Here is a 57,390-nt window from a genome sequence, read left to right on the forward strand (position 1 = left end):
ACCCGGCGACATGCCGGTCCGGCTGTCGGTCTCCGGCATCTCCGTGGACCAGGCCTGGTGGGCTCTGTTCCACGCGGCCCTGGACGGAGGCGCCCCGAAACGGGACGCCCTCAGCCGTTCGCTCGCGCGGCTACGCCAGCAGCTTCAGCAGCCGCGGACCGATCTCGGTCACGTCGCCGGCCCCGACCGTCACCACCAGGTCCCCGGGCCGCGCCAGCTCGGCCAGGCGCTGCGGCACCCGGTCGAAGTCCGGCTCGAACACGCTGGCCTCGGCCGGGAGCCCGGTCTCGGCCGCGATCACGTCGCCGCCGACGCCGGGGATCGGCTTCTCGCCGTGCGCGTACACGTCGAGCACCACGACCACGTCGGCGCCGCCGAGCGCCGGGCCGAACTCGTGCAGGAACGTGTTGGTGCGGAAGTACCGGTGCGGCTGGAAGGCGGCGATGACGCGCCCCTCCCCCGCCAGCTCGCGCGCCGCCGACAGGACCGAGGCGATCTCGGTCGGGTGGTGGCCGTAGTCGTCGTAGACCTTCACGCCCGAAGCCTCGCCGAGCAGCTGCATCCGGCGGCGCGCGCCGCTGAACCCCGCGACGCCGTCCAGATACGGCTTGAGGTCCACGCCGAGCGCCAGCGCCACGCCGAACGCGGCGGCTGCGTTGAGGGCGTTGTGCCGCGCCGGGACGGACAGGGTGATCGGACCGGGCGTCTCGGCGGCGGTCACCAGCTTGAAGGTGGGAAAGCCGCCGACGGTGCCGACGTCGGTGACGCGGATGTCGACGTCCTCGCCGACCCCGTAGGTCAGCACCCGGACACCGCGCGCGGCGGTCCGGTCGGCGATGGCGCGGGCGGCCGGGTCGTCGGCGTAGCAGACCAGCGTGCCGCCGGGCCGCAGCCGGTCGGCGAAGTCCTGGAACTCGGCCCGGACCTGCACCACGTCGGCGAAGTGGTCCGGGTGGTCGAGCTCGATGTTGGTGATGACCGAGACGTCCGGCCGGTAATGCGTGAAGGTGCCGTCGGACTCGTCGGCCTCGGCGATGAGCACGTCGCCGGAACCGGCGTGCCCGGACTCCCCGGTGGTGCCGATCTCGCCGCCGATGACGAAGCTCGGGTCCAGGCCGGCGTGCCGCAGCGCGACGGCCACCATCGAGCTGGTGGTGGTCTTGCCATGGGTGCCGGCGACGGCCACGGAGCGGTAGCCGGGCATCAGCGCCGCCAGCGCGGAGGCACGGTGCAGAACGCGCAGCCCGCGGGCCTTCGCCTCGACGATCTCGACGTTGCCCACCGGGATGTCGGCGGAGACCACGACGGTGTCGACGCCGTCCAGGTTCTCCGGCGCATGCCCGATGGCGATGGTCGCACCGAGGGCCCGCAGCTCCCCGACGGTCGCGGAGTCCTTGATGTCGCTGCCGCTCAGCGGAAGGCCGCGGCCGAGCATCGCGCGCGCCAGCGGAGCCATCCCGACGCCGCCGATGCCGACGAGGTGGATGCGGCCCAGCTCGGCGGCCGGGACGACCTCGGCGGGGGCGGGGAAGCGAGGGGCGCGGCGTTCAGCCACGAGGCTCGGGTCCTGGGCGGTCATCAACGCTCACCTGTCTGGGAGGCGGTTTCGGCCTCGGGCTCGGCGGTCGGCTCGGTCTCAGTGCTCGGCTCGGCAGCAGCAACCGGCGCAGGCGCGGTTTCAACGCTCGGCGCAGCCCCAGCAACAGCCGCCGCCGGCCGCTTCACCCCGGCCGCCGCGAACACCAGATCAACGATCTTCACGTCCGCGTCCCGGATCCCGAACCGCCGCGCCGCGGCACTCATCGTCTCCAGCCGCGCACCGTCGAGCAGCAGCGGCACCACGTTCGCCGCGAACCACTCCGGCGTCAGCGCGGAGTCGTCGATCAGCAGTCCGCCGCCGGCCTCGACCACCGGCGCCGCGTTCAGTCGCTGCTCGCCGTTGCCCACCGGGAGCGGCACGTACACCGACGGCAGTCCGACCGCCGCCAGTTCGCTGCAGGTCATCATGCCGCTGCGGGTCATCGCCAGGTCGGCGGCGGCGTAGGCGAGGTCCATCCGGTCCACGTACGGCCGCGCCACGTAAGGCGGCCCCGCAGGATCCTGCTGTATCGACACGGAGTTCTTGTCGCCGTAGGAGTGCAGGACCTGGATCCCGGCGTCGCGCAGTATCTTCACCGATGCGACCATCGTGTCGTTCAGCCGCCGCGCGCCCTGCGAGCCGCCGGTGACCAGCAGCGTCGGGCGGTCGGGGTCCAGGCCGAAGGACTCGCGGGCCTCGGCGCGCACGGCCGCGCGGTCCAGGCTGGTGATGGCCGGGCGCAGCGGCATGCCGACGCAGACGCCGCCGGGCATCGGGACCGCCGGGTTGCCGGTGAGCACGTGGTCGGTGAACTTGGCGCCGACGCGGTTGGCCAGGCCGGGGCGGATGTTGGCCTCGTGCACCACGATGGGCCGCTTGGCGCGGCGCGCGGCCAGGTACGCCGGGAGCGCGACGTAGCCGCCGAAGCCGATGACCACGTCCGCGTCGACGTCCATGATCACGTCCTGCGCGGCCTTGACGGTGCCGAGCAGCCGCGAGGGCAGAGTCAGCAGAGCCGCGGACGGTTTGCGCGGCAGCGGGACCGCCGGGATCAGCCGCAACTCGTACCCGCGGGCCGGGATGAGCTTGGTGTCCAAGCCCTTCTCGGTGCCGAGCATCGTGATGCCGATCGAGGGGTCGGCGCGCCGCAGGGCGTCCGCGGTGTTCAGGGCGGGTTCGATATGCCCGGCGCTGCCGCCGCCGGCGATGACCACATGCACCCGGCCACCCTATCGGTCGGCGGGGGCCGAATCCGGACGCGGTACGGTGACGGCCTGATCGCGCACGGTGCCCGGAGCGCCCTCGACCGTCGCCGCGTCCAACGGCTCCGGACGCCTCCTGGCAAAGGACATGAGCATCCCCACCGCCGTCAACGAAGGCAACAGCGACGACCCGCCATAGGAGACGAAGGGCAACGGCACGCCCGCGATCGGCAGCACCCCGGTCACCGCCCCCAGGTTGATCATCATCTGCGCGGCCAGCCACACCGTGACCGAGGCCGACACCAGCCGCACGAACGGATCCGTGGTCCGCAGCGCCAGCCGGATACCGGCGTAGGCGAGGGTCAGGAACAGCGCGAGCACGGTCAGCGCCCCGATCAGTCCCAGTTCCTCACCGACGATCGCGAAGATCATGTCGGTCTGCACCTCCGGCAGCTGCCCCCAGCGCTGCTTGCTGGCGCCCAGCCCCTCCCCGAACCAGCCGCCGCTGGCCAGCGCCTGGAACGCGTGGATGGCCTGGTAGCCGGTGCCGCCGGGGTCGTTCTCGGGGCTGAGGAAGTTGGTGAAGCGCCGCACGCGCGAGGGCCGCATCAGGATGGCCAGCGCCGTCAGCCCGACGGCCGAGCACAGCAGGATGGAGAACAGCCGCCCCGGTGCCCCGGCTGTGAACAGCAGGCAGAAGACGATGGCGACGATGATTATCGAGGTCCCCATGTCCCCGCCCATCATCACCAGAGCGATGATCAGCACGGCCCCCGGGACCAGCGGCACCAACAGGTGGTCCCAGGTGGTGAGCAGTTTCTCCTTGCGCACCAGCAGGTCGGCGCCCCACAGCACGAGCGCGAGCTTGGCGAACTCACTGGGCTGGACTGTCAGCGGACCGATGATCAGCCAGTTCTTGTTGCCGTTGTGCGAGGAGCCGACGGCGAGCACCAGCAGCAGCAACAACACGGTCCCGACGAGCGCCGGATATGCGAGCGCCCGGTAGGCCCGCGGCGGCAGCCGCGACGCCCCCCACATCAGCGCCAGCCCCAGCACCGCCGAGACCGCCTGGTTGCTGATGGAGGAGAGCATCGGCCGGCCGTTGACCAGGTTGTTGACACTGGAGGCCGAGAACACCTCCAGCAACCCGATGCCGAGCAGCAGCAGGACGGCCCCGAGCAGCAGGTAGTAGGACGTGAGTTCGAGGTCGAACAGGGATTTCAGGACCGCGCGACGGGCCCGCAGCGCGCGCACGGCGTTCTTCAACGGCGACGCCGGCGCGCCCGCGGCCTGTTCACTCATGGTCCTTAGGGTAGCCAGCGGGCGCCGGACGGGGTGTCAGCTTGAGGCGGGGCGGGGTGTCAGCTTGAGGTCGGGGGTCGGGCCCCCGGGTCGGCCGCCGTCGCCGAAGGCTGATCCGCGCGCGCCCGGCGAGCGCCGCACCGACCAGCAGGACGACGGCCCCGGCGGCCTGCAACGCCGTGAACGACTCGTCGAGGAAGAGCGTGGCACAGGTCGTGTTCACCGCCGGGACGAGGAACATCATCAGCGAGGCGCTGGCCGGGCCGACGGCGGCGACGCCGCGGTAGTACAGGACGTTGGCGACCGCCGTCGCGCCGATCGCCAGGTAGGCGACGTTGAGCCAGACCTCTGACGGCAGCGCGCCCCACGGCACCCGGCCCAGGTCCGGGGCGGCGACCAGAGCCAGCAGGACGGCGCCGGTGCAGGTCGCGTACGTCATCGCGGTCAGCGGTTCGATGCCGGCCAGCACCTTCGGCGCGGCGAGGGTGAACGCGGCCCAGGACACGGCACTCAATATGTACAACAAGTCGCCCACCAGGCGGTGCGACCCGCCGCCTGCTCCGCCCGCGCTGTTGGCGCCGATCAGGTAGACCGCCGCTCCGGCCAGTCCCAACGTGAGACCGACCAGGCGCCGGTGCGAAGCCTTCTCACGTCCGGTGACCAGCAGGAACACGGTGGTCAGCACCGGGCTCATGACCGGGATGAGGATCCCGCCGTCCAACGACGGCGCGAGCGACAGGCCCCAGAAGAAGAAGCCGTTGTAGGCGAAAACGCCCAGGACGCCCGCCAGGCAGGCGCGGCCGGCGGCACGCATCCCGACGCGCAGACTCCGGCCGGTCAGGGCCATCGCGATGAGCAGCGCGATCGCCCCGCCGCCGAAGCGCAGCGTGGCCGCGACCGTGTGCGGCACGTGGTCGACGACCGTTTCCGAACTGGAGAAAGCCCCGCCCCACAACATCATGGTCATCGTGAGGAGCAGGTACGGGTTCCGCTGCTGAGCTGACATGTGCCGAGCCTGGCGCGTGTCCCACTATTCGGTCTTGAACGCTCGTGCGGCCCGCTTCGGCGCAGCCCCGGGCCACAATGGAGAGCATGGGAGGCACGGCAGACACGGCTGCGGCCCTGGGGTGGGCCGAGTACTGGCGCGACGACACGCGCGGCCTGGAAGCCATGCACGCCCGGTTCCGCGACCACGTCTACGCGCCGCACTCGCACGACGCCTACTCCTTCGGCGTCACCGACGCCGGCGCCCAGCAGTTCCACTGCCGCGGGGCCCTGCACACCAGCGCCGCCGGCATGGTCATGGCGCTGAACCCGGACGACCCGCACGACGGCCGCGCCGCCGCCGACCTCGGCTACCACTACCGGATCGTGCACGTGTCGCCGCAGATCGTGCGCGCGGTGTTGGCGGACGCCGCCGGTGTCGCCGACGCCACGGACTTCGCCGGTCGGGCGGATCTCGACCTGACGGCTGACAGTGGCGCTCGGGCCGATCTGAGCCTTCCGGCCGGCGGTGTCGGTCGGGCCGATCTCGACTTGGCGGCCGGCGGTGCCGCTTGGGGCGATCTCAGCCTCCCGGCCAGCGGTGGCGCTCGGGCCGATCTCGACTTGGCAGCCGGCGGTGCCGCTTGGACTGGTCGGTCCGGTGAGTCCGGCCAGTCCGGCCAGCCCGGCCCGTCCAACCACGCCGACCCGTTCGCCGCCGCCGCTCCCCTGCCCCTGTTCACCACCCCGGTCCTCGGCGACCGCCGCCTGGCCGACGCCATCGCCGGACTCCACGCCGCCCTGGCCGCCGACGCCAGCCCGCTCGCGCGCGACGAGCGCCTGCGTGCCGTGATCCTCGGCGCGCACCTGCGCGGCGCGACCCGGCCGCCGCGGATCAGGACCCTGGCCGACGGCGCACAGCGTATGGCGGCGTGTCGGGCGCGGGATCTGATGCGCGAGGCGTACCCCGAGACGTTGTCGGTGGAACTGCTCGCCGAGGCCGCGGGTTGCAGCAGGTTCGCGCTCTACCGGGCCTTCGCCGCCGAGTTCGGGATGTCGCCGAGCGACTACGAGCGGCAGCTGCGACTGCGTCACGCCCGCGCGCTCCTGGCCTCCGGCAGCACCCCGGCCGACGTCGCGGCCGCGACCGGCTTCGCCGACCAGGCGCACCTGGCGCGCTGGTTCAAGCGGGCATACGGGATCACCCCGGGGGTCTTCGTGCGGGGCGGACACGCGTGAGGTGCTGTCAGAGGGCTGTCACCTAAGCGGATACTGAATCAGAGGGCTATCGTCGAACTTTCGAGCGGAATACTTTGCTCCCCATGAGCTACGAGATCCCGCCCGAGGCCCACCGCCTGCACGCCGAAGGCCGCTCCGCGGGTTCCCGCGGCGACTACGACCTGGCCCTGACGCTGCTCGGCCGGGCGGCGGCGCTCGCGCCGGACTGGCCGTACCCGCCGTACGACGCGGGGTTCACGCACCTGATGCGCGGCGACACGCGCGCGGCGCAGAACCTCTACGAGCGGGTTGCGTCGCTGTCCCCGGCCGGCTTCTTCACCTGCCGCACCACCCTGGACATGCTGCGGCGGGAGCACGGCGGGCAGCTGAACCCGGGGTTCTCCAGGGCGTTCGTGCAGCTGGAGTGGCTGGAGAACCGCGAGGAGAAGAAGCGGATCCTGCGCGGGATCACCCAGCGCTTCCCCGGCTTCCCGCCGGCGTGGAAGGAACTCTCGCTGCTGCTGGAGGATCCGCAGGACCGGCTGATCGCGATCGACAACGGGATGGCCGGGGATCCGGACCCGGAGACCAGGACCACGCTGCTGCTGAACAAGGCGGGGCTGTTCGCCTCGCTCGGGGACGTCATCGCCGCCGAAGCGCTGTACGCGGTGATCGCCGACGATCCGGACGTGACGCCGACCGGGGCGGCGTTCGCCAGGGCCTTCCGGGACCGGAGGATGCCGGGCCTGTAGCGGCCGAGACCGTACAGCTTCACGTCGCCTATCTCAGGCGCCGTCTTCTCCCGCACCCGCGACCTTCGCCTTCTCCGCGCGCACCGCCTCCGCGAACACGTCCCCGCGCTGCCCGTACGACGTGAACATGTCCATCGAAGCGCACGCCGGCGCCAACAGCACCGTGTCCCCGGACACCGCCATCGCGCGCGCCGCCGTCACCGCCTGAGCCATCACCTCGGCCGCGCCGTCCGGCCCCGGCCCGCCGAGGTCCACCACCGGCACGTCCGGGGCCCGCCGGCGCAGCGCCTCGGCGACCAGGTGGCGTTCGGCGCCGAACAGGATCGCGCCGCGCAGGCGCTTGGCGTGCCGCTCGACGAGGTCGTCGAAGTCCGCGCCCTTGGCCAGGCCGCCGGCCAGCCAGACCACGTGGTCGTAGGCGCCGATCGAGGCGGAGGCGGCATGCGGGTTGGTGGCCTTGGAGTCGTCGACGAAGTCCACGCCGTCGATCCTCGCCACCCAGGCGATGCGGTGCGGCTCGGGACGGAACTCGCGCAGACCGTCGCGGACCGCCGTCGGCTCCACGCCGTACGCGCGCACCAGCGCGGCGGCGGCCAGCGCGTTCGCGATGTTGTGCGGGGCCTGCGGCTCGACGTCGTAGATCGTGCCGAGCTCCGCGGCGCTGTTCCGGCGGTCGGCGACGAAGGCCCGGTCGGCCAGGATCCCGTCCACCACGCCGAGCATCGACAGGCCCGGCGCGCCGAGCGTGAACCCGATCGCGCGGCAGCCCTCGACGACCTCGGCCTCCTCCACCAGCCGCACCGTCTCCAGGTCGGCGGCGTTGTAGATGGCCGCGACCTGGCAGTTCTCGTAGGCGCGGCCCTTGGCGGCGACGTAGTCGGCGTAGGAGCCGTGCCAGTCGAGGTGGTCCGGCGCGATGTTGAGCACCACCGAGGCCAGCGGGCTGAGCGTGGAGCTCCAGTACAGCTGGTAGCTCGACAGCTCGATGACCAGCACCTCGAACGGCTCCCCGGCCTCCCCGCCGGCCTGCCCCCGCAGCACCGCATCGAGCACCGGGTACCCGATGTTCCCGCACGCCACGACGTCCTTGCCGGCCTGCTTGAGCATCGACTCGGCCATGCGCACCGTGGTGCTCTTGCCGTTGGTCCCGGTCACGACCAGCCACGGCGCGTAGCTCCCGTCCGGCAACGGGGCCCGCAGCCGCCACGCCAACTCCGCGTCGCCCCAGATCGGCACCCCGGCCTCGCGCGCGGCCGCCACGATCGGCGCCGACGGCGGCATCCCGGGGCTCACGACCAGCAGCTCGGTCCCGGCCGGCAGCGCCTCGTCGTCGCCCAACCGCAGCACCGCACCCTGCTCGGCGGCCTGCGCCGCCCGAGCCGTCGTGGCCTCGTCGTCGTACCGATCGACCAACGTCACCCGCGCCCCGCGCGCCAGCAGAGCCGCCGAAGCCGACAACCCGACGACCCTCGCCCCCACAACCGTGACGGCGGCGCCGTCGAACTGCACAGGACCGGAGGCGGCGAACTGGTTCATGCGGTCAAGCCTATTGGGTCGCGGCGCCCACCAGGCGCTCGGCCATGACGACCAGCTCCGGATACCGCAGGACCCGGTCTCCCCACCCGGGGACGGGAACGTGCAGTGGTTCGGTCCAGCGCACCGGGATCGCGTCGAGGCCGTGCACGGCGCCGGCCAGGCCACCGGTCACGGCCGCCACAGTGTCCGTATCGCCGCCGAGATCGACGGCCGCGCGAACGGCAGCCTCGTAGTCCGACGTGGTTCGCACCGCCCATACCGCCGAAGCCAGGCACGGCCAAACCGCACCGTTGAACTCCGTGGCCATGCTCGGATGCCAGTCCGGCGCCAGGATCGCGGCGTACCGCTCGCGATGATCCGGATGGATCAGCTCGACGACCTCAGGCAGCGCGGCGACCGGATCCTCTCCCGCGAGCGCGAGGCGCACCAACTCGTGGAACACCGCAGTTCCTTCCCACGCGGCGCGGTCCCCGTGCGTCAGGGCCGCGATGCGCCGCGCCGCGTCCATCGTCGCCTCCCGACCGGCTGCCGCGAAGTACACCGCGGACGTCGAGGCCCGCATCAGCGAGCCGTTGCCCGCCGCGTGCCCGGTGATCCAGAAGTGCAGCCCGGCCGCGCTGTCCCAGGGATCGCCGCTGGTCAGGACCGACTCGGTCTGCGTCCCGATGTCCTTCGGATCGGCGGCGGCCCAGCGCCGGAACCGGTCGAACATGTCGGCCGGGTCCAAGCCGCCGCGCTCCACCAGCGAGTCCGCGACCAGCACCGCCATCTGGGTGTCGTCGGTCGCCTCGCCCGGATCCCAGCCGCCACCGCCGCCCATCTCAGAGGTCGACGATCCCGGCATCGGATACTTCGCCGAGAACGCCCCAGCTGGACCGAACTCGAACGGCGCCCCCAGCGCGTCCCCGACCGCCGCCCCGACGACGGCTCCGATCGCGCGCGCCACCCGCGCCGTCCGTATCGCTTGTGCCGCTTGTGCCCCCTGCCGCGCCTCATCCGTCACTCTGCGCATCCTAAGCGCCGTTCAGACCGCCTTCGCCAATCCCGGTGGACCAGCGGGCCGACACCAGCGGATCATCGACACATGACCGAAATCAGGGACCTGAACGCGCGAGCGGTGCGCGACAGCATGGACATCGTCAGGCAGGTGCAGGTCACGGACCTGGGGCGGGAGACTCCGTGTGCGGGGTGGACGCTCGCGGATCTCTTGGGGCACATGACGGTGCAGCATCATGGCTTCGCGGCGGCGGCGCGGGGTGACGGCGCCGATATGAAGCACTGGGAGTTCGTGCCGGCCGGGGCCGATGCCGTGCAGCAGTACCTCGCCGCGTCGGAGGAGGTGCTGGCCGCTTTCGCCGAGCTCGGCGAGGAGCTGGACACCGTGTTCGACCTGCCCGAGTTCTCGATCGTGCCGCCGCGGTTCCCGGCGCGGGTGGCGATCGGGTTCCACCTCATCGACTACGTCGTGCACGCCTGGGACGTGGCGGTCAGCCTCGGCCTGCCCTTCGAGCTGCGGCCGGAGATGGACGAGGCGGCGCTGCGGATCACGCTCGCGGTGCCGAACGGCGACAACCGGACCGCCGACGGCGCGGCATTCGTCCCGGCGCTGGAGATCCCCGAAGACGCTACTGTCTTGGACAAGGTCTTGCTGCATCTCGGCCGCACGCCCGGCTGGCGCGCCGCGTCCTGAAAGAGACATGCAACCCCGGCTCCGCGGCCGGCGTCGTGGTGGGTTGACGAGCCAGTCACGGCCATGGTGAGGGGAACCGGTGGGAGCGGAGCGGGATTTCGACGAGTTCTATCTCGGCACGGTGCGCCGGGTCACGGCGCAGATCGTCGCGCTGCTCGGGGACGCCTCCTCGGAGGCCGAGGACGCCGTCCAGGAAGCCTATGCCCGGGCCTGGCAGCGCTGGGACACCGTGTCGAAGACGGACGACCCGGCCGCCTGGGTCCGGGTCGTCGCCTATCGCATCAAGGTGTCGGCGTGGCGCTCGGCCGTGCGGCGGGTCGCCGCGCACCGGCGGCACGGACCGCCCGGCGACGTCCCCGAACACAGCCCCGACTCCGTGGCGCTGGTCGCCGCGCTCCGGCAGATCCCGGAGAAGCAGCGGCGGGCGATCGTGCTGTACCACATCGTCGGGCTGACCGTCGAACAGGTCGCCGCCGAGGTCGGCGCCCCGACCGGGACGGTCAAGGCACGGCTTTCGCGAGGACGCGCCGCCCTGGCGACGCTGCTGGACGACCCGGTTGCCGACGGCCGGGCGTCCCTTCCGCTGACCGCAGTGCTCGACCAGCGACTCGACAAGGCACTCGACAAGGAAAGCCAGAGGTCCAGCCATGCCTGAGAACTTCGATGTGCCCGGCACCTTCGACGAGCGCCTGACCGCCGGCGCCGCCCGCCTGGAGCAGGAGGCCGCAGTCCGGTCCCCGGCCGGCGTGCGGGCCCGGGGCGACCAGCGGCGCCGCCGGCACACCACGACGCTGGCGGTGGCACCGGTGCTGGTCCTCGCGATCGCCGGCGCCGCGGGACTGACGTTGCGGCCGTCCGGCGGAGCGCGGCACAACGTGTCGGGTCCGCCGCCTGCGTCCAGCACCGTCTGGACATCGACAGGGGGCACGACACCGAGCACGTCGGCCGTGGCGGCGCCGACTGCCACCCTGGATCTGGGCCGGCACACGATGACCGTCCGCGACGCGCAGGGCACGGTGGTCAAGACCCTGCCGATCACGGCCGGCATTCCGACGCATCCGACCAAGACGGGGACCTTCACCGTTGTCGGCAAGAAGCTGTCAGAGCGGCTTACCTCGGTGGACGGGAACAGCTACAACGCGTCTGTCTCCTACTACATCGACTTCGGTCCGCAGGCGCCAGCCATCTACGCCGCGCCTTGGCAGCAACCCAACGTCGGCAAGACAAATGCCACCCACGGTGACATCGAGCTCTTCATCGGCGATGCGGTCTGGCTCTACGACCACCTGACCGTCGGTGACACGATCCAGATCGAGAGCGGCACGGGGTCCTAGGACGCCATCGCGGCCAAACCGCCGCCATCGTCGCTACCACCACCGCCGCTACCGCCCCACCGCGTACCCCTGCATCCCCCGAGGATTGGCCGCCCCGCGCACCAACCCGCGCTCCGGATCCCGCCCGACCACGCACATCCGCCCGAGCGCCCACTCCCCCGCCACCACCACCTCGTGCCCCCGGCGCCGCAGCCCGTCCAGGACCGCGGCGCCGAGCCGCGCCTCGGCCACGACCCGCCCCGGGTAGGCCGGCCGCGGGTAGAACGACTCCGGGAAATGCGACGTGTGGAACGTCGGCGCGTCGATCGCCGCCTGCAGATCCATCCCGCCGAGCACGTGGTTCAGCACGAACAGCAGCTGCCACTGATCCTGCTGGTCCCCGCCGGGCGAGCCGAACGCCAGCACCGGCTCCTCCCCGCGCAGCGCCAGCGTCGGCGACAGCGTGGTCCGGGGTCGCAGCCCGGGTGTCAGGGTACTGGCGAGCCCGTCCTGCAGCCACGTCATCTGCATCCGTGTCCCCAGGCAGAACCCGAGCGCGGGGATCACCGGAGACGAGTGCAGCCACCCGCCGCTCGGCATCGCCGCGACCATGTTCCCCCACCGGTCCACGACGTCCACGTGCACCGTGTCCCCCCGCGCCGCGCCACGCCCCGCACCTGACGCGACCGGCTCCCCGGTGGAAGCGTCGACAGGGATCGGCAGCTCAGGACGGCTCGGCAACACCGGCACCCGACCCTCCGGCGACCCCGGACGCAGCTCCAGCGACGCGACCTCGCCGATCAGCGCACGACGCTCCGCGTTGTACTCCGGCGAGAGCAAGGCGTCCATCGGCGTGTCGAACCCGTCGCCGTACCAGGCCTCGCGATCAGCGAAGGCGAGCTTGGCGCCCTCCACGACCCGATGAATGAAGTCCACGGACCCCGGCTCGCCGAGCTCCTGGCCCTGAAGCAACGCCAACTGCTGCAACAGAACCGGCCCCTGGCCCCAGGAACCGGTCTTGCAGAACGTATAGCCGCCGAAGTCATAACGAACCGGCTCTTCATAAGAGGGCTGCCATGCCGCCATATCAGCACCCGTAATAACACCGGCGTGATCCGACCCCGAAGAGTCGCGCCAAGCAGTACGCGCGAACGCATCAATCGCCTCAGCGACAAACCCCTGGTTCCACGCCTCCAACGCGGCATCGATCCGCGCCTCGCGCGTCGAACCGGACGCGTCGGCCAAACGCTGATACGTGGCAGCCAGCGTCAGATTGCGAAACACCGAACCCGCGGCCGGAACCCCGCCGCCAGAAAGGTAGACGTCGGCGGACGTCGTCCAGTGCTCCCGGAACATCGGCTCGATCTCCGCAATACACTGCGATATCGCCGGTGTGACCGGATACCCGTCGCGCGCATAGCCGATGGCGTACCCGAGCACGTCGGCGAGCTCCATCGTCCCGTGGTCCCGCAGCAGCGTCAGCCACGCCGGCACCGCCCCCGGAACCGCCGCCGCCAGCAACCCCGAGCCCGGCACCAGCGCCAACCCGAGGTCGCTGAAGTGCTTCACAGTCGCCCCGGCCGGCGCCACGCCCTGCCCGCACAACACGGTCGGCCGCTTGTCGTCCCCGCGCGCGAACACCACCGGAAGGTCGCCCCCGGCGCCGTTCTGATGCGGCTCCACGACGTGCAGCACGAACCCCGCGGCCACCGCGGCGTCGAACGCGTTCCCGCCGCGCTCCAACACCGCCATGCCCGCCGACGAGGCGAGCCAGTGCGTGCTGGACACCATGCCGAACGTGCCGCTGAGCTCCGGACGTGTGGTGAATACCTGGTCAGTCGTCACTATCGCACCCTCCTGCCAGCCATTACCCTAGGCGCCGGACCGGCGGCGGCCAAGGCTCACCGGGCCATCGGCTCAGCTGTCGGGACGCGGCCGCAGCCCGTCGGCCACCAACCCCGCCACCCGCGGCACGTCCGCCGACGACGCGGCCCGGGCGGCGGCGATCGCGCCGATCACCAGCGCGTGCAGATCCTCGACGCTCACGTCGCGACGCACCGCGCCGGCGTCCTGAGCCCGCCGCAGCAGATCGGCCAGCGCCCCCTTCAACGCCCCGGCGATGTCCCCGGTCGCGGCGCGGATGTCTATGCCGTGGCTCATCAACGCCTCGGCGAGGTCCATCTTGTCCTGGGCGTCGATGGTCATGGTGACGAAGAAGCCGTAGAACGCCAGCCCCGGATCCGGCGCGGCCAGCGCGCTGCGCACCTCGGCCAGCATCGTCTCCATCCGTGCGATGAGCACGGCCGCCAGCAGCTCCTCCTTCGTCGGGAAGTGGCGGTAGACCGTGCCCGCGCCGACGCCGGCGCGGCGCGCGATCTCGTCCAGCGGCACCGCCGGGCCCTCGGCGGCGAACGCCTCGGCCGCGGCCGCCAGGACCCGCGCACGGTTGCGGCGCGCGTCGGCGCGCAGCGGGCGTTCGGCGGTCGACTGCGCGGCGCCGCCGGTCACATCGGCATCAACGGACCCGTTCACAGCGCCAGCGTAACCCCCCTCGACAAGCGGGGCGCACGCCCCGTATCGTTCCGGACAGCGAAACGGGGCGCTCGCCCCACTTGGCTTCCGTGGAGGGGATCCGCATGTCCGAGCACGTCCGCACCACCCGCGAAACGATCGAACTGATGCTGCGCACCGTCACCGAGGGCAGCCGTGACGACCTCGCCGACCTCTACGCCGAGGACGTCGTGGTCACGAACCCGTTCGCCCCGCAGGAGTTCCAGGAGTCCCGCGGCAACGCCGCGCTGCGCGCGCGAATGAACGGCTTCGCGCAATACCTGCACTACAGCGAGATCAAAAACGTCACCATCCATGAGACCACCGACCCGCAGGTCGCGGTCGTGGAGTTCACCGTCGTCGGCACGCTGGCGCCCACCGGGGAGGGCTTCGAGCTGCCCTCGATCAATGTGATCCGGGTCGTCGACGGCCTGATCGCCGAGTCCCGCGACCACAGCGACGGCCTGCGCGCGGCCAAGCTGCTGGAGTCGCTCAAGGCCGCGGGCGCGCTGAGCTGACGCGATGAGCTGACGGCGGTTCAGCCCCGCGCCAACTCCCACAACCGGGCCCAGTCCTCGGCCACCAGGTCCTTGGGCAGGGCCCGGGCCGGGATCCGGCTCCACCGGACCCACTCCCGCAGCTCCGCACGCCGCACCCGCCCGGTGCGCCCGATCATGTCCTCCAGCCCGCGTCCCGGCGCCTGGAAGACCTGCTTCACAAAGGCCTGATACGCCTGCCGCTCATCGACCAGCGGCACGGCTCGCCGGCGCATCATCAGCAGCCCGGCGTCCACCGACGGCACCGGCCGGAACGCGTCGGCCGGAATCCGGCGGACCAGGTCGAAGTCGTACCACGGCCACCACGCGGCGGTCAGCATGCTCGCCCCGCCGACGCCGGCCCGCCGTCGTGCCACCTCCCACTGCACGATCAGCACCGCGCTGCTCCATCCGCGCTCGGACAGCAGCTTCCTGATGATCGCCGTCGTCAGGTGGAACGGGACATTGCCGACCACCGTGTGCGGCGCGGCCGGGAAGCGGTGGCGCAGGACGTCGGCCTGCCTGACGTCCACGCTGTCGCCGAAGTGCCGCTGGAGCCGCCGCACCCGCCGCGGATCGATCTCCAACGCCGTGACCGGCCGCTTCAGCCGCGACAACGGCCCGGTGAGGGCCCCGTCACCGGCCCCGAGCTCGATGATCGGTCCCCGCGTCTCGTCCCGGACCAGCCGTTGGATCGCGGCGATCAGCGCGGGATCGGCCAGAAAGTTCTGGCCGAGCTCGTGGCGTCCACCAACGAATTCAGAAGTCTTCTGGTACTGCACGTGTTGCTCCGCGGCTCGCTCGCGATCGAAGCCGGGCAGCACTCAACGGCCGCACCGGCAAGGACTCGGATGCGGCGGGAATCACGGATCAGAGGATCGCTACCCGCCGTCAGGCGCGGATGCGAATGAAGAACGCGTTGCAACACATGGTCACGGAGCCTAGCAACAGCCCCGCCGGATCTTCCTCTCATTTATCCGGCGAGGCGGTCGCACATGATGTTCAGTCGCCTTCGAGCTCGCCTTCGAGCTCCAGGAACACCTGACGCAACCCGTCGAGCGTCTGCTCCTCCGGCTCGGCCCACAGCCCGCGCTCGGCGGCCTCCAGCAGCCGCTCAGAGATCCCGCGCAGCGCCCACGGGTTCGAACGCTCCATGAACGCGCGGTTCGTCTCGTCGAAGACGTAGGTCTGCGCCAGCTGCTCGTACATCCAGTCGTCCACGACCCCGGCGGTGGCGTCGTAGCCGAACAGGTAGTCGACCGTGGCGGCCAGCTCGAAGGCGCCCTTGTAGCCGTGGCGCTGCATCGCCGCCACCCACCGCGGGTTCACCACGCGGGCCCGGAACACGCGATGAGTCTCCTCGGCCAGCGTCCGGGTCCGGACAGCCTCCGGCACCGCCGAGTCGCCGACGTATGCCGCCGGCGAGGTCCCGGTCAGCGAGCGCACCATCGCCACCATGCCGCCGTGGTACTGGAAGTAGTCGTCGGAGTCGACGATGTCGTGCTCGCGGTTGTCCTGGTTCTTCGCGGCGACCTGGATGCGGCGGAAGGAGTTCTCCATGTCGCCGCGGGCCTCCCGGCCGTCCAGGCCCCGGCCGTAGGCGTAGCCGCCCCACACCGCGTAGACCTCGGCGAGGTCGGCGTCGGTGCGCCAGTCGCGGGCGTCGATCAGCGGCAGCAGGCCGGCGCCGTACGCCCCGGGCTTGGAGCCGAACACGCGCGTGGTGGCGCGACGGCGGTCGCCGTGCGCGGCGGTGTCGGCGTCGGCGTGCGCCCGGACGTAGTTGTCCGCGGCGGTTTCGTCGAGGTCTGCGACGGCCTGGACGGCATCGTCGATGAGCGCGATGACGTGCGGGAAGGCATCACGGAAGAAGCCTGAGATACGAACCGTGACATCGATGCGCGGACGCCCCAGTTCGGCGACGGGTACCACCTCGAAGCCGGTGACCCGGCGCGAGGCCTCGTCCCACACCGGACGGCAGCCGAGCAGGTGCAGGATCTCGGCGATGTCGTCGCCCTGGGTGCGCATCGCCGAGGTGCCCCAGACGGTCAGGCCGACCGAGCGCGGGTACTCGCCGGTGTCGGCGAGGTGGCGGGCGATCAGCGACTCGGCGAGGGCCTGGCCGACGTCCCAGGCGTTGCGCGAGGGGATGGCCTTCGGGTCGACGGAGTAGAAGTTTCGGCCGGTCGGCAAAACACTGACCAGGCCGCGGGTCGGCGCGCCGGACGGGCCGGCCGGGATGTAGCGGCCGTCGAGGGCGCGCACCACGTTGGCGATCTCGTCGGTGGTGCGGGCCAGGCGCGGGACGAGTTCGGTGGCGGCGAAGTCCAACACCTTCACCACGCTCGGGTCGGCCGCTTGCAGCACTTCGAGGCAGACCTCTTCGGCCGCCGCCGCATCCCAGTCGCGCGCCGCCAGACCGGACACCAGCCGGGTGGCCAGCGTCTCCAGCACGTCCACCGCGTCCGAGGCCGTCCTCGTCGGCACGTCGCCGGCCAGCTCCGCCAGCAGCTCCGGCACCTTCACCGCCGCCCCCGGCTCGGCCAGCAGCACCTGCTCGTCGAGCCCGACGTACGCCGCCAGCGCCTGCCGCAACCCGGTCACGGCGCCGTTCACCCCGCCGAAGACCTGCTTGGCGCGCAGGATCGCCAGCACGTCGGCGACCAGCTCCTCGCCCTCCGGCGCGCGCCCGAGGATGTGCAGGCCGTCGCGGATCTGCACGTCCTTGATCTCGCACAGGTACCCGTCCAGGTGCAGCACGAAGTCGTCGAAGTCATCGTCGTCGGGCTGCCGGTCGACGTCCCCGTGCAGGATCGCGGCGAGGTCGTGGTGCAGCTGCGCGGCGCGGATCAGGGTCCAGATCTGCGCGCGCACCGCCGGCGTCTTGTCCGGGTCCAGCGCCTGGACGGTCGCGTACTCGTCGAGCAGCTGCTCCAGCTTGGCCAGGTCGCCGTAGGTGTCGGCGCGCGCCATCGGCGGCATCAGGTGGTCCACGACGGTGGCGTGCCCGCGCCGCTTGGCCTGCGTGCCCTCGCCGGGGTCGTTGACGATGAACGGGTAGACCAGCGGCAGCTCGCCGAGGACGGCGTCGGGGGCGCAGGACTCTGACAAGCCCAGGCCCTTGCCGGGGAGCCATTCCAGCGTGCCGTGCTTACCCAGGTGGACGACGGCGTCCGCGCCGAAGCTGTGCTCCAGCCAGCGGTAGGCGGCCAGGTAGTGGTGGCTCGGCGGCAGGTCGGGGTCGTGGTAGATGGCGATGGGGTTCTCGCCGAAGCCGCGCGGGGGCTGGATCATCAGCAGGATGTTGTCGAACTGGAGCGAGGCCAGGACGATGTCGTCGCCGTCCACGTAGAGCGTGCCGGGCGGCTCGCCCCAGTGCCGGCGGATGCCCTCGCGCAGGTCTTCGGGGAGCGAGGCGAACCAGGACTCGTAGTCGCTCAGCGGGACGCGCGCGGGCGCCGCGGCCAGCTGTTCCTCGGTGAGCCATTCGACGTCGTGGCCGCCGGCCGCGATCAGGCGGTGGATGAGCTGGTCGCCGTCGTCGGGGAAGTCGCCGACGGTGTAGCCGGCCGCGCGCAGCGCGTGGAGCAGGCGGACGGCGCTGGCCGGGGTGTCGAGGCCGACGGCGTTGCCGACGCGCGCGTGCTTGGTCGGATAGGAGGACAGGACGAGCGCGAGCTTCTTGTCGCGGCTGGGGATGCCGCGCAGGGCGGCGTGGCGGTAGGCGATGCCGGCCAGGCGTGCGGCGCGTTCTTCGTCGGCGACGTAGACCGGGATGCCCGCCTCGCCATTCTCCTTGAAGGAGAAGGGAACGGCGATCAGGCGGCCGTCGAATTCCGGGATGGCGACCTGCATCGCGGCGTCCATCGGGGTGAGGGCTGCATTAGAGTCCTGCCATGCCTGATGGGAAGAGGTGAGGCAGAGCCCTTGGATGACCGGGACGTCCAGGGCGGCCAGCGCGCCGACGTCCCAGGCGTCCTCGTCGCCGCCGGCGCTGGCGTCCGCGGCGGTGGCGCCGCCTCCGGCCAGGACCGTGACCACCAGCGTGTCGCAGCGGCTGAGGAGCTCGACGAGTCCCTTGCCGGCGTCGTCGGACAGGCCGCGCAGGGAGCCGCAGTAGACGGGGAGGGCGTTGGCGCCGCGGGTTTCGAGGGCGTCGGCGAGGGTGTCGACGAACGCGGTGTTGCCGGAGAGTTCGTGGGCCCGGTAGAAGACGATGCCGACCGTCGGGCGCCCTTCGCGCTGCTCGCGGTCGCCGTGAACACCGAACTCCGGCATGGCCTGCGGCGCCTCGAAGCCCTCGCCGCCGCCGAGGACGGTGTCGGTGAGGAAGTTCGCGAGCTGGTCGAGGTTGGCCGGGCCGCCGGCGGTGAGGTAGTTGAGGGCGTCGGTCACCACGCCGCCGGGGACCGTCGAGAGCGCCATGAGCTCGGCGTCCGGCTCGGCCTCGCCGCCGAGGACGACGGCCGGCAGGCCGCTGGCGGTGATCGCGTCGACCAGCCAGCGCCACTGGCGGTGGCCGCCGAGGAGGCGCAGGACCGCGACGTCGGCGTCGCGCAGCAGGGGCGCGAGGGCGTCGGGGTCGAGGCGGGCCGGGTTGGCGGTGCGGTAGGGGGCGCCGCAGGCGTGGGCGGCCAGGAGTTCGGTGTCGGCTGTCGACAGCAACAGAACGCGCGCGGGCATGCGACGGCACTTCCTCTCGCGGAGTCCGCGCTCCGCCTCGGGCTGATGGGGTGCGGACGGCAGGCAGTTCCTGGCTCGCGGGGGTGGGCCGCTCACAGTTGCGGGACAGCGCCCGATTCGCACGGGCTTCCTGGACTGTCGTCTTGGTGGACAGTGTGCCAGACGGGGCGTTGGGCACCAGGCGTCGGATCAGCGGCTCACCGGCCGGGCCGACGACGTGGAGCGAGGGCGTAGGCCAGACGTGCGGCGGCGGCGACTGACGCAAGCCCGACTGTGGCGGACAACACTGCGGCCCGCCGGATGTCGGCGACGCGCGGCGCCCGGCCACTGCCCATGACGGGCCGATGTTCGACGACGTCACCGTAAGTATTCGTCCCCCCGAGCCGCACCCCCAGCGCCCCGGCCGCAGAGGCCTCGCACCGCCCGGCATTCGGGCTGGGATGCCGCGCCCCGTCGCGTCGCAGAACACTGAGCGTGTGCGACGGGCTGCCACCGACGACCGGCGCCACCGCGACCGTCACGGCACCGGTGAAGCGCGCTGGGACCCAGTTGAGGACGTCGTCGAGCCGCGCGGAGGCCCACCCGAAGTTGCGGTACTTGGCGTTGCGGTAGCCGACCATCGCGTCCAGCGTGTTCGACGCCCGATACGCCAGCAGCCCCGGAATCCCCGCGACCGCACCCCAGAACAGCGGCGCCACCACCGCATCGGACGTGTTCTCGGCCACCGACTCCACCACAGCGCGCGCGATCTGATCGCCATCAAGCCCCCGCGGATCACGCCCACACAAATGCGGCAACCGCTCCCGCGCCGCCGCAAGATCCCCCGCCTCCAACGCCTCCCCGATCACCGCCGCCTCCCGCCGCAACGACGTGCCACCGAGCACAGTCCACGTAGCGGCGGCGGTCAAAGCGGCCCCCACCACCGGCCCCCGCCCAACCCGCTCCGCCGCGACACCCAAGGCACCCGCGCCGCCAACAAGCACGCCCGCATAGCCGACCCCGGCAACCCGCGAATCGGCATACAGCACCCGCCGCACCCCCGAAGCCACCCGCCCGAACCCCGCCACAGGATGCCCCCGCCGCGGATCGGCGAAGTACCAATCGGCGGCGAAACCGAGTGCCAGCCCAACCGCTCGGGACGAAGATCGCATGGCGCCAATCTAGCCAATCGAGTGATACGAGGCCCGCGTCCGCACCGCCTGGCCGACCGGGCTTCCGGCTTCCGCCAAGCCAACCAGGCGGAACCGCTCAGACGCCGCTAGTGCACGTCACGCCCTGGTAGCTCTGCACGCACGCCTTGACGCGCACCCCGGAGCCGTCCCAGTACGAGTTCGTAATGATGAAGTCCTCCTTCCCGTCGGGCGCGTTGATCGAGTCGGGGTTGGTGCCGTACGAGCCGATGAACTGGTACGGGCCGAGGTGGCCGGAGCTGTCGTAGTAGGCACGCTCAAGCCAGAAGTAGCAGACGGCGTGGTAGCTGTAGTTGCTGAACGTGCCCTGGGCATAGTTCTGGCCCGGGTCGACGATGTCGACGACGGCGCTGCAGAACCCGCCCGAGCCGTGCTGGATCGCGGGGGTCGACTGCGTGGCCGACGCGGCGTTCGCGGACACGGCCATGGCGACCGCCGCGCCGGCGGCGACGAAGGTGGCCTTGAAGCTCTTACGCATGGGTTCCTCGTGGTGAACGGTGGTGGATACCGAAGGCACGCAACGCTAGTGATCACTGGTTGCGCAGAACTTGCATCACGATTGCGCGCCTGTCGTTCACGGCCGCGCCACCCACGCGCGTTACATTAGGCACGTGGGCACCGCCTTCCTCCTCCTGTCCGTCTTCCTGGCCTGCGCCGTCGAAGCCGTGGAAGCGCTCACCATCGTGCTCGCGGTCGGTCTGACCCGGGGCTGGCGGTCCGCGCTCCAGGGCGTCGCCGCCGGGCTGCTGCTGCTCGCGGTCGTCGTCGCCGCGCTCGGGCCCGCGCTCACCGTGCTGCCGCTCAAGGCGCTACGGTTGGTGGTCGGGGGGCTGCTGCTCACCTTCGGGTTGCAGTGGCTGCGCAAGGCGATCCTGCGCGCGTCCGGGTACAAGGACCTGCGGGATGAGGCCGCCGCGTATCAGCGCGAGGTCAAGGCCGCGCGGGAGGCCGCTGCCTCGAAGAAGTCCCTCGTCGAGGACTGGTACGCCTTCACCCTCAGCTTCAAGGGCGTCGTGCTGGAGGGCCTGGAGGTGGCCTTCATCGCCCTCACCTTCGGTGCTAACCAGCGCGACATCCCGCTCGCCGCGGTCGCGGCGGTGGCCGCGGTGCTCGCGGTCTGCGTGGCCGGGGTGGCGGTCAAGGCGCCGCTGGCGCGGGTGCCCGAGAACACCATGAAGTTCGCGGTCGGGGTGATGCTCACCGGCTTCGGCCTCTTCTGGGGTGCCGAGGGCGCCGGTGCGCACTGGCCCGGCAACGACGCCGCGCTCCCCCTCGTCCTCGCCTACATCCTGCTCGTCGCGGTCGGCGCCGTCTGGGTCCTGAAGAGGAGGCGCGCGGCGTGGGCAAGCTGAAGGCCTTCGGGCTGTTCTGGTACGACTTCGTCATCGGCGACGACCCGCTCGTCGCCGTGCTCGTCATCGCCGCCCTCGCCGGCACCGCCGCGCTCAGCACGCACACCACCGCGTCCTGGTGGCTCCTCCCGGTGATCGTCACCCTCGCGCTGGCGGCCACCCTGGCGCGCGCCGTGCGCAAAAAATAGCGCGCCTACGAAGCCGCCAACTCCACCCGCGTCCGAAGCCGCGCGTCCCACGCCGACCGCGCCGCGATCAGCTCTCGCACGCCCCCGCGTGAGCACCACGCGCCGCGCGAGGCGTCCCAGCGCGCGAGCACCCGCGCCGGAATCGTGATCGGCACGGTCGCGATCTCGTTCGGCGCGGCCAGCGTCGAACCGAACCCGACCAGCCGCCGCGGCTCGGGCCGGTCCCCGCAGTCGGCCAGGTAGATCTGCACCACCTCGCGTCCGATCCGCGCCCCGGTGTTCCGCACCCGCACCGCGAGCTCGACGTCCCCGGCCGCCGTCACCGCGGCCGTGATGTCCTCGTACTCCCACGTCGTGTACCCGAGGCCGTGCCCGAACGGATACGCCGGAACGACGCCGGCCTTCTCGTACCCGCGGTACCCGAACATCGTGCCCTCGGCGTACACGATCTTCCCGTCCACCGGCCGCGTCGACAGCACCGGCACCTCGTCCGCGCTCGCCGGGAACGTCGTGGGCAGCCGCCCGCCGGGCTCGACCGCGCCGGTCACCGCGTCGGCGATCGCGGAGCCGCCCTCCTGCCCGGGGAACCACGCCCACAGCACCGCCGGAACCGATGCCCGCCACGGCAGCTCCACCGGCGCCCCGGCGTTCACCACCACAACGGTCCGCGGATTGACGGCGGCGACCGCCGCGACCAGCTCGTCCTGCCGCCCCGGCAGCGACAGATCCGTCCGGTCGAACCCCTCGCTCTCCACCTCGTCCGTCGTCCCGACCACCACGATCGCCACGTCCGCGGCCCGAGCCGCCGCCACCGCCGCGGCGAAGAGCTCGTCCTCGCTCGGCCCCGGCGCCGCGTGGTTGAGCCCGAACATCGCGATCGGCAGGTCCGGGTCGATCTGCGCGACCACCTCGATCCGCACGGTCCCGGGGTCGATCTCCACATCGACCCGGTGCTCGGGCGGCCGGACCAGCCCCTCGGCCATATCGCCGCCGACGCTCGGGGACAGCGTGATCTTCATCGGCGCGTTGTCGCCGATCACGAGCCGGAAGGCGCCGACCCCGGAGACCGAGAACTGATGGTTGCCCGCCTCGTCCGGACCGACGGCGACGTCGGCCCGCACCCGGATCCCGGCGGTCCCGGCCGGCAGCCCGCCCATGAACACGAACCGCGACGCCTGCCGCACCTCGCTGCCGAGCACGTCGCCCGCCGGATCGATGAAGTCCACCCGCAGCCCGGCGTGCCCGGTGTCGGGATCGCTCGTGGTCCCCGACGACAGCGGCGGCAGAAGTCGTTGCGTGACCACGCCTTGCGCGTACTCGACCCGCACCATCGAGCCCAGAGCCTCGGTCAAGGCTGTCAGAGGACTGACAATATGGGCCGGGTTCACGTGAGCCGAGCCGCCGCCCTGCGCCGTCAGGTGCTCGGCGTTCGGCCCGATGACCGCCACCCGCTGCACCGACCAGGGATCCAGCGGCAACAGCGGCGCCCCGTCGACCTCCTCGTTGCGCAACACGACCATGGCGCGCGCCGCGATGTCGCGGAGCTGCGCGGCGGCGTCGTCGGGAGTCGTCACCGGGGGCAGCGGCTCGGAACCGTCGAGAAAACCGGTGCGATCGGCCAACCGCAGGATTCGCAGCACCTTGTCATCGATCACTGATTCGTCGACCTCGCCCTTGCGCACCGCCTCCACCAGCGCCTCGCCCCAGGGTCCCTGCGGCCCCGGCATCACCACGTCCAGCCCGGCGTTCGCCGAGGCGGCCGTGGACCGCGTGGCGAACCAGTCGGACACCACGACGCCGTCGAAGCCGTAGCCGTCCTTCAGCACGCCGTTGATCAGCGCGCCGTTGTCGGTCATGCTGACGCCGTCCACGGAGTTGTACGCGGCCATCACCGACCACGCGCCGGCCCGCACCGCGGCCTCGAACGGCGGCAGGTACACCTCCCGGAGCGTCGTCTCGTCGATCTCGGCGTCGTAGGTCATGCGCTCGGTCTCGGACTCGTTGCCGATGAAGTGCTTGACGGTCGAGGCCACGCGCGCGCTCTGCACCCCGTCGACGAAGGCCGCCGCGATCGTCGCGGTCAGCACCGGATCCTCGGAATAGCACTCGAAATGCCTGCCGCCCAAGGGACTGCGATGCAGATTGACGTTCGGCGCCAGGTGCCACGCGACGCCCTTGTCCCGAGCCTGGGCTCCCATCAGGGCTCCGGCACGGCGCACCTGCCCGGGATCCCACGTCGCGGCGAGCGCCGTCGGGTTCGGGAACAGCAGCGACGGATCGCGCTCGTCCCAGGTGGTCCCGCGCACGCCGGCCGGGCCGTCCGACAGCAGGACCCGGCGCAGCCCGATCTCCGGGACGGCCCGCAGCGACCAGAAATCCTCGCCGGTCAGCACCGCGGCCTTCTGATCGAGGGTGAGGCGTCCGACCAGCTCGACCAGGGCCTTCTCGTCCATCACAGCTTCCCTTCGAACGTTTCAGCGACACCGTGTGGTGTGCCGGTCCCGCCGACGCACCACACAGGCATCACCGCCGATCATCCGGCGCAGGCGTGCGAACGCAACCCTTACCCGTCCTACCCGCGCATCCGGGTGGATCGCCGCCCCGGCGGAACCGGCCCAAGATTCTTTGCCGAACCCGCGTTATGAAATCTCCCAAACCCCGTCTCTTCTGGCGAGGGGCCTTAGCACTGGGGCCCCGCGTGAGGGAGGCGACGATGGTGACCGAGAACGGCCGGGCCGAGTTGCGGGGGCTTTACACCGACCCCGCCCAACCGCTGACGATCGCGGTGGGACAGGCCTTCGACCTGGTGAGCATGCCGGCGGCCGTCGGGCACGAAGCGTTGACAGCGCTGCGGGCCCGCAGAGTGCGGCTCGGTCCCGTCGTCGCCGACTCGCGCAGATCCGTGATGCGGGTGGGGTTCCTGGTGGCGCCCACACCCGACTTACGTTTTGAGGACGGCACCAGCCACGCCGAGACCGCGGCCCTGCGCGACTGGGCCGGCCGATTAGGCGGGGCCCTCGGCGTCCGCGTCGGGGGCCGGGGCTCGACGGCCACCCTGCCGCCGCTGTTGCCGTGGCGCGGGTGGCTGCACTGGCTGGTGCCGCCGGGCACCGCCGCCGTCCTGTGGACGCCGGCCGACGCGCTGCTGGCGGTGCTCTCGGAGCCGACCGGCGCGCGCGTGCTGTGACGGCGGGCTTGCCGAGAAAGTCAACATCCTGCGTTCATCCGGTCGGGTACATCGCACTCGGATAAGCGCACAAGCGACCGCGGGAAGGTCCAAGCTGTCCCCGGTCGCGCACCGGGCGTCACCGGCTCGGTGTCGCGCGCCCGTTCACGTGGAAGTACGTGAACGACGCCGACGCTAGGAGGCCGCCCGTGCCCGTCCCCGGGGAGCAGCAGCACCCACCCACCGACGCCGAGCTGATCGCCATGGTGCGGGCCGGCGACCGGCGCGCGTACGGACCGCTCTACGAGCGGCACCGACGCGCGGCGCTGCGCGTGGCGCGCCATCTGGCACGGGACGAGGCGGCCGCGGACGACCTCGCGGCCGAGGCGTTCACCCGGGTGCTGGCCGCGATCGACCGGGGGAACGGCCCGGACGAGGCGTTCCGCGCGTATCTGTACACGACGTTGCGCCGCACCGCCTTCGACTGGGCCGAGTCGGAAAAGCGCGTGCGGCTGGTGGAGAACATCGCCGAGCTGGAGGTGACGGCGGCGCCGGTGACCGGCGCGGACCGGGACCCGCTGGACGAGGCCTTCGACCGGCAGATCACCTCGCGCGCCTTCCATTCGCTGCCGGAGCGCTGGCAGATCGTGTTGTGGCACCTGGAGGTCGAGGGCGAGACGCCGGCCGAGGTGGCGCCGCTGCTGGACCTGTCGCCGTCGGCGGTGTCGGCGCTGGCGTACCGGGCCCGCGAGGGCTTACGGCAGGCGTTCTTACAGGAGCACTTAGCCGAGACGGTCAACGACGCGTGCCGTCCCTTCGCGCAACGGCTGGCGCCCTTCGTCCGGGGCAAGCTGGGGACGCGGGAGCACACGAAGGTCGAGCGGCACCTGGATACGTGTGCTGATTGCACAGGGCTGTATCTGGAGTTGCTGAAGTTCAACGAGGCGCTGCCGGAGGTGCTGTCGCCCCTGGTGTTCGGGTCCGCGGCGGCGGCGAAGATCGTCGGCGGGCTGGCCCTCGGTGCGGCAGCGGCCACCGGCCTGGTGGCGACGTCGGTGGGCACGACCGCGACGGTGGCCGGCGGAGGTACCGCGGCTGGAACCGCCGCGGGCGCCGCGGCCGACGGCACGGCGAAGTCCGGCGCGCTGCTGGCGCGCTGGCTGATGCAGCTGCGCAAGAGCCGGACGCAGGTCATGACGATGACGGCGGTCGTGGTGGTGGCGTGCGCGATCCTGGCGTGGGGCATGTCGGGAGGCGGGAAGGGAGCCCCGCCGCTGGGCGAGCCGTCGTCCAGCCCGCCAGTCGTCGCCCTGCCCGCGCCGACGCCGGTGGCCGGCGCCACGCCGTCGCCGAAGCCCCCGGCTTCGAAGCCGACGAGCGCCCCGCCGGTGGTGCCGCCGCCGGTGCGGCACACGACGATCGCCAAGCCGCCCGCGCCCCGGCCGACGCCGACGCCCACGCCGCCCAAACCGACGCCCACCCCGACCCCGACGCAGTCGGTGCCGACGCCCACGACTCCCCCGCCGCCGACCCCGACTCCGACGCCCATGCCTTCGCCGACCTCGTCGCCCGAGGAGCCGACGATCTGCGAGCTGGCGCTGCAGGCGCTGAAGGATCCGACGCCGGAGAACATCGGGTTGATCCTCGCGGGACGGTGGGATCCGTTCTGCGTCGACCTGCCGTGGCTGCCCTGGCCGCCGCAGTGGCCGCCGACGCTGCCCCCGCTGCCGACACTGCCGCCCCTGCCGACGTCGCTGCCGTTGCCGTCATTGCCGTCGCTGCCCCCGTGGCCGCTGCACAGCGAACACCACAAACTCCCGTAGCGGAACAACAATCGGCGCGGTCGGCTGATGCCTGTCGAACATCAGCCGGCCGCGACCCAGCGCCCCCGTTACCCCGTTCGCTCCCGCCCTATCGCGCTGACGCGGCCTGTTCCCCGTCGGGGAAATCAGTGGACTTCGACAGCTCGCTCCAAGCAGCCGTCTCGGCGTCGAAGGCGGAGCGGGCGTCGGCGACCAGCCGGAGGGCGTCGCTGCCCAGAATGAGGTGGGTCGGCGGCTTCTCGGCGGCCACGACGGCGAGCAGGGCGGCGCCGGCCAGGGCGGGATCGCCGGGCTGGTGGCCGCTCATCTCGATCCGACGTTCGCGACCCGGGCCGAAGACCGGGTCGTAGTCGGCGATGGCGTGTTCCACCCGGTCCATGGAACGGCCGGCCCAGTCGGTGCGGAACGAGCCGGGCTCGATCGCCGTGACATGGATGCCCAGCGGTTCGACCTCCTGGGCGAGTGTGGCCGCGATGCCCTCCACGGCGAACTTCGAGCCGTGATACGCGGACAGGCCGGGGAACGCGCGCAGACCTCCCATAGAGGTCACGAACACGATGTGCCCGGCCCGGCGCGCCCGCATTCCGGGCAGGACGGCCTGGGTGACCGCGATGACGCCGAAGACGTTGACGTCGAACTGGTGCCGGAAGGTGTCGAGCGGGGTCTCCTCGAAGGTGCCCTCGACCCCGTAGCCGGCGTTGTTGACCAGGACGTCGATCGGGCCGACCTCGTCCTCGACCGCCGCGACGGCCGGCGCGACGGCGTCGGTGTCGGTGACGTCCAGCACGCGGGCGTGCACGCGGCCCGGAGCGAGCCGCTCGAAGGCGGCGATCTGGTCCGGATCGCGAACGGTGCCGACCACGGTGTGCCCGGCCTCAAGGGCGGCGGCGGCGAAGGCGCGGCCGAGGCCGCCGCTCACGCCGGTGATGAGAAACGTGCGAGACATGTGTCGCTCCCTGTGAGTCGAAGTCGAACTACCGTGAACGGTTCGGCACCGCCGGATCTTCCGCCGGCGCGGACCGCGCCAGCCACAAACCGGTGAGCACGGCGGTGGCCAACGTGACGGCGCCGGCCACGACGAAGGCGCCGTTGAGACCGGCCTCGAAGGACGCGCCGCCGGATTGCCGGGCGCGGACGACGGCTCCCAGCACCGCCACGCCGAGCACCGCGCCGATCTGCCGGGTGGTGCTGCTGATGCCCGAGGCGAGGCCGCCTTCGCGCGGACCGACGGCCTGGATGGCCGCTCCCGTCAGCGGAGACATGGTCAGAGCGAAGCCGACGCCGACCACCGCCAGCCGCCACCACACGTTCCCGTAGCCGGTGGCCGCGTGCACCGTACCGAGCGCCAGCAGTCCCAGGCCGGCCAGGGCCAAGCCGGTGGTGACCACGATCCGGAAGCCGTATCGGACGGCGAGCCGGCCCGCGACCGGACTGACGACGACCATGGCCGCCGACAGCGGCAGGGTCTGCAGGCCGGCGCGCAGGATCGAAGCGCCCTGAACGTCCACGAAGAACTGGGAGAAGAAGAACGACGACCCCATGAGCGCGAATCCCACGACGACCATGGCGGTGTTGGACACGGTGAACAGCCGCTGCCGGAACAACCGCAACGGCAGCATCGGCGCCGAACGACGCACCTCGACCGCGAGGAAAGCGGCGAGGAGGACCACGGCGGCGGCGAAGCTGCCCAGGATCACCGGCGACGTCCAGCCGCGAGCGCCGCCCTCGATGAGCCCGTAGGTCATCGTCCCCACGCCCGCGATGGACAGCACCGTCCCCGGCACGTCGATCGCGGGAGCGCTCGGATTGCGCGACTCTTCCAGGCTGCGCAGCCCGACCAGCAGAAGCACCACGCCGATCGGCAGATTGACCAGGAAGATGGCCGGCCAGCCGAAGGCTGATATCAGCACACCGCCGGCCACCGGCCCGGCCGCCAGGCCGATCCCGCTGAATCCGGCCCAGAGCCCGATCGCCTTGACCCGTTCCTGAGGCACTGGATAGGCGGCGGCGAGCAGCGCCAGCGAGGCGGGGCTCAGCGCGGCAGCCCCAATGCCCTGGAGCACCCGGCCGGAGACCAGCCAGCCGACCGAAGGCGCGAGGCTGCACAACGCCGACGCGACCGTGAACACCGCCACGCCCGCCAGATACACGCGCTTGCGGCCGAACCGGTCGGCGAACACGCCGCCGGACAGCAGCAACATAGCGACCAGCAGCACGTACGCGTCGACGATCCACTGCAATCCGGTCAGCTGTGTGTGCAGCCGGCGCTGCATGTCGGGCAGCGCCGCGCCGACGATCGTGTTGTCGAGCAGCACCATGAACTGGCCCAGGCAGGTCACCGCGAGCAGGACGGCGCGGTTCGGCCGACTGCCCACGGCCGCGGGCGGTGCGGTCACAGGAACAGCAGTCATGGGAACCCCTCCTTAAAGCAGTCATTGACTGCGTTAGTGAAGGGAACTGTACGGAGGCGCGCACCACAAACGCAAGTCATTACTGCGTTAAGGTGGGGGCATGGACGAGCGACAGCCGACACTGCCAGCAGCGCCGGCACAACCAGCCCGGCGCCCCGGCGGCCGGGCCGCCCGCGTCGGCACGGCGGTGCACCAGGCCGTGACCGGCCTGATCAGCGAACGCGGCTACGGCACGTTCTCCGTCGCCGACGTCGCGGCCCGCGCGGGCGTGGCGGACAGCAGCATCTACCGCCGGTGGGGCAGCCTGGAGAAGCTCCTCGCCGACGTGGCGCTGAACCGCCTCAACACGCGCTCACCGATGCCGGACACCGGGAGCCTGGCCGGCGACCTGCGCGTCTACGCGGCGGCCGTGGCCCGCGAGATCACCGGGCCCGAGGGCCTGGCGTTGCTGCGCTTGGCCATCGCCCTGGAGAGCAGCGGCCAAGAGGGCCTGCAGGCGCGGGACGACCTCCTCGCCGAACGCGCCCGGCAGCTGGACTCCATGCTCGATCGCGCCCGCGAACGCGGCGAGCCGGCACCGGACGCGCTCGGCGTGCTGGATCACCTGATGGCGCCGATGTACATCCGGGTCTTGTTCGGCCTGGGTCCGCTCACTCCGGAGTACGTCGACGGACTGGTGGACCGGCTACTGAGCTTCGACTGCCAAGCACCCTGACTCGCTGCGAGCTCGACTCACCGCACCTCGACCCCCGTCACGCCCCGCCGAACCACCTCAGCCGCGGGTAGCCTCTAGCCATGCACAAGGACCTCCTCAACTCGCCGCCGCCGACCCTGCTCCCCGACGACGCCCCGGTGCGCGACGCCCTGACCGCCGGCACCGCCCCGGCCGAGGTGGCCGCCGCGAACCCGGCGGTGCCGGCCGCCTGGGCCGCGCTCGCGGAGGCCGCCCTGGCCGCCGACGACACCACCGCCGGCTCGGTGACCGCCTACGCCTACGCGCGCACCGGCTACCATCGCGGCCTGGACCTGCTCCGCCGCGCCGGCTGGAAGGGACACGGCCCGGTCCCGTGGTCGCACGAGCCCAACCGCGGCTTCCTGCGCGCCCTGAACGCCCTCGGCCTGGCCGCCGAGCGCATCGGCGAGACCGAGGAGGCCGAGCGCTGCGTGACGTTCCTCGACGACAGCGACCCCGAGGCTTTCAAGGCGCTGCGCGGCTGACACGCCGCGACCCGACGGCACGGCGAAGCCCGGAACCGCAGTGGCACACGGTTCCGGGCTCTGCGCGATCGGCTAGGACCGCCTAGCCGACGCAGTCACCATTGCTCAACACTGCTCAGCGCTGCTCGACACTGCTCACCGCTGCTCAGCTCAGCGCGAAGTCGTCGGCGTAGTACGCGCTCTGCCCGTACCAGCCGTGGACCCACACCGTCACCGAGGTCACCGACGCTCCCGTGGTGAACTTCGTCGACAGCTGAGCCCAGCTGCTCCCGCTCGTCCACGTCGAGCTGTCGCTGCCGGACCCGGTCACTCCGATGTACGTGTAGGGCCCGTTCACCCATGCGGACAGCGTGTACGTGGTGTTCGGCTTGACCGTGACAGTCTGTGAACACTGCGCATCGTCGCTGCTGCTCGGCGTCGCCTGCAATGCGTGCGATCCGCCGTGCACCGTCCCACTTTGCACCACTCCCGAGTTGCTCGTGCACGTCCACGGGGACAGCGAACCGCTCTCGAAGCCCGCGTTCTGGATCCCGTTGCCGCCGCCGGAGGACGACGAGGACGAAGAACTCGGCGTCGTGGGCGTCGTGCTGGGTGGGGTGCTCGGCGTGGTGCTGGGTGGGGTGCTGGGTGTGGTGCTCGGCGTCGTCGGGGTGGTCGGCGGCGTGGTCGGCGACGACGAGGACGAGCTCGGCGGTCCGGTCGGGCAGGAGCCCGCCGAGCCGTTGACGTCGTTCACCGCGGCCTTGAACAGCGTGTTCGCCGAGTCCAGGTCGTACAGCGAGAACATCATCGCCCCGCCGAGGCCGTTGCAGTGCAGGTAGTCGGCCTTGGCCTGGATCGACTGCGCGTCCTCGCCGGACCAGAAGTTGGTGCCGTCGTAGAAGTACGCCGCCTCGGCCACCGGGTCCCAGTAGGTGTCAGCGGGGTTGTTCACGATCCCGGTGAGTTCCTTGTACATCTGGATGCCCGGCACGTTCCCGGAGTCCGCGGCTCCCGCCGCGGCGCCGGTCGCCGGCTGGAACAGACCGTGGGCCGATCCGGCACTCACCCCCGTCCAGCCCCGGTAGTAGAACGGGATGCCGACGTTCAGCTTGCCGGCCGGGAAGCCGCCTGGGATCCCGTACGAGGAGTCGCCGACGGTGTACGCCTTGATCGCCTCGTCGAGGTTGTACTTGGCGTTGCCCGGCGGAACGTTGCTCATCGGGTCGTTCGGGTCGCTGTAGATCGGGGCCTGGTGGTTCGTCGGTCCCGTGGCGTCCCAGGCGCCGTGCATGTCGTACGTCATCGCGTCGCCGAACGTCAGGTACTGCCCGATGTTCTGCGTCTCGACGCCGGCCGCGATCTTCTCCTGGCCGGAGGGCAGGGCCGCGGACAGTGCGTAGGACTTTCCGTCAGCTGACCCCTGAGCGTTCAGCTCGGTCCGGAATTCCTGCAGCAGCGCCGTGTAGTTGGCCTTGTCGGCGGCGGACTCGTGGTTCCCGAGGTGCCCGGCCGTGGACGCCGGGTACTCCCAGTCGATGTCGAAGCCGTCGAAGATGTTCGCCGCGGTGCCCGCGCCGCCGTAGCCGCCGGACGCCGGGATGTTGCCCTTGATGAACATGTTGATGCAGCTCGACACGAACTTCTGCCGCGAGGCCTGAGTGGCGGCCACGTCTGAGAAGTACTTGGAGTACGTCCAGCCGCCGATCGACAGCAGAACCTTGAGGTTCGGGTTCTTCTTCTTCAGCTCCTGAAGCTGATGGAAGTTGCCGGCGATGGGCTGGTTGTAGACGTCCGAGGTCCCGTCGACGCTGATCGAGGAGTCGAAGGACTTCTGGTAGTCGGCGAACTGGTCCTCGGCGCCGTCACCGGCGTTCGGGTCGCTCTCGCCGGCCGGGTCCGGGTCCGTGGCCTTGGTGGCCTCGAAACAGGTCAGGTTGGTCGGGTCGATGTTCTCGAAGTCGTAGATCAGGTAGTTGAGGCTGCTCGCGGCCCCGGACTGGTCCACGTTCTTCAGGTAGTAGGCGTTCTGGTAGATGGACCACTGGTCGTAGTAGGCCACCTTCAGGCCGCCGGACGTCGACGCGGCCCCCGTGGTGTTGTTGTTCTGCGTCGCGGCGTGGGAGGAGGGACCGGCGCCGATGGCGGCGGACGCACCCGCGACGATGACCGCGGAGGCGAGCACCGCGGTCAGGGCCGATCTGTGTTTGTTTGTGATAGAGCCTCGTTTGTTGGTGATTGAGCTTCGTTTGTTGGTGATTGAGCTTCGTGACGCTCTCATTCGTTACGCACGCTCCTGTGGCGGGAGGGAAACCGTTCGGAAAGAAACTGCGCATGGAGCTGATCCGGAGAGCGGCGCCGCAATAAACGGATCGGGTTGTAGGGAAGAAGTACCGCCGTCCTCGGGGACTGTCAAGGGTGAGGTCTAGACCAAGGTCTAGACCTACTGGAATAGACCATGGTCATCCCGGTGCAGGTCAGCGAAAGGCAAAGAAGGCCTTACGAGGACTTGACCACGGGGTCGGCGGCGAGGAGCATGGCGCTGCCACCGCTGGTCTAGACATCTTCGTCTCACTTCGAGGAGCCTTATGAGCCGCCCCTCCCAGCACCACCGGCCCCGCCGCACCGCTCTTGCCGCGGCCGCCGTCCTGAGTCTGGCGATCATGCCGATCGCCGCCGCCTCCCCGGCACTGGCCACCCCCGGCAGCGCCGCGCGATCCGCACAGTCCTTTGACAACAACGGGAAAGTCTCGGTCGGATACTTCACCCAGTGGGGGATCTACTCAGGGTTCTACGAGAAGAACCTGATCTCCTCCGGCGCGGTGAACAAGCTCACTGAGATCGACTACGCGTTCTCCAACATCGCCCCGGACGGCACCTGCGCCAGCGCCGACTCGTGGGCGGACTGGCAGAAGCCGGTGGACGCCGCGCACTCCGTGGACGGCACCGCCGACACCGGCGCGCAGAGCATCGCAGGGAACTTCAACCAACTGCGCGAGCTGAAGAAGGCCTACCCGAAGCTGAAGATCGTGATGTCGGTCGGCGGCTGGTCGGAGTCCACCAACTTCTCCGCCGCCGCGGCGACCCCGGCTTCGCGGGCGAAGTTCGCGCAGTCCTGCATCGACATGTACATCAAGGGCAACCTGCCGGGCGCCGCGCCGGGCACGGCCGCCGGGATCTTCGACGGCATCGCGATCGACTGGGAATACCCGGACGAGGTCGGCAACAACAACCCACACGGTCCGCAGGACACGCACAACTTCACGTTGCTGCTGCAGGAGTTCCGCAACCAGCTGAACGCTCAGGGTTCAGCTGACGGCAAGCACTACCTGCTCACCGCCGACACCCCGTCCGGCCCGGAGAAGGTCTCGCACATCGAGGTCGGCCCGGTGTCGCGGATCGTGGACTGGATGAACGTGATGACGTTCGACTTCAACGGGCCCTGGGAGACCACCGGTCCGACGGAGTCCCAGTCCAACCTGTTCCCGTCGCCGTTCGACCCGGCTCCGCGGCCGACTCCGAGCGACCCGTACCCGAACAACGGCGAGATCTCGACGCTGGAGGTCGTGGCCAACTACCTCAAGCAGGGCGCCAGCCCGCACAAGATCGCCATCTCGATCCCCTTCTACGCGCACGGCTGGACCGGCGTCGCGCCGGGGCCGAACGGCGACGGCGAGTTCCAGCCGGCCACCGGCGTGGCGGCGGACGTCGAGTACAACCAGATCGCGGCGCAGCCCGGGACGGTGCACCACGACCCGTTCTCCGGCGCCGCGTACAAGTACGACCCGGCGAGCAAGACCTTCTGGACGTTCGACGACGCGCAGAGCATCCAGGAGAAGGTCTGGTTCATCAAGGCCCTGGGACTGCGCGGCGACATGACGTGGTCGCTGGACGGCGACACGGCCGACGGGCAGTTGGTGAACGCTTTCGGGCTCGCCAAGTAACAGCCTCGCGGTGCGCCGAGTGACACATGTCACAGAGTCATTCGGCGCGCTCGGAGGGAACGAATAGACCGGGTGGCTCCTCTACAGCTCGACAGCATCCACCGCAGTCGAACCGCCAGGAGCCACCCGTGTCCGTTTTCCCGTTGCCCGCGATCGGCGAGGCCACTCATCGAGTCGGCCACCGATATGTGACCGCACGCGGCGTGCGATTCCACGTCGCCGAATCAGGGCCCGCAGACGGCCCGCCTTTGGTGCTGCTGCACGGCTTCCCGCAGCACTGGTACGTGTGGCGGCACATGCTGCCGCAGCTCGCCGCCACGCACCGCGTCCTGGCCCTGGACCTGCGCGGATCCGGCTGGTCGGAGGCGCCGAAGCACGGCTACGGCACCCCGAACCTGGCCGAGGACGTGATCGCGGTGCTCGACGAGCTCGGGATCGGCCGGGCGGCGATCGTCGGGCACGACTGGGGCGGCTGGGTCGGATTCGTTGCGGCGCTGCGGCATCCGGAGCGAGTCAACGCCCTGGTATCGGTGAACATGACGCACCTGTGGCCGCCGGCCCGGCGCGTGCTGCCGAACCTGTGGCGGATGTGGCACACGGCGTTCATCGAGCACCCGCCGATCGGGCGGCTCGTGTTGCGCCGGACCGGCTTCGCCGGGTTCCTGCTGCGGCACTGGACCGCGGACAAGACGCTGTGGGAGCGCGAGGACATCCGGGTCTACACGGATCTGCTGCGCGATCCTGCGCGGGCGCGGGCCGTGGAGCAGGTGAACGCGGCCTATGTCTGGCAGGAGATCTTCGGGCACCCGCTCGGGCGGTACCGGAAGGCGCGGCTGACGGTGCCGGCGCTCATCATCGGCGGGGAGCGCGATGTGGTGATCCCGCCGGCGGTGCTCGGAGGCGGGGAGCGGCATGCGGACGAGCTGCGGGTCGTCGTGCTGCCCGGCGGGCATCTGCTGCCCGAGGAGCAGCCTTCGGCGGTGGCGGCGGAGCTACTCCGGTTTCTGGGTGGCGAGCCGGTCTCCCCCTAGCGAGCGAGGGGTCGGCACCGGGGTTCCCTCGGTCGGGTGATCCGCCGCGTGGTCCACGGCTCCTATCGTGAGTCCATGATCCATAGCAAAGCTCTGCGACCCGCGATCGTCGGCATAGCGTGTCTGGCCCTGTTCCCAGTGGTCGGGTCCACCGCTTCGGTCGTACCGACGAACCAGGTCAACCCGTATGGCGCGCTCGGGGCGCAGCATCTGGACTGGCAGGTGTGCGACTGGTACCAGAACCCGCCGCCCGGCGGCCCCGACTGGCGGCAGTACCCGGTCACGTACTGCGCCGACGTCACCGTCCCGATGGACTGGTACGACCTGTCGAAGGGCACGATCAGCGTCCGCGTCACGAAGGTCTCCGGCACCGGCGGCTCGGCACGGCGCGGCATCCTGATGGTCGACCCGGGCGGCCCCGGCAGCGACGGCTCGACTCTGGCGACGAAGACCGCCAAGTCCGAGCCGTCTCTGCTGAGCGCGTACGACATCATCGGCTTCGCGCCGCGCGGCGTCGCGCCGTCGACGGAGCTGAACTGCAACATCGACTGGTCCCAGTACACGCCGATCGCCGACGAGCGGGACCGCTCCGCCGCGAACACCGCGCAGCAGCTGGCGAACGCGCGCCTGGTCGGGCAGAGCTGCGGCGCGGCGCCGCTGGCCCCGTACATCACCACGGACCAGACGATCCGCGATATGGACCTGATCCGCGCGCTGCTCGGCGAGCCGAAGGTCAACTACCTCGGGTTCTCCTACGGGACGTGGCTCGGGGCCTGGTACGCCGCGACGTTCCGCGCCCGCACCGACCGCTTCGTCCTGGACTCGAACATGGACTGGCGCGCGACGATCAAGGACGACTACGTCGACTCCTGGGCCCGCGGCTTCAACCGGCGGTTCGAGGTGCAGTTCCTGCCGTGGCTCGCGCGGCACGACGACCTCTACGGCTTCGGCACGACCGCGGACGAGGCGCAGGCGTCGTTCGACGCGCTGCGTGCCGCGGTGGCGGCGCAGGGCCGTGGCAGCTCGCTGGACGTGATGCAGGCACAGGCGCTGTACAACGCGGACGGCTGGCCGCAGTGGGCCGGCGTTCTCAAGGCTCTGCGAGCCGACCCGACTCAGGCCACGAAATTGCTGCCGGCGGTGCGGGTGCCGACCGGGAAGGCGAACAGCGGGGCGTACTGGGCCGTGACCTGCGCGGACACGCCGTGGTCGCACGATCCCGGGTACTGGGTGTCCGAGGGCGATCGGCTCGGCGCCGCGTATCCGCTGGCCGGTGCGGAGTCGACCGAGGAACCGTGCGCGTTCTACCCGTACACCTCGCAGCATCCGGTGCTGCCGGGCGCGGACAACCTTCCGCGGATGCTGATGGTGCAGGACGAGTTCGACCCGGCGACGCCGGTCGAGGGCGCGATCGAGGACGCGCGGGAGTCGGATCAGGCCATGGTGTTCGTGCAGGACGGCGGCAACCACATCGCGTACGACACGGGCAACGCGTGTGTGGACGCGCATGTGAACGACTACTTGGTGAACGGCGGCGTGCCGACGTCAGTGGTCTGCGAAGCGATGCCGCTACCGCTGGACAACAGGGTCTACTGAGCGCTCGGGCTCTCGACGTGGCTGCGCACCTTGCCGAGGGTGCGCAGCACCGCGTGCTCGCCGAACAGCAGCGGGGCGACCTTGCGGACCCCGGCGGTCCGGACGGCGCCGCAGCCGGCGACGAGGGTGCCGGTGCCGTCCGCGACCGCCGCGAACCCGCCGACCACGAACCGGTCCTGCATCACGCACCACCCCTCGCGCAGCTCCACGGCGAACCGGCCGCGGTTGCCGAGCAGGCCGGTGGCGAGCGCCGAGCCGTCGGTGCGGAGTTCGAAGCGGCGGATGAAGCCGATCAGGTCGGGAACGCTGCGGTCCAGGTCTGCGAGGTAGCCCCAGACGCGCTCGAACGGCGCCTCGACGCGGAGCTCGGCGTAGGCGGCCGAGGGGAGCGCCGAGGCCAGGACGCGCATGCGGCGGACGGCGTCGAGGTCTGCGACCGGCCAGTTGCCTGTGCTGCCTGTGCTGCTCATGTTGTTCATGCCGCTCATGCCGTCCACTGCTTCCGAAACGCCGCCTTGGCCCGGCTCAAGCGCGACTTCGCCGTCCCCGCCGACACGTCGAGCACCTCCGCCGCCGCCCGCTCGTCCAAACCCTCCACCTCGCGCAACATCAGGATCGCTCTGTGCTCCGGCGACAGCCGGTCCAGCACGTCGCGCACGTCCACCGCCAACTCGGGGCTCCCCGGTGCGGGAAGCTCGGCGAGCTCCGCCGGTTGCTGGCGCGCGCCGCGCTGCGCGACCCGGATCGCCTCGCGGACCGCGATACGTCGTACCCAGCCGTACAGCGCCGCCGGCTCGCGCAGCGACCGCAGGTTCTGGAAGACCGCGATCAGCGCCTCCTGCGCCGCGTCCGGTCCGTCGGCGAGCGCGATCGGGGCGCACAGGCGGCCGACGTAGGGCGTCAGCTCGTCCAGGAGGCGGCTCATCGCCAGCGCGTCGCCGCGTTGGGCGGCGCGGACCCAGCGGACGGCGTCCGGCGCGTCCCCGGCCTCCTCACCTGCGCTCACGCACCGATCGTACCGGCGCGCGAATAATCGGTTGCGCGCCGTCGGCGGGCGTGCCAAGGTCGTGCGCATCGCCGATCGCACCGGTCGCCGATCACGTTCTCCTGGAAGGAGGTGGGGACAGTGACGTTTGCCGTCATTGCCGCACGCGCGGAATCCCGAATCATTTCCCTCCTTTCCACATGGAGAACACCACAGTGCCCAAGCACTCGCAGTACCTGAACGACGGCTTCGACAGCTCCGACAGCTCCGACGACCTCGACGATTTCGAAGACGATTTCGAAGACGATTTCGCGGACAACCTCGCGGACAACTCCGAAGACGACTTCGAGGACGACTACGCCGACTTCGGTGACACCTCCGCGCGTCCGCAGCGCATGCGCCGCCGTACCGACGACTCCGTCGCCAACCCGAACCGCAAAGGCCGCCTCACCCTCGAAGAGCGGGCCCGCCTCGCCATCGAGCGCGAGAACCAGGACATGGCGCCGCCGGAGGGCGACCGCTGGTCCAACTGGGCCGACGCCGGCCACGGCCCCGAACCCCGGCCCGAATGGGTCATCACCGAGCAGGGCGCCTGCGACCACGAACTCGGCGTCCTGAAGACCGGCAAGGAAGCGGACGTCTTCCTCCTGCGCCGCGTCTTCCCCGACACCGGCGCCGAGGTCACCATGGCCGCCAAGCGCTACCGTTCCAACGAACACCGCAACTTCCAGCGCGACGCCGGCTACCTCGAAGGCCGCCGCCTGCGCCGCACCCGCGACATGCGCGCCATCGAGGGCCGCACCTCCTTCGGCATGAACCTGATCGCCCAGCAGTGGGCGATCGCGGAGTTCGGCGCGCTGTCCGAACTGTGGCAGGCCGGCGTGCCGGTCCCGTATCCGGTGCAGCTGTACGGCACCGAGCTGCTGATGGAGTTCATCGGCGACGCCGACGGCACGGCCGCGCCCCGGCTGGCGCAGATGCGCCCGGATCCGGACGAGCTGCTGGATCTTTGGGAGCAGCTGGTCGCCGCGCTGCTGGCGCTGGCCGAGCGCGGGCAGACGCACGGCGACCTGTCGCCGTACAACCTCCTGGTACACCACTGCCGGCTGGTCCTCATCGATCTGCCGCAGGTGGTGGATGTGGTGGTGAACCCGAAGGGGCGCGAGTTCATGACCCGGGACGTGCACAACGTCGTCAAGTGGTTCCTGGCGCGCGGCCTGCCCGAGCGCTTCGCCGACCCGGATGCGCTGCTGGAAATGCTCGCCAGCGAAGCGCGCCTGATCTGAAAAACCTTCACAGATACAGACCAAGGCCGGCGGCCGAGGTCCGCAGCGCGCGGACCTCGGCTACAGTCGCTTCCTGCGACATCGCCACGGTACGACGGGGAGGACCGCGATGCCCGAGCAGACCTGGGATCCCTTCGAAACGCTGCGCCGAACGCTCTGGATCGGCGGCGGCCAGTGGGCCGGGAAGTCGACGGTCGCGCGCATCCTGGCGCACCGGCACGGCCTGACCGCGTACCACTACGACTACCACGACGCCCGAGGCCACCACGATCGAAGGATCGCCCGGCGCGTCGCGCTCGGGCAGGCGACCGAGGATCCGTCCCCTGACGCGGTCTGGGTCGACACGACACCGGAGCGCATGGCCGAGCAGACGCTGGCCGGGTTCCCGGCGCGCTTCGAGTGGGCCCTGGACGACCTGCGCGGCCTGTATTCGGCGCGGCCGATCATCGCCGAGGGCTGGGGACTGCGGCCGGAGCTGGTGCTGCCGCTGCTGGACGCGCCGACGCGGATGGTGGTGATGGTCCCGACGGAAGACTTCCGGCAGCACCAACTCAGCACCCTGCCGCGCGCCGCCGCGATGGGTATCCGCACGAGCGATCCGGTACGCGCGCAGGCCAACCGCGTCGCGCGCAACCGGCTGGTCGCCGAGGACGCGGTGCGGCGGGCGAAGGAGTGCGGCATGCCGGTGATCGAGGTGGACGGGACCAGGGACGCTTTCGCGATCGCCGACGAGGTCGCCGAGCACTTCGGCGCGGCGCTGGTGGGTTGAGGCCGCCGCGAGTATTTCGGCGAGGCCGGCCGCTGGTCGGCTGACGTGGCCGAGTGCTTCGGCGCGGCGCTCGTCAGACGAGGCTGCGATAGTGGCTGCCTGTGACGCACTCAGACCTGGCCGCCCGCATCCACGCCGCCGCGCACCTGACCGGCGAGTTCACCCTCCGCTCCGGACGCACCGCCACGGAGTACTTCGACAAGTACCGCTTCGAGGCCGACCCCGTGCTGCTCGACGAGATCGCCGAACGCATGGCCCCGCTCGTCCCGGAGGGCACGCGGGTCCTCGCCGGCCTGGAAATGGGCGGCATCCCGGTGGTCACCGCGCTCGGTCGGCACACCGGCCTGCCCTGCGCCTTCGTCCGCAAGACGGCCAAGGCCTACGGCACGCGCCGCCTCGCCGAGGGCGCGGACATCGCGGGCCGCCGCGTCCTGATCGTCGAGGACGTGGTCACCACCGGCGGCCAGATCGCCCTGTCCACCGAGGAGCTGCGCACGCTCGGCGCCGACGTGCGCGAGGCGCTGTGCGTCATCGACCGGCAGCAGGGCGGCGGCGAAGCGCTGGCGGCGCAGGGGATCCAGCTGCTGTCCCTGCTCACCGCCGAAGATCTGCGAGCCGGCTGAGGTAATCGTCACCCCGCCAAATACCGCGCGAACCCCGCCGTCTCCACCGTCGTCCCGTCCGGCAGCACCGCGTAAGCCTCGAACCCGTCCCGCTCCTCGACCCACTCCAGCCCGCGCTCCGGCCCCATCGCGAACACCGCCGTCGCGTAGGCGTCCGCGCGCGCGATCCGCGCCCCGATCAGCGTCACGGCCAGGAAGCCGGTCGCGGGCCGCGCCGTCGCCGGGTCGATGATGTGCGCGCCGCGCTCGGTGGTGCCGGAGGTCGCGACCGCGAAGTCGCGGCCCGACACCAGCGCCGCGTAGCGCTCGGGGTGCCGGGGGTCGGCGATGCCGACGGTCCAGGGGCGGCCGAGGTCGGCCTCGCCGCGGGCCTGGACGTCGCCGCCGCCGACGATCAGGTGGTTGCGGGAGCCGGCGGCCGTCAGCAGGCGGTCCACCTCCTCGATGGCCCAGCCCTTCACCCAGCCGCTGGGGTCCAGGCGGCCCGCCGGGTACGCGCTGAAAGCCCCGGCGGTGTCGGCCTCGACCTCCGCGCAGCGGCGCAGGACCTCGGCGATCTCCGGGTCGCGCTCGATCGCCTCGCCGCGGGCCATCCGGCTGATCGCGCTGTCCTCGCGGTACGTGGAGAACTTCGCGTCGATCGCGTGCAGGCGGTCCACCGCGGCCGGGATGCCGTCGCCGACGTCGGCCACGATGGAGAACACCGTGCCCATCGCCGGCTCGACGTATCTGACCTTCCCGTCGGTCACGCGCCCGCCTTGTCGATCGCGCTCTGCAGCGACTGCTGGTACCCCTCACTGGTGTAGGTCGCGCCCGAGACGCCGTCGATGTTCGCGCTCTGCGCGCTCATCGCCTGCTGGTTCAGCTGCGGTATCGCGTAGCTGTTGATCTCCTGGTCACGGCCGGTCTCGGTGGGGTACTGGAGCACCTGGATCTGGGTGATCTTCTTGCCGCTGAAGGTGACGGCCAGCTGCACCGGCCCGTAGCGGGTGTTCGCGGCGTCGCCGGTGACCGTCTTGGTCGTACTCGCCGGGGCCGCGGAGCTCGACGACGCTCCCGACTTCGGCGCGGACGAACTCGGCGCCGACCCGGGCTGCGACGCGGAACCCGAGGAACCCGACGAGCCAGAGGAGCCAGTGGATCCCGAAGAACTCGACCCCGAACTCGGCTGAGAACCGCTGGAGGCACCGCCCGACTGAGTGATCGTGAAGTTGTTGTTGACACCCTTGGCAGCAAGCGGCGTGTTGCTGTGCGGCTTCAGACCGAGCAACAGCACGACCCCGGAAACGGTCGCGGCGCCGGTGACGATCGCGCGTCGCATGGAACGGCCTCTCTAGAACTCGAACGACTCGTGGTGGATATGGGAGTTGGGCACCCCGGCCCCGCGCAGCGCAGCGATCACCGCCTGCTGCATCGGCTCCGGCCCGCACAGGTACACGTCGTGCGCCTTCAGATCCGGCACCAGATTCATCAACCCGCGCGGGGTGAGCGTCTTGCCGTGCCGCCGTCTACTGCCGACCAAGTACACCAGCCGGGCGCCTCGGGCGCGGGCGATATCCTCCAGTTCGTTACGGAAGATGATCTCGCGATCACTGCCGGCCCGATACAGCAGGGTCAGCTGCCCCGGCAGCGTCTCGAACAGCGCCCGGATCGGCGTGATCCCGACCCCGGCCGCGATCAGCAGCACCTGCGGCGAGCGCGCCTTGTCCTCCGTGAAGGCCCCGTACGGCCCCTCGGCGCGTACCCGCGTCCCCGGACGCAGCCGCGACACCGCCGCGCTGTGGTCGCCGAGGTTCTTGATGGTGAACCGCAGGAAGTTCGGGTGCGGCGCGGCCGACAGCGAGTACGGGTTCGCCACCCACCGCAGGCTCCGGGTCTGGAACTGAAGCCGGAAGAACTGCCCGGGCCGGGCGTTCAGGTCGTCCAGTCGCTCACCCTTGAGGATGACCGAGTAGACCCCCGGGCCCTCCGGAACGACCGAGTGCACCCGCAGCTTGTGCCGCCGGTCCCGCACATACGGCATCCACAGCCGGTACCAGCCGAGCGTCAGCGCCGCCAGGACGTAGTACGCGCTCCACAGCGTCTGCTCGGGCTGGATCGACAGGTCGGCACCGTTGACTATCTGATGGCTGAACGCCAGCGCGATCGCCAGGTACGTCGCCAGATGCAGGTAGTACCAGGTCTCGTAGCGAAGCCTGCGCCGCGCCGCCCGCGCCGAGACGATGCCGGTCCCGAACAGCAGCAGCGTGCCCAGCGAGCCCTTGATCATCTCCGGGTAGTGGAACACGATGTCCACACCCTCGGCGACCACTCCCTTGCCGTCGGTCAGCGCGTAGCCCCAGATGATCGTGACGACGTGCGCGCTGACCAGGAAGACCATGTACCGGCCGCACAGCGCGTGCCAGCGCGCCAGCCGGTCGCTGCCCACGCGGTGCTCCAGGACCGGGATCCGAGCCATGAGCAGCAGCAGGACCGGGGCCGTGTAGCCGGCCAGCAGTCCGGTGATGCGGCCGGCGCCGTCCAGCCAGCCCGCCGCGCCCACGACGTTCGGGGTGGCGTGCCACCAGGCGGCCAGCACCGCCGCGGCGCCGGCCGCCATCAGGGTCAGGGCCAGCCGCGGGACGGTCTCCGGCGACGTCTTCGCGCCGGGCGGCGCGGTGTCGCGCGGCAGTGCGGTCGTGCTCATGGGACCGAGGTAAACAGCCCTACCTTTGAGTTTCCTCAGAATCGCGCCGGTAGAGCTGCTGATCGAGGCAATCCTTAGCCAATCTTCACGCTGGATGTGGACGATGACCGCCATGCTTGCGAACATCGCGAACCAGACCGAACCCTGGCGCTTCTTGGTCGTCGACGACGAGCCGGACCTGGTGGAGGTGGTCTGCGGCGCGCTGCGGCACGAGGGCTGGGACGCCGTCGGCGCGCACGACGGCCGCGAGGCGGTCTCGGCCGCGGCGACCTACCAGCCGGACGCCGTGGTGCTGGACATGATGCTCCCGGACATGGACGGCATGGAGGTCATGCGCCGGATCCACACCTCCCGTCCGGAGGTCCGGGTACTGTTCCTCACGGCGCGCGACGCGGTGGAGGACCGGATCGCCGGGATCGCCGCTGGCGGCGACGACTACGTGGCCAAGCCGTTCAGCCTGGACGAGGTCGTGGTGCGGCTGCGCAGCCTGGTGCGGCGGTCGGCGCGCGGGCGGGCCGGCCGGGTGGCGAGCCCGGACTGCCTGGTCGTCGGCGATCTAGTCTTGGACGAGGCCGCGCGGGAGGTGACCCGCGGCGGCGAGCCGATCGAGCTGAGCCCGAAGGAGTTCGCGCTGCTGTGGTTCCTGATGCGGCACCCCCGCCAGGTGCTGAGCAAGTCGCAGATCCTGTCCGAGGTGTGGTCGTACGACTACGGCGGGCAGGCCCACGTCGTGGAGCTCTACATCAGCTACCTGCGCAAGAAGATCGACGCCGGCCGCCCGGCGATGATCCACACGGTGCGCGGCGCGGGATACGTGATCAAGGCCGCCGCTCCGTGACCCGGCTCCGGCCGCGGACGCTGCGAGGTCAGCTGACGCTCGGGCTGGTGGTGCTGCTGGCGGCGATCTTCGCCGGCGTCGGCTTCGGCACCACGGCCCTGCTGCGCGGGTTCCTCGTGTCGCGGCTGGACCAGCAGTTGTCGGCGGCCGGGCCGCGCTACGCGCAGAGCCTGGAGCACGAACTCACCCAGGCCGACACCCGTGGCCAGGCGCAGGGCACGTTCGGGGCGCGGGCGCTGAACAGCGTGGTGACGCAGGCCGGCGTGGTCGACGGGACCAGCGCGACCGGCGACAACACCCGGAAGGTCACCCTGTCCGGGACCGGTTCGCGGGCCCTGTTGGCGCTGCCCACCGATGGTTCCCCGCACACCCTGCGGCTGGCTGGGCTCGGAAAGTACCGGCTGCGCGCGGTCCCCGGAATGGACGGCGACGTCCTGTTCACCGGCTTGTCGCTGTCGCCGGTCGAGGCGACGCTCCGGGAGCTGGAGCTGGCCGAGTTCGCGCTGTTCGGCGGCGCGGTGGTGGTGGCCGCGATCGGCGGCGCGGCCTGGGTCCGGCTGGCGCTGCGGCCGCTGGAGCGCGTGACCCGGACCGCCGAGCGGGTCAGCACCCTGTCGCTGGCCAGCGGCGAGGTGGCGCTGGACGTCCGGGTCCCGGACGCGGACCGCAACGACGAAGTCGGCCGGGTCGGCGCCTCCCTGAACCGGATGCTCGGCCACGTCGAGGACGCCCTGGCGCGCCGGCAGTCCGTCGAGCGCCGGCTGCGCGACTTCGCCGCCGACGCCGGCCACGAGCTGCGCACCCCGCTGGCCGCCGTCCGCGGCCACGCCGAGCTGGTGCTGCGCCGCGGCGGGGAGCTGCCCGACGACGCGCGGCACGGGCTGACGCGCATCGAAGCCGAGGCGCGGCGGATGGGGACGATCGTCGACGACCTGCTGCTGCTGGCGCGGCTGGACGCCGGGCGGCCGCTGGAGTCGAAGGAGGTGGACCTGACGCTGCTGGTGCTGGACGCGGTGGACGACGCGCAGGCCGCTGACCATGCGGCTGATGGCGACAGTGATAGAGACAGCAGCATCACGGCAGCCAGCGTGACCCCGACGCGTCACGAATGGCGCCTGGACCTACCGACCGACCCGGTGACAGTGATCGGCGACCCGCACCGGCTGGCGCAGGCGGTGGCGAACTTCGTGACCAACGCGCGTGTGCACACCCCGGCCGGGACCAGGGTCACGGTCGGGATCACGGTGCACGCCGGCCGGGTCCGCCTCGCCGTCGAGGACACCGGCCCGGGACTGGCGCCGGACCTCGCGGACCGGGTCTTCGACCGGTTCACGCGCGGCGATCCGGCACGCTCCCGGGCCTCGGGGAGCACCGGGCTGGGACTGGCGATCACGCGCGCGGTCGCCGAGGCGCACGGCGGCCGGGTCGGGGTGCTTTCGGAGCCGGGGCGGACGGTGTTCGAGCTTGTGCTGCCGGTGGAATCGCCCGCGAAGTAGCTATTGTCAGAGCTCGAACCAACCTCGCGACCGGCCGACCCCGCGCTCGCACCGCAACAGCCGCGCGACCGGGCCGACTCGCCCCCGCCACATCAGCCTTCCGGCCAGGCTGGCTTGCTCTCGTGCCACAGCGCCCTCCCGCCGAGCCGACCGCGCGACCGGGCCGACCGGCCTGCCTGCCTTCCCGCTCAGGCCGCGGTCGTCTCGCTCTCGCGCGCCGGATCACCTTCAGCACTCCCCCGCTCAGGATCGGCGTAGTGCCGCAGGAACAACTCCTCCAACGTCGGCGGCCGGCTCGTCATCGACCTGACCCCCTGCGTCCCGAGCAGCACCATCAGCGCCGAAAGGTACTCGGTGTCGACCGAGCACTCCACCCGCACTCCCCCGCCCGCGGCCGCGCCCAGCTCCGTCACCCGCACCTGGTGCGGCCCGTCGAAGCCCGCGAAGTCCTCGAACCCGTCCGGCAGCCGTTGGAGCTCCGCGCTGACCAGCGTGCGCGTCAGGTGCCGCAGCTCGGCCAGCGTGCCGGACTCCGCGACCCGGCCGCGGCGCACGATGCTGACCCGGTCGCAGACCTCTTCGACCTCCGACAGGATGTGGCTGGACAGCAGGACGGTGCGTCCGCGCGCCTTCTCCTGGCTCAGGCAGGCCCGGAACTCGGCCTCCATCAGCGGGTCCAGGCCGCTGGTGGGCTCGTCCAGGACCAGCAGTTCCGCCTCTGAGGCGAAGGCCGCGACCAGCATCACCTTCTGCCGGTTGCCCTTGCTGTAGGCGCGCCCCTTCTTGCCGGGGTCCAGGTCGAAGCGCTCCAGCAGTTCGGCCGTGCGCTTGGCGTCGGTCGTGCGGCCGCGCAGCTTGGCGAGCATCGCCAGCACCTGCCCGCCGGACAGGTCCGGCCACAAGGCGACATCGCCGGGGACGTAGGCCAGACGGCGGTGCAGGGCCACGGCGTCGCGACGGGCGTCGCGGCCGAACAGGCGGACCTCGCCGGCGTCCGGGCGGAGCAGGCTCAACAGGACTCTGAGGGTGGTGGACTTGCCGGCGCCGTTCGGGCCGAGCAGGGCGTGCACCTCGCCGGGGGCGACCGACAGGTCCAGACCATCCAGGGCGCGAGTGGCCGCCGATCCCCGCCCGAAGGTCTTCACCAGTCCGGTGAGGGAGATCACATCCGTCACAGTGCCAGCGTACACCCCATGATCATCACATATCACCAACCGCGCCGATTGACGGGCATCGCGCGGATCACACAAGATCGGGGTGACGACACAATCACACAAGGAGGCACGACGATGCTCGAATCCGAGCAGCCTCGCCCCACGCGGAGCGTCACCACAGTCGAGGTTCCGCGCGGTCTGGCCGGCGTCATCGTCACCGACACTGAGGTCGGCGACGTGCGCGGCGAGGAGGGCTTCTACCACTACCGCCAGTACAACGCGGTGGAGTTGGCCGAGAAGCGGACCCTGGAGGACGTCTGGGTCCTGATGATCGACGGCCACCTGCCGGACGCGGGGCAGCGGGCGGCGTTCATCGCCGAGACCACACCGTTGCGCCACGTCCCGGACAAGGTCAAGGCGTTGCTGCCGGCCATCGCCGAGGCGGTGCACGGCGAGCCGATGAACGGCCTGCGGGCGGCGCTGCCGCTGCTGGCCGGACAGCGCGGCATGCGGCCGATCTACGACATCGACGAGCAGACCCGCCGGGCGGACGCGCTGTACGTCAGCGCCCTGGCCCCGACGGTCCTGACCGCGATCCACCGGCTCGGCAAGGGCCTGGAGATGGTGGAGCCGCGCGACGACCTGTCGTACGCGGCGAACTACCTCTACATGCTCAACGGCACCGAGCCCACCCCCGAGCAGGCCCGCGCGATCGAGCAGTACCTGATCTCGACCGTGGACCACGGCTTCAACAACTCCACCTTCACCGCCCGCGTCATCGCCTCCACCGGCGCCGACCTGGCCGCGGCCGTGACCGGAGCCCTGGGCTCGCTGTCCGGCCCGCTGCACGGCGGAGCCCCCTCGCGCGCCCTGGACACCCTCGACGAGATCGGCACCCCCGACAAGGCCGAGGACTGGGTCCGCCAGCAGGTGGAGGCCGGCGCCCGCATCATGGGCTTCGGCCATCCGGTCTACCGCACGGACGACCCGCGCTCGATCATGCTCCGCGGCGTCGCCCAGCGCCTCGGCGGCCCCCTGGTGGACTTCGCCGTGGCCGTCGAGCAGCACGTCATCAAGGCCCTCGCCGAACTCAAGCCGGGCCGCCAGCTCTACACCAACGTCGAGTTCTACGCCGGCGTGGTGATGGAGCTCTCCGGCGTCCCGCGCGACATGTTCACCCCGACGTTCGCCACCTCCCGCGTAATCGGCTGGTGCGCGAACATCCTCGAACAGGCCCAGGACTCGAAGATCATCCGGCCCGCGGCGCACTACTCCGGCGTGCCGGCGCCGCAGCCGCTGCCGGAGGGCTGAGGTTCGGAGGTTGGTTTCGAAGCTCTGAAGCTCCGAGACTCGGGGCGGTTGGGCCAGTTGGAGTATTGGTCAGGGTTCGGATTCCAGCGGGATCCGGGCCCTGATTGCGGTCCGGCGGCCGGGCGTAGAACTCGACGTTGGTGTAGAGCTGGCGGCCAGCCTTCACCCGCAGCCGAGGCGAAGAGCGCCCTTGCCGAGGAACTACTCGCGAATGCCTACGCCGCGCGAGCCACCGCCGAGGTGTGCCTCAGCCGACTTCCCACAGCTCGATCCGGTTCCCCTCCGGATCCCGCACCCAGCCGAACTTCCCGATGCCGTCCATCTCCTGCGTCTCCGCGTCGACGTCGGCGCCCTGCTCCCGCAGCTGCCGGAGCATCGCGTCGAGGTCGCGGACCCGGAAGTTGAGCATCACCTGCTGCTCGCGCGAGCCGAAGTAGTCCGTCTCGGCCTCGAAGGCCGCGAACACGGTCGGCCCGGCCTGCTGCTGCCACATGCCGTGCTCGTCGATGTCCAGCCCGAGGCTGTCGCGGTACCACGCGGTCAGGGCCGCGGGGTCGGCGGCGCGCAGGAAGTGGCCACCGATGCCGAGTACTCGTTCCATGGCGTCATCCTGCCAGGGCCGTACCCACAAGCTGATTCGATCTATCCGGCACGCCGTGACGATCCGCCACAAACAGAATTCCCTCTACCTCGTTATAGGAAATCCTGCGCGCTACTGGCCCGCCAGGGGGTACCCCGCGAGTAAAGTCACGGAGAGAGCACGGAGAGAGCTCGGTTCACACTGCGAGGGAGTTCGTGAAGTGAACACCCAAGTCCCGCCCCGGCGCCCGGTACGCATCGCCAACTCATCCGGGTTCTACGGCGACCGCCTGTCCGCGGCCAGGGAGATGGTGGACGGGGGTCCGATCGACGTCCTGACCGGCGACTACCTCGCCGAGCTGACGCCGCTACTGCTCCATAAGGCGCGCGAGCGCGGCGGGCCCGGCTACGCGCGCTCCTTCCTGGCGCAGATGAACCAGGTGCTCGGCGCCTGCCAGGAGAAGGGCGTCAAGATCGTCACCAATGCCGGCGGGCTGGAGCCCGCGCGGCTGGCCGAGGATCTCAGGGCCCTCATCACGCACCTGAACCTGCGCCTCAAGGTCGCCCACATCGAAGGCGACGACCTGCTCCCGCGGCTGGCCGAGCTGCGCGACAGAGGAGTCCCGTTCGAGAACCTCGACACCGGCGAGCCGTTCTCCGACGCCGCCGAACCCGTCTCGGCGCACGCCTACCTCGGTGCCTGGGGCATCGCCGCGGCCTTAGCCGGCGGCGCGGACATCGTCGTCTGCGGCCGGGTCACCGACGCTTCACTGGTCGTGGGCCCGGCCGCTTGGTGGCACGGCTGGAACGGCGACGACTGGGACGCCCTGGCCGGCGCGGTCGCCGCCGGGCACGTCATCGAGTGCGGCCCGCAGTGCACCGGCGGCAACTACTCCTTCCTGGACGAGCTCCCCGACACCCGCGTCCCCGGCTTCCCGATCGCCGAGGTCGCCCACGACGGCTCCGCGGTGATCACCAAGCACCCGGGCACCGGCGGCGTGGTCTCGGTCGGCACGGTCACCGCGCAGCTGCTCTACGACATCGAGGGCCCGGCCTATACGAACCCTGACGTCACCGCGCACTTCGACACCCTGCGCGTGACGCAGCAGGCCCCGGACCGCGTCGAGATCCGCGGCGCCAAGGGCATGACCGGTCCGCACAAGCTCAAGGTCGCCTTCAACTACCGCGGCGGCTATCGCAACTCCATCACCCTGGGCGTCACCGGCCTGGACATAGAAGCCAAGGCCGGCCTGGCCGAGGCGCAGATCTTCGACACCCTGGGCGGCCGCGGCCGCTTCGCCTCCGTCGACGTGCGGCTGCAGCGCAGCGACAAGCCGGCCGAGCAGGCGCGCACCGACGAGGAAGCCACCGCCTACCTGCACATCACGGTGAAGGACCCGGATCCCGACAAGGTCGGCCAGGCCTTCACCAGCGCGGTGACCAGCCTGGCCCTGGCCGGATACTCCGGATTCCACCCGACCGCGCCGCCCACGCGCGAGGTCGAGTACGGCGTGTACTGGCCGACCTTGATCCAGGACCGGCACGTCGCGCACATCGCCGTGCTGCCCACCGGCGAGCGCCTGGAGATCCGGCCCTGCCGCCGGCCGATGGGCGTGCCGCTGCACCTGGGCGCGCCGCGTCCGCCGGAGCCGTTCTTCTCCGACGGGATGAAGCGGCTGGCGCCGCTCGGCCTGGTCTGCGGAGCCCGTTCCGGGGACAAGGGCGGCAACGCCAACGTCGGACTGTGGACGCGCACCGACCGCGCCTACGCCTGGCTGCGCGAGACGCTGGACGTGGACACGTTCCAGAAGCTCGTCCCGGAGTGCTGCGACCTGCGCGTGGAGCGCTTCGAGCTGCCGAACCTGCGGGCCGTGAACTTCGTCGTCTACGGCATGCTCGGCGAAGGGGTGGCCGCCTCGACCCGGGCCGATCCGCAGGCCAAGGGACTCGGCGAGTTCGTCCGGTCGCGGCTGGTGATGATCCCGGTGGAGTTCCTGAACGGCTAGCCTTAGTTAGCGGGACTAAGATCGTGCCATGCGCTATCGTCACCTCGGTAATTCCGGCCTGCTCGTCTCCGTCGTGGGCCTGGGCTGCAACAACTTCGGCAGCCGGCTCGACGTGGCCGGCACCCGGCGCGTCGTGGACGCCGCGATCGACGCCGGCATCACGCTGCTGGACACCGCCGACATGTACGGCCAGTCCCAGTCCGAGTCGTTCCTCGGCGAGGTCCTGAAAGGCCGCCGGGACCAGGTGGTGCTGGCCACCAAGTTCGGTCATCAGAGCTTTGACATGAAGTACCCGCGCGCGACCGGGGCCAAGGGCGGCCGGTCCTACATCCGGTACGCGGTCGAGCACTCGCTCAAGCGGCTGCAGACCGACCACATCGACCTGTACCAGCTGCACACCCCGGACCCGGTCACGCCGATTGCCGAGACCGTCGCCGCCCTGGACGACCTGGTCCGCGAGGGCAAGGTCCGCTACCTGGGCAACTCCAACTTCGCCGGCTGGCAGATCGCCGAGGCGCACTACGTCGCCCAGCAGCTGAACGCCACCCCCTTCATCTCCGCGCAGAACCACTGGTCCCTCCTCGTCCGCGAGGCCGAGACCGAGGTCGTGCCGGCCGCACGCCACTTCGGCCTGGGCGTCCTGCCCTACTTCCCACTGGCCAACGGCCTGCTCACCGGCAAGGTCCGCCGCGCCACCGGCATCCCCGCCGACGCCCGCCTGGCCGGCCGCACGCACTGGGTCACCGAGGACCGCCTGGACAAGGTCGAGGCACTGATCGCCTGGGCCGAGAAGCACGGCCGCAGCATCCTGGAGGTCGGCATCGCGGGCCTGGCCGCCCAGCCCGGCTGCACCTCGGTGATCTCCGGAGCGATGTCCCCGGAGCAGGTCCAGGCCAACGCCGCCGCCGGCGACTGGGAGCCGACCGCCGAGGAGCTGGCGGAGATCGACGCGATCGTGCCCGCGCCGACACCGGCGTAACGCGACGGCTGCGGGAAGCGCACAACACGACACCGCGACCGCACCGCGCCGGAGCACGCACCACCGCCCCGGCCGGCTGCGGTCACGGTGCGTTTTCATCCGAACCTCGGGCATCCCACACAAGCCGCCCCCTTGTCAGGTCGCTGAGAATCCTGGCCCTGACAGGATCAAGGCTCCCCTCATTCCCCGCGCCGCCGACCGCCACCACTCCCCGTCGTCCGGCAGCCCTCCTGCGTTCCTTGAACATTCAGCAGTTTCGCGGGTGAGCGCCAAGTACCAGGGGTAGGTTCCTCCGGAATCGGGTCACCACCGGCAGAGGGAGGAGCGGATGGATACGACCGTCGCAGTCAGGGGCCGCGGCATCACCAAGGTCTTCGGTGATGTCATCGCGCTCGATCACGTGGACGTGAGCATGGCGAAGGGTCAGATCCACGGCTTGGTCGGCCCGAACGGGGCCGGCAAGACCACGCTCCTGGGCCTGTTGCTGGGCCTGGCCGTCGCCGATGAGGGGAGTCTGGAGATCTTCGGGACGCCGGTCGGGCGGACGCTGGCCGCACCCGAGGGCGTCTCAGGGTTCGTGGACGGTCCCGGTCTGTATCCCACGCTGACCGCGAAGCAGAACCTCGCCGCGCTGATCGCGCTGCGGCATCGCCAGCCGCGTCCGGCCGACGTCGAGGAGGCCTTGGCGCAGGTCGGGCTGAGCGAGGTCGCGGACGACAAGGTGCGCGGCTTCTCGCTGGGCATGCGCCAGCGGCTCGGTCTGGCCGCCGCGCTGCTGACCAAGCCCCGGCTGCTGGTGCTCGACGAGCCCGCCAACGGCCTGGACCCGGCCGGCAAGAAGCACGTGCACGGCGTGCTGAACCGCCTGGCCGCCGACGGCGCCACGGTCATCCTGTCCAGTCACCGCATGGACGACCTGGAAGCCCTGTGCTCCGAGGTCACCATCCTGAACACCGGGCGCGTGGTCTTCTCCGGCCCGCTGAACAAGCTCTCCGACGAGAACCGCGAGCTGGACTACCGGCTGCGCGTCTCGGACGCCGCGCAGGCCCGCACCGTCGCCGGCGACACCCCCGGCATCGTCGTCGTCGAGGGCTCCGACGCCGCCGCGCAGGGCGACCCCGAGGTGATCGTCGTGCGCGCGCAGGTGGCGGCGATGGACGAACTCGTGGCGCGGATCGTGCGCGCGGAGGTCGCACTGCGCGAGCTGGCCCCGGTCGTCTCGCCGCTGGAAGCCGCGTTCCTCGCGCTCACCGACCAGCCGGCCGAGGTACCGCAGCAGTCGACCGGCCAGACGACCGGCGACACGAACACCGACACGAACACCGGCGCGGCCACCGCCACGGCCCCCGAGACCACCGCCGAACCCACCCCCGAACCCACCGAAACCCCCAGCACCACGACCGAAGAGCAGCAGCAGGAGGCCGGCCGATGACCGCGACCGTCACCGAAACCCCCGCGCCGGAGGCCGCGCCCCCGGCGGCTGCGGTCCCGGTGTCCCGGGTCCTCCGCTTCGAGCTGACCAAGCAGTTCTCCGCCTGGCGCGTCCGCCTGCTGCTCCTGCTGTGCTGGATCGGCCCGGCGCTTCTGGTCTTCGCCATCGACCAGCAGAGCACCCTGCCCTCGGACACCCTCTTCGGCCGCTGGATGCACGCGACCGGCTGGGCCGGCTCCCTGGTGGCGCTCGGTTTCTGCGGCACCTGGGGACTCCCCCTGATCACCTCCGTGGTCGCCGGCGACGTCTTCGCCTCCGAGGACCGCCTCGGCACCTGGCGCCACCTGCTGATCGCGGTCCGCTCGCACCGGCGCATCTTCGTCGCCAAGGCGATCGCCAGCCTCACCGTGATCCTGCTGCTGATCGCCGGCCTGACCTTCTCCAGCATCCTCGGCGGCCTGCTCGCCGAGGGCAACAACCCGCTGGTCGGCCTGGACGGCCACAGCCTGGCCGGGGGCGAGGCCGGCACCAGGGTCCTGCTCGCGTGGCTCTGCGTCCTGGCGCCGACGCTCGCCCTGGCCGCCGTCGGCCTGCTCGGGTCCATCGCCCTGGGCCGCTCCCCGATGGGCCTGCTGCTGCCGACGATCGTCGCCCTGGGCATGCAGGCCGCACAGATGCTGCCGCTGCCGGTCGCCGTCCGCCTGGCGCTGCCCGGCTACGCCTTCATCTCCTGGAACGGCCTGTTCACCGACCCGGCGCAGCTCAAGCCGCTGCTGATCGGCGTCACCGTCAGCCTGGTGTGGGCGATCGTCGCCACCGCGCTGGCCTACAGGGTCTTCGTCCGCCGCGACTTCACCAACCTCACCAACGACGGCGCCGGTCGCAGGGTCCTGACGGTGGGCGTGCTGCCGCTGGCCGGCGTGCTGGCGGTGACCGTCGGCCTGGTCGCCGCCACCACCTCCGGCGCCGGCAGCTCCGGCATCAACCAGAGCAAGGTGCAGAAGTCGATGGCCACCGCGTTCGCCCACCTCTACAAGCTCCAGGAAGACGAGATGCGCAGGCCTGCGCTCACCGAGGCGCAGCTGCACACCTCCGCCTCGTGCCTCAAGAGCGAGGGGATCGGCACGCAGGAGGGACCGGGCACCGACTGGCGCTGCACGGTCTCCTGGAGCGTCCCCGGCGACAACGTCACGGCGCAGGCCATCTACCAGCTCGACGTCACCGCGAACGGCCGCTACATCGCCGACGGCGACGGCCCGCAGGAGGTCAACGGCTACTTCCTGATCGTCACCAACGGCAGGACGATCTCGAACCCGCTGTGGCAGTTCGACGGCAACGTCGACCTGCTCTCCTAGAACTCCTCTCCTAGAACTGGTCCGAACACGCAGAACGGGCCCGGCGCGTCGCGCCGGGCCCGTTCTGCGTTTCTGTTCAGTCCGAACGTGCGCTAGGACATCAGCTCACGTTGACCGACGTGTCGTCGATGACGAACGACGTCTGGTACAAGGAGTCCTCCTTGCCGGTGAACTTGAGCGTCACCGTCTGCCCGGCGTAGGCCGACAGGTCGAACGAGTGCAGCGAGTATCCGCTGTTCGCGTTCAGGTTCGAGTACGTGTACATGTTCTTCAGCACCGAACCCGAGCTGCTGAGAAGCTGCAGCTGCAACGTGTCGTACTTGGTCGAGGTCGTGGTCTCCGCGGTGTCGATGTGCATGTAGAAGTTGAACTTGTAGGTCGTGCACCCGGCGGGCAACGTCACCGTCTGCGCCAAGGTGTCCGTGGTGGTCTTGCCCCAGCCGTCGAGCCACGCGTCGTACGTCCCGCTGTGCGGCGGCTCGGAGCTGCTGCTGTTGATCACCGAGAGCGGGGTGTGCGTCGAGGTGATGGCCCACGGCGCCGCGTTGGAGGCGCCGTTCTCGAAGCCCGCGTTGCCGAGCAGCTGCCCGGCCGTGCAACCGCCGCTACCGCCGGTCGGAGTGGCGCTGACCTCGTTGCTCTGCCCGCTCTCGCCGACAGGGTTGGACGCGGTCACCCGGTAGTAGTACGTCGTCCCACTGGTTAGCCCAGTATCCGTGCACGTCAGAGTCGTGCCGCTCAGGCCGCTGCAACCGCCCGAGGTGAGCAGCGTCTCGGTACCGCTGGAGGTGCTGCGGTAGACGCTGTACTTCGTGAGGGTCTCGCCGCCCGTGCTGGCCGGCGCCTGCCAGTTCAGCGTCACCTGGTTGGTGCCGCCGGACGCGGTCAGGTTCTGCGGCGCGCTGGGTGGCACGCTGCCGATCGGATCCGCCGTGACGCTGACCGTCGACGTCGCCGTGTTCGCCGGCGAGGCGCTGTCGGTCACCGTCAACGTCGCCGTGTAGGTCCCGACGGTCGAGTAGGTGTGGCTCGGGTTCTGCGCCGTGCTGGTCGCGGAGCCGTCACCGAAGTTCCAGCTGTAGGTGTAGCCCGGAGTGCCGCCCGTCGCCGTCCCCGTGAAGTTCACAGCCAAGGGGATCTGTCCGGACGTCGGGTTGCCGGCCGCCGAGGCCGCCAGCGGATTGCCGACCGCGCTGACGTTGACCGCGACCTGGGAGGTCGCCGTCTTCGCCGGCGAGGAGCTGTCGGTCACCGTCAGCGTCGCGGTGTAGTTGCCCGCGGAGCTGTAGGTGTGGCTCGGGTTCTGCGAGGTGCTCGTCGAGCCGTCGCCGAAGTTCCAGCTGTAGGTGTACGGCGCCGTGCCGCCCTGGGCCGTGCCGGTGAAGTTCACCGCGAGCGGGGCGTTGCCGGTGGTCGGGGAGGCCGAGGCCGAGGCGGACAGCGGAGTCGAGCCCTGGATCCAGAAGTCCTCCAGCGGGTCGCCGAGGGCGGCCTGGTCGTTGGTGGTCATCGGGAAGGTGTTCAGGCCGATGTTGTCGTTCGGGTCGATGATGCCCGACTTGACGTTCTCCAGCGTGCGCTCCATCGCCGCGATCACGTTGTTGGTCGAGTACGCGACGTGGCTGAGGTACCCCTGCTTGACGTACTGCGACGGACCGATGACGACCAGCGGCACCCGGTAGGTGTTGCTGACGTGGTCGGTGCCGTTGTTGCCGTTCTGGGTGTCGTCCTCGGTGATGACGATCAGGGTGTTGTTCTTGTACGTCGCGTTGTTCTCGATGGCGTTGACCACGTTGTTGGTCGCCGTGTCGTTACCCGGGATGTCCTGGTACGTGCCCGGGTGGTCGTTGAACAGCTCGACGTAGCTGTAGGCCGGCAGGCCGTTGGTGTTGACGAAGCTGATGTAGTCGTTCGAGATGGTGCTGTCCGGAAGGCTCTGGTTGGAGCAGGTGTACTCGTTGTAGTGCAACTCCTCCGGGATGCTGGTGCCCGGGCGGTTCGGCGGCAGGACTTCGAGCTTGCCGTCGGCCGGGTTCTTCCAGTAGCCCGAGCCGCTGCTGAGCATCCAGTAGAAGTCACCGTTCATCACGAACGTGTACGGGCTGCTGCCGCTGCCCGAGCCCGACGGCGCGGTGCACGCGCTGGTGCCCTCGTCGGTCGGACCGTTCGTGTTGCTCAGGAAGCGGTCGAACTGCGTCCCGGTGGACGGGTACGACTGCTGCTGCGAGCTGGACTGCGACTGGGCCGAGAACAGCCACCAGTGGTTGGGGCCCGAGGGCGGCTGCGTGCCGGTGCTGTAGGAGTCCGACAGCGCGTAGGTCTTGGCCAGGTTGTGCAGGTCCGGCACCGAGCTGATGTGGTTGGTGCTCTGCACCTGGCCGTTGCAGCCGGTGTGGATGGTGGTCGCACAGTCGCCGAGGTAGTCGTCGAACGTGTGGTTCTCGCGGTAGATGATGACGAAGTGCTGGAACGGCGGGAAGTACGGCGCCAGCGGGTTCACCGCCGCCACCGGCTGCTGCACCGCCGTGGCCGCCTTGCCGGAGCCGGACGGTTCGTAGGTGATGCGGTTGTTGACGGCGAAGTTGTGGGGCTGCGGGAACTTGTTGAACTCCGCGCCCAGCGCCGCGAACTTCGCGCTGGAGCAGTCG

49 protein-coding genes and 1 riboswitch (1 of these 50 only partly in view) are annotated in these 57,390 nt (G+C 70.9%); of the genes, 25 read left to right on the plus strand and 24 right to left on the minus strand.

Annotation, left to right across the window (positions count from 1 at the left end):
• Window positions 1-130: 130 nt before the first annotated feature.
• The 4 genes from murC to ABH935_RS43200 are packed head-to-tail and all read right to left on the minus strand — an operon-like array spanning window position 131 to window position 5,089.
• Window positions 131-1,579 carry a UDP-N-acetylmuramate--L-alanine ligase gene (murC, locus tag ABH935_RS43185; RefSeq protein WP_370383798.1) on the minus strand — a complete coding sequence of 483 codons (1,449 nt, stop codon included), beginning with the start codon at window positions 1,577-1,579 and terminating at the stop codon, window positions 131-133.
• Window positions 1,579-2,799 (minus strand): undecaprenyldiphospho-muramoylpentapeptide beta-N-acetylglucosaminyltransferase, encoded by a 1,221-nt coding sequence (gene murG / locus ABH935_RS43190; protein WP_370383799.1) that lies wholly within the window; start codon window positions 2,797-2,799, stop codon window positions 1,579-1,581. Before murG ends, murC begins: the two co-directional genes overlap by 1 nt.
• Before the next feature lie 9 nt (window positions 2,800-2,808).
• Window positions 2,809-4,083 carry a putative lipid II flippase FtsW gene (gene ftsW, locus ABH935_RS43195; protein ID WP_370383800.1) on the minus strand — a complete coding sequence of 425 codons (1,275 nt, stop codon included), beginning with the start codon at window positions 4,081-4,083 and terminating at the stop codon, window positions 2,809-2,811.
• A complete protein-coding gene (locus ABH935_RS43200) occupies window positions 4,076-5,089 on the minus strand; it encodes a DMT family transporter (RefSeq protein WP_370383801.1) in 1,014 nt (337 codons plus the stop codon). The genes ftsW and ABH935_RS43200 overlap by 8 nt, the downstream gene beginning before the upstream one ends.
• Window positions 5,090-5,175: 86 nt before the next feature.
• Here ABH935_RS43200 and ABH935_RS43205 point away from each other — a divergent pair, with 86 nt between their 5' ends.
• Together ABH935_RS43205 and ABH935_RS43210 are read left to right on the plus strand one after the other, a co-directional pair.
• A complete protein-coding gene (locus tag ABH935_RS43205; protein WP_370383802.1) occupies window positions 5,176-6,306 on the plus strand; it encodes an AraC family transcriptional regulator in 1,131 nt (376 codons plus the stop codon).
• 83 nt (window positions 6,307-6,389) lie between these two features.
• Entirely contained in the window at window positions 6,390-7,037 is a 648-nt protein-coding gene (locus ABH935_RS43210; protein ID WP_370383803.1) for a hypothetical protein, read from the plus strand.
• Window positions 7,038-7,070: 33 nt separating this feature from the next.
• Here the strand turns inward: ABH935_RS43210 and murD are convergent, their stop codons facing one another.
• Together murD and ABH935_RS43220 are read right to left on the minus strand one after the other, a co-directional pair.
• Entirely contained in the window at window positions 7,071-8,573 is a 1,503-nt protein-coding gene (murD, locus tag ABH935_RS43215) for a UDP-N-acetylmuramoyl-L-alanine--D-glutamate ligase (protein WP_370383804.1), read from the minus strand.
• A gap of 10 nt (window positions 8,574-8,583) precedes the next feature.
• Window positions 8,584-9,519: an ADP-ribosylglycohydrolase family protein gene (locus ABH935_RS43220; RefSeq protein ID WP_370383869.1), complete on the minus strand. Its 936-nt coding sequence runs from the start codon at window positions 9,517-9,519 to the stop codon at window positions 8,584-8,586.
• Between the two features lie 138 nt (window positions 9,520-9,657).
• Between ABH935_RS43220 and ABH935_RS43225 the strand changes: the two genes are divergently transcribed.
• The 3 genes from ABH935_RS43225 to ABH935_RS43235 all read left to right on the plus strand — a co-directional run bounded on the left by ABH935_RS43225 (window position 9,658) and on the right by ABH935_RS43235 (window position 11,597).
• Window positions 9,658-10,263: a TIGR03086 family metal-binding protein gene (locus tag ABH935_RS43225; protein WP_370383805.1), complete on the plus strand. Its 606-nt coding sequence runs from the start codon at window positions 9,658-9,660 to the stop codon at window positions 10,261-10,263.
• A 79-nt stretch (window positions 10,264-10,342) separates the two neighbouring features.
• Window positions 10,343-10,918 (plus strand): SigE family RNA polymerase sigma factor, encoded by a 576-nt coding sequence (locus ABH935_RS43230; RefSeq protein ID WP_370383806.1) that lies wholly within the window; start codon window positions 10,343-10,345, stop codon window positions 10,916-10,918.
• Window positions 10,911-11,597, plus strand: coding sequence for a L,D-transpeptidase (locus ABH935_RS43235; protein WP_370383807.1), 687 nt, complete (start codon window positions 10,911-10,913; stop codon window positions 11,595-11,597). Before ABH935_RS43230 ends, ABH935_RS43235 begins: the two co-directional genes overlap by 8 nt.
• A 48-nt stretch (window positions 11,598-11,645) precedes the next feature.
• On the opposite strand, the gene ABH935_RS43240 is transcribed toward ABH935_RS43235, so the two are convergent.
• The gene (locus tag ABH935_RS43240) at window positions 11,646-13,367 is read right to left on the minus strand and encodes a gamma-glutamyltransferase family protein (RefSeq protein WP_370383870.1); all 1,722 of its coding nucleotides are present in this window, start codon (window positions 13,365-13,367) and stop codon (window positions 11,646-11,648) included.
• A gap of 126 nt (window positions 13,368-13,493) precedes the next feature.
• A complete protein-coding gene (locus tag ABH935_RS43245; RefSeq protein ID WP_370383808.1) occupies window positions 13,494-14,108 on the minus strand; it encodes a TetR/AcrR family transcriptional regulator in 615 nt (204 codons plus the stop codon).
• A 104-nt stretch (window positions 14,109-14,212) separates the two neighbouring features.
• On the opposite strand from ABH935_RS43245, the gene ABH935_RS43250 reads away from it, so the two are divergent.
• Window positions 14,213-14,644 (plus strand): nuclear transport factor 2 family protein, encoded by a 432-nt coding sequence (locus ABH935_RS43250; RefSeq protein WP_370383809.1) that lies wholly within the window; start codon window positions 14,213-14,215, stop codon window positions 14,642-14,644.
• Window positions 14,645-14,664: 20 nt separating this feature from the next.
• Here the strand turns inward: ABH935_RS43250 and erm are convergent, their stop codons facing one another.
• The 4 genes from erm to ABH935_RS43270 form a co-directional block, all read right to left on the minus strand.
• Entirely contained in the window at window positions 14,665-15,444 is a 780-nt protein-coding gene (gene erm / locus ABH935_RS43255; protein ID WP_370383810.1) for a 23S ribosomal RNA methyltransferase Erm, read from the minus strand.
• A gap of 220 nt (window positions 15,445-15,664) precedes the next feature.
• Complete coding sequence (gene cobN / locus ABH935_RS43260) at window positions 15,665-19,345, minus strand: cobaltochelatase subunit CobN (RefSeq protein WP_370383811.1); 3,681 nt, start codon at window positions 19,343-19,345, stop codon at window positions 15,665-15,667.
• A gap of 64 nt (window positions 19,346-19,409) precedes the next feature.
• Window positions 19,410-19,478, minus strand: a riboswitch (cobalamin riboswitch).
• A gap of 64 nt (window positions 19,479-19,542) precedes the next feature.
• The gene (locus ABH935_RS43265; RefSeq protein WP_370383812.1) at window positions 19,543-20,496 is read right to left on the minus strand and encodes a cobalamin biosynthesis protein; all 954 of its coding nucleotides are present in this window, start codon (window positions 20,494-20,496) and stop codon (window positions 19,543-19,545) included.
• Window positions 20,497-20,593: 97 nt separating this feature from the next.
• On the minus strand, window positions 20,594-21,013 hold the full coding sequence (locus ABH935_RS43270; protein WP_370383813.1) for a hypothetical protein: 420 nt from the start codon (window positions 21,011-21,013) through the stop codon (window positions 20,594-20,596).
• A 133-nt stretch (window positions 21,014-21,146) separates the two neighbouring features.
• Between ABH935_RS43270 and ABH935_RS43275 the strand changes: the two genes are divergently transcribed.
• Entirely contained in the window at window positions 21,147-21,887 is a 741-nt protein-coding gene (locus ABH935_RS43275) for a COG4280 domain-containing protein (protein ID WP_370383814.1), read from the plus strand.
• Window positions 21,875-22,075: a hypothetical protein gene (locus ABH935_RS43280; RefSeq protein WP_370383815.1), complete on the plus strand. Its 201-nt coding sequence runs from the start codon at window positions 21,875-21,877 to the stop codon at window positions 22,073-22,075. Before ABH935_RS43275 ends, ABH935_RS43280 begins: the two co-directional genes overlap by 13 nt.
• 5 nt (window positions 22,076-22,080) lie before the next feature.
• Here ABH935_RS43280 and ABH935_RS43285 read toward each other — a convergent pair whose 3' ends face one another.
• On the minus strand, window positions 22,081-24,528 hold the full coding sequence (locus ABH935_RS43285) for a beta-glucosidase (RefSeq protein ID WP_370383816.1): 2,448 nt from the start codon (window positions 24,526-24,528) through the stop codon (window positions 22,081-22,083).
• Window positions 24,529-24,788: 260 nt separating this feature from the next.
• Between ABH935_RS43285 and ABH935_RS43290 the strand changes: the two genes are divergently transcribed.
• Together ABH935_RS43290 and ABH935_RS43295 are read left to right on the plus strand one after the other, a co-directional pair.
• On the plus strand, window positions 24,789-25,262 hold the full coding sequence (locus ABH935_RS43290) for a hypothetical protein (protein ID WP_370383817.1): 474 nt from the start codon (window positions 24,789-24,791) through the stop codon (window positions 25,260-25,262).
• 188 nt (window positions 25,263-25,450) lie between these two features.
• A complete protein-coding gene (locus ABH935_RS43295; protein WP_370383818.1) occupies window positions 25,451-27,064 on the plus strand; it encodes a sigma-70 family RNA polymerase sigma factor in 1,614 nt (537 codons plus the stop codon).
• Window positions 27,065-27,152: 88 nt separating this feature from the next.
• Here the strand turns inward: ABH935_RS43295 and ABH935_RS43300 are convergent, their stop codons facing one another.
• Complete coding sequence (locus ABH935_RS43300; RefSeq protein WP_370383819.1) at window positions 27,153-28,010, minus strand: oxidoreductase; 858 nt, start codon at window positions 28,008-28,010, stop codon at window positions 27,153-27,155.
• Between the two features lie 28 nt (window positions 28,011-28,038).
• A complete protein-coding gene (locus ABH935_RS43305; RefSeq protein WP_370383871.1) occupies window positions 28,039-29,460 on the minus strand; it encodes an MFS transporter in 1,422 nt (473 codons plus the stop codon).
• A 115-nt stretch (window positions 29,461-29,575) separates the two neighbouring features.
• Here ABH935_RS43305 and ABH935_RS43310 point away from each other — a divergent pair, with 115 nt between their 5' ends.
• Entirely contained in the window at window positions 29,576-30,190 is a 615-nt protein-coding gene (locus ABH935_RS43310) for a TetR/AcrR family transcriptional regulator (RefSeq protein ID WP_370383820.1), read from the plus strand.
• A gap of 80 nt (window positions 30,191-30,270) precedes the next feature.
• Window positions 30,271-30,693 (plus strand): DUF3151 domain-containing protein, encoded by a 423-nt coding sequence (locus ABH935_RS43315; RefSeq protein ID WP_370383821.1) that lies wholly within the window; start codon window positions 30,271-30,273, stop codon window positions 30,691-30,693.
• Between the two features lie 145 nt (window positions 30,694-30,838).
• Here ABH935_RS43315 and ABH935_RS43320 read toward each other — a convergent pair whose 3' ends face one another.
• Window positions 30,839-32,953 carry a glycosyl hydrolase family 18 protein gene (locus tag ABH935_RS43320; protein ID WP_370383822.1) on the minus strand — a complete coding sequence of 705 codons (2,115 nt, stop codon included), beginning with the start codon at window positions 32,951-32,953 and terminating at the stop codon, window positions 30,839-30,841.
• Between the two features lie 307 nt (window positions 32,954-33,260).
• Between ABH935_RS43320 and ABH935_RS43325 the strand changes: the two genes are divergently transcribed.
• The 3 genes from ABH935_RS43325 (at window position 33,261) to ABH935_RS43335 (ending at window position 37,243) form a co-directional block, all read left to right on the plus strand.
• Window positions 33,261-34,616, plus strand: coding sequence for a glycoside hydrolase family 18 protein (locus ABH935_RS43325; RefSeq protein WP_370383823.1), 1,356 nt, complete (start codon window positions 33,261-33,263; stop codon window positions 34,614-34,616).
• A 128-nt stretch (window positions 34,617-34,744) separates the two neighbouring features.
• Window positions 34,745-35,647: an alpha/beta fold hydrolase gene (locus ABH935_RS43330; RefSeq protein ID WP_370383824.1), complete on the plus strand. Its 903-nt coding sequence runs from the start codon at window positions 34,745-34,747 to the stop codon at window positions 35,645-35,647.
• A gap of 75 nt (window positions 35,648-35,722) precedes the next feature.
• Complete coding sequence (locus tag ABH935_RS43335) at window positions 35,723-37,243, plus strand: alpha/beta hydrolase (protein WP_370383825.1); 1,521 nt, start codon at window positions 35,723-35,725, stop codon at window positions 37,241-37,243.
• Here the strand turns inward: ABH935_RS43335 and ABH935_RS43340 are convergent.
• Window positions 37,237-37,731, minus strand: a complete 495-nt coding sequence (locus tag ABH935_RS43340) for a hypothetical protein (RefSeq protein WP_370383826.1) — start codon at window positions 37,729-37,731, stop codon at window positions 37,237-37,239. The two genes, ABH935_RS43335 and ABH935_RS43340, sit on opposite strands and share 7 nt — an antisense overlap.
• Window positions 37,728-38,249 (minus strand): RNA polymerase sigma factor, encoded by a 522-nt coding sequence (locus ABH935_RS43345; RefSeq protein ID WP_370383827.1) that lies wholly within the window; start codon window positions 38,247-38,249, stop codon window positions 37,728-37,730. Before ABH935_RS43345 ends, ABH935_RS43340 begins: the two co-directional genes overlap by 4 nt.
• Window positions 38,250-38,623: 374 nt before the next feature.
• Here ABH935_RS43345 and ABH935_RS43350 point away from each other — a divergent pair, with 374 nt between their 5' ends.
• From ABH935_RS43350 to pyrE, 3 genes are all read left to right on the plus strand, one after another.
• Window positions 38,624-39,514, plus strand: coding sequence for a serine protein kinase RIO (locus ABH935_RS43350; protein WP_370383872.1), 891 nt, complete (start codon window positions 38,624-38,626; stop codon window positions 39,512-39,514).
• 109 nt (window positions 39,515-39,623) lie between these two features.
• On the plus strand, window positions 39,624-40,283 hold the full coding sequence (locus ABH935_RS43355; protein WP_370383828.1) for a hypothetical protein: 660 nt from the start codon (window positions 39,624-39,626) through the stop codon (window positions 40,281-40,283).
• A 101-nt stretch (window positions 40,284-40,384) separates the two neighbouring features.
• Window positions 40,385-40,906, plus strand: coding sequence for an orotate phosphoribosyltransferase (gene pyrE / locus ABH935_RS43360; protein ID WP_370383829.1), 522 nt, complete (start codon window positions 40,385-40,387; stop codon window positions 40,904-40,906).
• A gap of 8 nt (window positions 40,907-40,914) precedes the next feature.
• On the opposite strand, the gene ABH935_RS43365 is transcribed toward pyrE, so the two are convergent.
• From ABH935_RS43365 to ABH935_RS43375, 3 genes are read right to left on the minus strand one after another with little or no spacing between them, the layout of a single operon-like run.
• Window positions 40,915-41,655 carry an FAD:protein FMN transferase gene (locus ABH935_RS43365; protein ID WP_370383830.1) on the minus strand — a complete coding sequence of 247 codons (741 nt, stop codon included), beginning with the start codon at window positions 41,653-41,655 and terminating at the stop codon, window positions 40,915-40,917.
• Entirely contained in the window at window positions 41,652-42,227 is a 576-nt protein-coding gene (locus ABH935_RS43370) for an FMN-binding protein (RefSeq protein WP_370383831.1), read from the minus strand. Before ABH935_RS43370 ends, ABH935_RS43365 begins: the two co-directional genes overlap by 4 nt.
• A 12-nt stretch (window positions 42,228-42,239) precedes the next feature.
• On the minus strand, window positions 42,240-43,592 hold the full coding sequence (locus ABH935_RS43375) for a ferric reductase-like transmembrane domain-containing protein (protein ID WP_370383832.1): 1,353 nt from the start codon (window positions 43,590-43,592) through the stop codon (window positions 42,240-42,242).
• Between the two features lie 103 nt (window positions 43,593-43,695).
• On the opposite strand from ABH935_RS43375, the gene ABH935_RS43380 reads away from it, so the two are divergent.
• Together ABH935_RS43380 and ABH935_RS43385 are read left to right on the plus strand one after the other, a co-directional pair.
• A complete protein-coding gene (locus tag ABH935_RS43380) occupies window positions 43,696-44,430 on the plus strand; it encodes a response regulator transcription factor (RefSeq protein WP_370383833.1) in 735 nt (244 codons plus the stop codon).
• Window positions 44,427-45,926 carry a sensor histidine kinase gene (locus tag ABH935_RS43385; protein ID WP_370383834.1) on the plus strand — a complete coding sequence of 500 codons (1,500 nt, stop codon included), beginning with the start codon at window positions 44,427-44,429 and terminating at the stop codon, window positions 45,924-45,926. The genes ABH935_RS43380 and ABH935_RS43385 overlap by 4 nt, the downstream gene beginning before the upstream one ends.
• Window positions 45,927-46,114: 188 nt before the next feature.
• Here ABH935_RS43385 and ABH935_RS43390 read toward each other — a convergent pair whose 3' ends face one another.
• Window positions 46,115-47,101: an ATP-binding cassette domain-containing protein gene (locus ABH935_RS43390; RefSeq protein ID WP_370383835.1), complete on the minus strand. Its 987-nt coding sequence runs from the start codon at window positions 47,099-47,101 to the stop codon at window positions 46,115-46,117.
• 114 nt (window positions 47,102-47,215) lie between these two features.
• Here ABH935_RS43390 and ABH935_RS43395 point away from each other — a divergent pair, with 114 nt between their 5' ends.
• Window positions 47,216-48,391 (plus strand): citrate synthase, encoded by a 1,176-nt coding sequence (locus ABH935_RS43395; protein ID WP_370383836.1) that lies wholly within the window; start codon window positions 47,216-47,218, stop codon window positions 48,389-48,391.
• A gap of 247 nt (window positions 48,392-48,638) precedes the next feature.
• Here ABH935_RS43395 and ABH935_RS43400 read toward each other — a convergent pair whose 3' ends face one another.
• Window positions 48,639-48,992, minus strand: coding sequence for a VOC family protein (locus tag ABH935_RS43400; protein ID WP_370383837.1), 354 nt, complete (start codon window positions 48,990-48,992; stop codon window positions 48,639-48,641).
• Between the two features lie 199 nt (window positions 48,993-49,191).
• On the opposite strand from ABH935_RS43400, the gene ABH935_RS43405 reads away from it, so the two are divergent.
• The 4 genes from ABH935_RS43405 to ABH935_RS43420 all read left to right on the plus strand — a co-directional run bounded on the left by ABH935_RS43405 (window position 49,192) and on the right by ABH935_RS43420 (window position 54,742).
• A complete protein-coding gene (locus tag ABH935_RS43405; RefSeq protein ID WP_370383838.1) occupies window positions 49,192-50,976 on the plus strand; it encodes an acyclic terpene utilization AtuA family protein in 1,785 nt (594 codons plus the stop codon).
• Window positions 50,977-51,004: 28 nt separating this feature from the next.
• Entirely contained in the window at window positions 51,005-51,955 is a 951-nt protein-coding gene (locus ABH935_RS43410) for an aldo/keto reductase (protein ID WP_370383839.1), read from the plus strand.
• Between the two features lie 328 nt (window positions 51,956-52,283).
• Window positions 52,284-53,387: an ABC transporter ATP-binding protein gene (locus ABH935_RS43415; protein WP_370383840.1), complete on the plus strand. Its 1,104-nt coding sequence runs from the start codon at window positions 52,284-52,286 to the stop codon at window positions 53,385-53,387.
• A complete protein-coding gene (locus ABH935_RS43420; RefSeq protein ID WP_370383841.1) occupies window positions 53,384-54,742 on the plus strand; it encodes an ABC transporter permease in 1,359 nt (452 codons plus the stop codon). Before ABH935_RS43415 ends, ABH935_RS43420 begins: the two co-directional genes overlap by 4 nt.
• A 100-nt stretch (window positions 54,743-54,842) precedes the next feature.
• Here the strand turns inward: ABH935_RS43420 and ABH935_RS43425 are convergent, their stop codons facing one another.
• Window positions 54,843-57,390, minus strand: the 3' portion of a protein-coding gene (locus tag ABH935_RS43425; protein WP_370383842.1) for a PKD domain-containing protein. The gene runs 212 nt beyond the window's last position; the window shows 2,548 of its 2,760 coding nt (coding positions 213-2,760); its start codon lies beyond the right edge, outside the window; the stop codon is at window positions 54,843-54,845.

The organism is Catenulispora sp. GAS73 (genome assembly GCF_041262085.1).
Classification (GTDB): Bacteria; Actinomycetota; Actinomycetes; order Streptomycetales; family Catenulisporaceae; genus Catenulispora.

Bases quoted from the DNA above. Each gene is read 5' to 3' on its own strand.
- murC (WP_370383798.1), bottom strand. From the start codon at position 1,579: ATGACCGCCCAGGACCCGAGCCTCGTGGCTGAACGCCGCGCCCCTCGC.
- ftsW (WP_370383800.1), bottom strand. From the start codon at position 4,083: ATGAGTGAACAGGCCGCGGGCGCGCCGGCGTCGCCGTTGAAGAACGCC.
- ABH935_RS43200 (WP_370383801.1), bottom strand. From the start codon at position 5,089: ATGTCAGCTCAGCAGCGGAACCCGTACCTGCTCCTCACGATGACCATG.
- ABH935_RS43205 (WP_370383802.1), top strand. From the start codon at position 5,176: ATGGGAGGCACGGCAGACACGGCTGCGGCCCTGGGGTGGGCCGAGTAC.
- ABH935_RS43210 (WP_370383803.1), top strand. From the start codon at position 6,390: ATGAGCTACGAGATCCCGCCCGAGGCCCACCGCCTGCACGCCGAAGGC.
- murD (WP_370383804.1), bottom strand. From the start codon at position 8,573: ATGAACCAGTTCGCCGCCTCCGGTCCTGTGCAGTTCGACGGCGCCGCC.
- ABH935_RS43225 (WP_370383805.1), top strand. From the start codon at position 9,658: ATGACCGAAATCAGGGACCTGAACGCGCGAGCGGTGCGCGACAGCATG.
- ABH935_RS43235 (WP_370383807.1), top strand. From the start codon at position 10,911: ATGCCTGAGAACTTCGATGTGCCCGGCACCTTCGACGAGCGCCTGACC.
- ABH935_RS43240 (WP_370383870.1), bottom strand. From the start codon at position 13,367: ATGGTGTCCAGCACGCACTGGCTCGCCTCGTCGGCGGGCATGGCGGTG.
- ABH935_RS43250 (WP_370383809.1), top strand. From the start codon at position 14,213: ATGTCCGAGCACGTCCGCACCACCCGCGAAACGATCGAACTGATGCTG.
- cobN (WP_370383811.1), bottom strand. From the start codon at position 19,345: ATGCCCGCGCGCGTTCTGTTGCTGTCGACAGCCGACACCGAACTCCTG.
- ABH935_RS43265 (WP_370383812.1), bottom strand. From the start codon at position 20,496: ATGCGATCTTCGTCCCGAGCGGTTGGGCTGGCACTCGGTTTCGCCGCC.
- ABH935_RS43270 (WP_370383813.1), bottom strand. From the start codon at position 21,013: ATGCGTAAGAGCTTCAAGGCCACCTTCGTCGCCGCCGGCGCGGCGGTC.
- ABH935_RS43285 (WP_370383816.1), bottom strand. From the start codon at position 24,528: ATGGACGAGAAGGCCCTGGTCGAGCTGGTCGGACGCCTCACCCTCGAT.
- ABH935_RS43290 (WP_370383817.1), top strand. From the start codon at position 24,789: ATGGTGACCGAGAACGGCCGGGCCGAGTTGCGGGGGCTTTACACCGAC.
- ABH935_RS43300 (WP_370383819.1), bottom strand. From the start codon at position 28,010: ATGTCTCGCACGTTTCTCATCACCGGCGTGAGCGGCGGCCTCGGCCGC.
- ABH935_RS43310 (WP_370383820.1), top strand. From the start codon at position 29,576: ATGGACGAGCGACAGCCGACACTGCCAGCAGCGCCGGCACAACCAGCC.
- ABH935_RS43315 (WP_370383821.1), top strand. From the start codon at position 30,271: ATGCACAAGGACCTCCTCAACTCGCCGCCGCCGACCCTGCTCCCCGAC.
- ABH935_RS43320 (WP_370383822.1), bottom strand. From the start codon at position 32,953: ATGAGAGCGTCACGAAGCTCAATCACCAACAAACGAAGCTCAATCACC.
- ABH935_RS43325 (WP_370383823.1), top strand. From the start codon at position 33,261: ATGAGCCGCCCCTCCCAGCACCACCGGCCCCGCCGCACCGCTCTTGCC.
- ABH935_RS43335 (WP_370383825.1), top strand. From the start codon at position 35,723: ATGATCCATAGCAAAGCTCTGCGACCCGCGATCGTCGGCATAGCGTGT.
- ABH935_RS43340 (WP_370383826.1), bottom strand. From the start codon at position 37,731: ATGAGCGGCATGAACAACATGAGCAGCACAGGCAGCACAGGCAACTGG.
- ABH935_RS43350 (WP_370383872.1), top strand. From the start codon at position 38,624: ATGCGCCGCCGTACCGACGACTCCGTCGCCAACCCGAACCGCAAAGGC.
- ABH935_RS43355 (WP_370383828.1), top strand. From the start codon at position 39,624: ATGCCCGAGCAGACCTGGGATCCCTTCGAAACGCTGCGCCGAACGCTC.
- ABH935_RS43370 (WP_370383831.1), bottom strand. From the start codon at position 42,227: ATGCGACGCGCGATCGTCACCGGCGCCGCGACCGTTTCCGGGGTCGTG.
- ABH935_RS43375 (WP_370383832.1), bottom strand. From the start codon at position 43,592: ATGAGCACGACCGCACTGCCGCGCGACACCGCGCCGCCCGGCGCGAAG.
- ABH935_RS43380 (WP_370383833.1), top strand. From the start codon at position 43,696: ATGACCGCCATGCTTGCGAACATCGCGAACCAGACCGAACCCTGGCGC.
- ABH935_RS43395 (WP_370383836.1), top strand. From the start codon at position 47,216: ATGCTCGAATCCGAGCAGCCTCGCCCCACGCGGAGCGTCACCACAGTC.
- ABH935_RS43400 (WP_370383837.1), bottom strand. From the start codon at position 48,992: ATGGAACGAGTACTCGGCATCGGTGGCCACTTCCTGCGCGCCGCCGAC.
- ABH935_RS43410 (WP_370383839.1), top strand. From the start codon at position 51,005: ATGCGCTATCGTCACCTCGGTAATTCCGGCCTGCTCGTCTCCGTCGTG.
- ABH935_RS43415 (WP_370383840.1), top strand. From the start codon at position 52,284: ATGGATACGACCGTCGCAGTCAGGGGCCGCGGCATCACCAAGGTCTTC.
- ABH935_RS43420 (WP_370383841.1), top strand. From the start codon at position 53,384: ATGACCGCGACCGTCACCGAAACCCCCGCGCCGGAGGCCGCGCCCCCG.